At 34.2% G+C, this 57,671-nt stretch carries 60 protein-coding genes and 1 rRNA gene (1 of these 61 running past the window's edge); 28 read left to right on the plus strand and 33 right to left on the minus strand.

Translation table 11 applies throughout. The annotated features are described in order from the left end of the window. Window positions 1–91 precede the first annotated feature (91 nt). A 5S ribosomal RNA gene (rrf, locus tag BLQ19_RS07765) occupies window positions 92–203 on the plus strand. A 518-nt stretch (window positions 204–721) separates the two neighbouring features. On the opposite strand, the gene BLQ19_RS07770 is transcribed toward rrf, so the two are convergent. From BLQ19_RS07770 to BLQ19_RS07810, 9 genes are all read right to left on the minus strand, one after another. After that, window positions 722–964 (minus strand): DUF6095 family protein, encoded by a 243-nt coding sequence (locus tag BLQ19_RS07770; protein WP_024481368.1) that lies wholly within the window; start codon window positions 962–964, stop codon window positions 722–724. Between the two features lie 9 nt (window positions 965–973). After that, window positions 974–1,774, minus strand: a complete 801-nt coding sequence (locus tag BLQ19_RS07775) for a DUF4249 family protein (RefSeq protein WP_074537967.1) — start codon at window positions 1,772–1,774, stop codon at window positions 974–976. Between the two features lie 3 nt (window positions 1,775–1,777). Next, window positions 1,778–4,177 (minus strand): TonB-dependent receptor, encoded by a 2,400-nt coding sequence (locus BLQ19_RS07780; RefSeq protein ID WP_074537968.1) that lies wholly within the window; start codon window positions 4,175–4,177, stop codon window positions 1,778–1,780. Window positions 4,178–4,295: 118 nt separating this feature from the next. After that, window positions 4,296–6,515 carry an NADP-dependent isocitrate dehydrogenase gene (locus BLQ19_RS07785; RefSeq protein ID WP_074537969.1) on the minus strand — a complete coding sequence of 740 codons (2,220 nt, stop codon included), beginning with the start codon at window positions 6,513–6,515 and terminating at the stop codon, window positions 4,296–4,298. Window positions 6,516–6,872: 357 nt separating this feature from the next. Beyond that, the gene (gene rplS, locus BLQ19_RS07790; protein WP_024481364.1) at window positions 6,873–7,223 is read right to left on the minus strand and encodes a 50S ribosomal protein L19; all 351 of its coding nucleotides are present in this window, start codon (window positions 7,221–7,223) and stop codon (window positions 6,873–6,875) included. A 188-nt stretch (window positions 7,224–7,411) separates the two neighbouring features. Further along, window positions 7,412–8,086 (minus strand): tRNA (guanosine(37)-N1)-methyltransferase TrmD, encoded by a 675-nt coding sequence (trmD, locus tag BLQ19_RS07795; protein ID WP_024481363.1) that lies wholly within the window; start codon window positions 8,084–8,086, stop codon window positions 7,412–7,414. Window positions 8,087–8,163: 77 nt separating this feature from the next. Beyond that, window positions 8,164–8,790 (minus strand): hypothetical protein, encoded by a 627-nt coding sequence (locus BLQ19_RS07800; protein ID WP_024481362.1) that lies wholly within the window; start codon window positions 8,788–8,790, stop codon window positions 8,164–8,166. 79 nt (window positions 8,791–8,869) lie between these two features. Then, complete coding sequence (locus tag BLQ19_RS07805; RefSeq protein WP_024481361.1) at window positions 8,870–10,318, minus strand: glyceraldehyde-3-phosphate dehydrogenase; 1,449 nt, start codon at window positions 10,316–10,318, stop codon at window positions 8,870–8,872. 123 nt (window positions 10,319–10,441) lie between these two features. Further along, window positions 10,442–11,836, minus strand: coding sequence for a S1C family serine protease (locus BLQ19_RS07810; protein ID WP_025615604.1), 1,395 nt, complete (start codon window positions 11,834–11,836; stop codon window positions 10,442–10,444). Between the two features lie 130 nt (window positions 11,837–11,966). Between BLQ19_RS07810 and dapF the strand changes: the two genes are divergently transcribed. The 4 genes from dapF to BLQ19_RS07830 all read left to right on the plus strand — a co-directional run bounded on the left by dapF (window position 11,967) and on the right by BLQ19_RS07830 (window position 15,089). Beyond that, on the plus strand, window positions 11,967–12,743 hold the full coding sequence (gene dapF, locus BLQ19_RS07815; protein ID WP_074537970.1) for a diaminopimelate epimerase: 777 nt from the start codon (window positions 11,967–11,969) through the stop codon (window positions 12,741–12,743). Then, window positions 12,736–13,260, plus strand: coding sequence for a GNAT family N-acetyltransferase (locus tag BLQ19_RS07820; protein ID WP_024481358.1), 525 nt, complete (start codon window positions 12,736–12,738; stop codon window positions 13,258–13,260). The genes dapF and BLQ19_RS07820 overlap by 8 nt, the downstream gene beginning before the upstream one ends. Beyond that, window positions 13,260–14,303, plus strand: coding sequence for an endolytic transglycosylase MltG (mltG, locus tag BLQ19_RS07825; RefSeq protein ID WP_074537971.1), 1,044 nt, complete (start codon window positions 13,260–13,262; stop codon window positions 14,301–14,303). The genes BLQ19_RS07820 and mltG overlap by 1 nt, the downstream gene beginning before the upstream one ends. A 150-nt stretch (window positions 14,304–14,453) precedes the next feature. After that, a complete protein-coding gene (locus BLQ19_RS07830; protein ID WP_074537972.1) occupies window positions 14,454–15,089 on the plus strand; it encodes a lysozyme family protein in 636 nt (211 codons plus the stop codon). Window positions 15,090–15,132: 43 nt separating this feature from the next. Here the strand turns inward: BLQ19_RS07830 and BLQ19_RS07835 are convergent, their stop codons facing one another. The 3 genes from BLQ19_RS07835 to dnaA are packed head-to-tail and all read right to left on the minus strand — an operon-like array spanning window position 15,133 to window position 17,750. After that, a complete protein-coding gene (locus tag BLQ19_RS07835) occupies window positions 15,133–15,849 on the minus strand; it encodes an SAM-dependent methyltransferase (protein WP_074537973.1) in 717 nt (238 codons plus the stop codon). A gap of 11 nt (window positions 15,850–15,860) precedes the next feature. Then, window positions 15,861–16,316, minus strand: a complete 456-nt coding sequence (locus BLQ19_RS07840) for a low molecular weight protein-tyrosine-phosphatase (RefSeq protein ID WP_029449704.1) — start codon at window positions 16,314–16,316, stop codon at window positions 15,861–15,863. Between the two features lie 9 nt (window positions 16,317–16,325). Then, a complete protein-coding gene (dnaA, locus tag BLQ19_RS07845; protein WP_024481353.1) occupies window positions 16,326–17,750 on the minus strand; it encodes a chromosomal replication initiator protein DnaA in 1,425 nt (474 codons plus the stop codon). Between the two features lie 211 nt (window positions 17,751–17,961). On the opposite strand from dnaA, the gene BLQ19_RS07850 reads away from it, so the two are divergent. Continuing rightward, window positions 17,962–18,387, plus strand: coding sequence for an acyl-CoA thioesterase (locus tag BLQ19_RS07850; protein WP_074537974.1), 426 nt, complete (start codon window positions 17,962–17,964; stop codon window positions 18,385–18,387). Here BLQ19_RS07850 and BLQ19_RS07855 read toward each other — a convergent pair. The 4 genes from BLQ19_RS07855 to ribD are packed head-to-tail and all read right to left on the minus strand — an operon-like array spanning window position 18,371 to window position 21,496. Beyond that, a complete protein-coding gene (locus BLQ19_RS07855) occupies window positions 18,371–18,985 on the minus strand; it encodes an IMPACT family protein (protein ID WP_074537975.1) in 615 nt (204 codons plus the stop codon). The two genes, BLQ19_RS07850 and BLQ19_RS07855, sit on opposite strands and share 17 nt — an antisense overlap. Beyond that, a complete protein-coding gene (locus BLQ19_RS07860; protein ID WP_074537976.1) occupies window positions 18,985–19,848 on the minus strand; it encodes an EamA family transporter in 864 nt (287 codons plus the stop codon). The genes BLQ19_RS07855 and BLQ19_RS07860 overlap by 1 nt, the downstream gene beginning before the upstream one ends. Continuing rightward, complete coding sequence (locus BLQ19_RS07865; RefSeq protein WP_074537977.1) at window positions 19,849–20,451, minus strand: HAD family hydrolase; 603 nt, start codon at window positions 20,449–20,451, stop codon at window positions 19,849–19,851. After that, a complete protein-coding gene (gene ribD / locus BLQ19_RS07870; RefSeq protein ID WP_074537978.1) occupies window positions 20,444–21,496 on the minus strand; it encodes a bifunctional diaminohydroxyphosphoribosylaminopyrimidine deaminase/5-amino-6-(5-phosphoribosylamino)uracil reductase RibD in 1,053 nt (350 codons plus the stop codon). Before ribD ends, BLQ19_RS07865 begins: the two co-directional genes overlap by 8 nt. A gap of 43 nt (window positions 21,497–21,539) precedes the next feature. On the opposite strand from ribD, the gene BLQ19_RS07875 reads away from it, so the two are divergent. The 3 genes from BLQ19_RS07875 to ligA are packed head-to-tail and all read left to right on the plus strand — an operon-like array spanning window position 21,540 to window position 24,904. Beyond that, entirely contained in the window at window positions 21,540–22,028 is a 489-nt protein-coding gene (locus BLQ19_RS07875) for a GNAT family N-acetyltransferase (RefSeq protein ID WP_024481347.1), read from the plus strand. A 5-nt stretch (window positions 22,029–22,033) separates the two neighbouring features. Further along, window positions 22,034–22,885: a peptide chain release factor N(5)-glutamine methyltransferase gene (gene prmC, locus BLQ19_RS07880; RefSeq protein ID WP_074537979.1), complete on the plus strand. Its 852-nt coding sequence runs from the start codon at window positions 22,034–22,036 to the stop codon at window positions 22,883–22,885. An 18-nt stretch (window positions 22,886–22,903) separates the two neighbouring features. Next, window positions 22,904–24,904 carry an NAD-dependent DNA ligase LigA gene (gene ligA / locus BLQ19_RS07885; protein ID WP_024481345.1) on the plus strand — a complete coding sequence of 667 codons (2,001 nt, stop codon included), beginning with the start codon at window positions 22,904–22,906 and terminating at the stop codon, window positions 24,902–24,904. Window positions 24,905–24,984: 80 nt separating this feature from the next. Here the strand turns inward: ligA and BLQ19_RS21030 are convergent, their stop codons facing one another. Then, window positions 24,985–25,152, minus strand: a complete 168-nt coding sequence (locus tag BLQ19_RS21030; RefSeq protein WP_024481344.1) for a lmo0937 family membrane protein — start codon at window positions 25,150–25,152, stop codon at window positions 24,985–24,987. 207 nt (window positions 25,153–25,359) lie between these two features. On the opposite strand from BLQ19_RS21030, the gene BLQ19_RS07890 reads away from it, so the two are divergent. The 3 genes from BLQ19_RS07890 to BLQ19_RS07900 all read left to right on the plus strand — a co-directional run bounded on the left by BLQ19_RS07890 (window position 25,360) and on the right by BLQ19_RS07900 (window position 27,986). After that, entirely contained in the window at window positions 25,360–26,364 is a 1,005-nt protein-coding gene (locus BLQ19_RS07890; protein WP_024481343.1) for a sugar kinase, read from the plus strand. 90 nt (window positions 26,365–26,454) lie between these two features. Beyond that, window positions 26,455–27,693, plus strand: coding sequence for a cation:proton antiporter (locus BLQ19_RS07895; RefSeq protein ID WP_074537980.1), 1,239 nt, complete (start codon window positions 26,455–26,457; stop codon window positions 27,691–27,693). Next, on the plus strand, window positions 27,690–27,986 hold the full coding sequence (locus tag BLQ19_RS07900; protein WP_074537981.1) for a hypothetical protein: 297 nt from the start codon (window positions 27,690–27,692) through the stop codon (window positions 27,984–27,986). Before BLQ19_RS07895 ends, BLQ19_RS07900 begins: the two co-directional genes overlap by 4 nt. 55 nt (window positions 27,987–28,041) lie before the next feature. Here BLQ19_RS07900 and aqpZ read toward each other — a convergent pair whose 3' ends face one another. The 5 genes from aqpZ to BLQ19_RS07925 form a co-directional block, all read right to left on the minus strand. After that, complete coding sequence (gene aqpZ / locus BLQ19_RS07905; RefSeq protein WP_074537982.1) at window positions 28,042–28,740, minus strand: aquaporin Z; 699 nt, start codon at window positions 28,738–28,740, stop codon at window positions 28,042–28,044. 158 nt (window positions 28,741–28,898) lie between these two features. After that, window positions 28,899–29,090 (minus strand): cold-shock protein, encoded by a 192-nt coding sequence (locus tag BLQ19_RS07910; protein WP_024481339.1) that lies wholly within the window; start codon window positions 29,088–29,090, stop codon window positions 28,899–28,901. 138 nt (window positions 29,091–29,228) lie between these two features. Continuing rightward, window positions 29,229–29,675 carry a GNAT family N-acetyltransferase gene (locus BLQ19_RS07915; RefSeq protein WP_074537983.1) on the minus strand — a complete coding sequence of 149 codons (447 nt, stop codon included), beginning with the start codon at window positions 29,673–29,675 and terminating at the stop codon, window positions 29,229–29,231. A gap of 13 nt (window positions 29,676–29,688) precedes the next feature. Further along, on the minus strand, window positions 29,689–30,597 hold the full coding sequence (locus BLQ19_RS07920) for a bifunctional metallophosphatase/5'-nucleotidase (RefSeq protein WP_074537984.1): 909 nt from the start codon (window positions 30,595–30,597) through the stop codon (window positions 29,689–29,691). A gap of 3 nt (window positions 30,598–30,600) precedes the next feature. Further along, window positions 30,601–31,293 (minus strand): 5'-nucleotidase C-terminal domain-containing protein, encoded by a 693-nt coding sequence (locus BLQ19_RS07925; RefSeq protein WP_367888690.1) that lies wholly within the window; start codon window positions 31,291–31,293, stop codon window positions 30,601–30,603. Window positions 31,294–31,435: 142 nt separating this feature from the next. Here BLQ19_RS07925 and BLQ19_RS07930 point away from each other — a divergent pair, with 142 nt between their 5' ends. From BLQ19_RS07930 to BLQ19_RS07990, 13 genes are all read left to right on the plus strand, one after another. After that, window positions 31,436–31,972 carry a DUF6913 domain-containing protein gene (locus BLQ19_RS07930; RefSeq protein ID WP_029445122.1) on the plus strand — a complete coding sequence of 179 codons (537 nt, stop codon included), beginning with the start codon at window positions 31,436–31,438 and terminating at the stop codon, window positions 31,970–31,972. A 1-nt stretch (window position 31,973) separates the two neighbouring features. Beyond that, a complete protein-coding gene (dapA, locus tag BLQ19_RS07935; protein ID WP_074537985.1) occupies window positions 31,974–32,864 on the plus strand; it encodes a 4-hydroxy-tetrahydrodipicolinate synthase in 891 nt (296 codons plus the stop codon). A 126-nt stretch (window positions 32,865–32,990) separates the two neighbouring features. Further along, complete coding sequence (locus tag BLQ19_RS07940; RefSeq protein ID WP_024481333.1) at window positions 32,991–33,815, plus strand: outer membrane protein assembly factor BamD; 825 nt, start codon at window positions 32,991–32,993, stop codon at window positions 33,813–33,815. Window positions 33,816–33,830: 15 nt separating this feature from the next. Then, window positions 33,831–34,166, plus strand: a complete 336-nt coding sequence (locus tag BLQ19_RS07945) for a DNA-directed RNA polymerase subunit omega (protein ID WP_029665057.1) — start codon at window positions 33,831–33,833, stop codon at window positions 34,164–34,166. A gap of 6 nt (window positions 34,167–34,172) precedes the next feature. Continuing rightward, window positions 34,173–35,378, plus strand: coding sequence for a bifunctional phosphopantothenoylcysteine decarboxylase/phosphopantothenate--cysteine ligase CoaBC (gene coaBC, locus BLQ19_RS07950; RefSeq protein ID WP_029445124.1), 1,206 nt, complete (start codon window positions 34,173–34,175; stop codon window positions 35,376–35,378). Further along, entirely contained in the window at window positions 35,371–36,261 is an 891-nt protein-coding gene (gene porD, locus BLQ19_RS07955; RefSeq protein WP_024481330.1) for a type IX secretion system protein PorD, read from the plus strand. Before coaBC ends, porD begins: the two co-directional genes overlap by 8 nt. Before the next feature lie 110 nt (window positions 36,262–36,371). After that, window positions 36,372–38,024: a DNA repair protein RecN gene (gene recN, locus BLQ19_RS07960; RefSeq protein WP_074537986.1), complete on the plus strand. Its 1,653-nt coding sequence runs from the start codon at window positions 36,372–36,374 to the stop codon at window positions 38,022–38,024. A 100-nt stretch (window positions 38,025–38,124) separates the two neighbouring features. Next, window positions 38,125–38,937: an enoyl-ACP reductase FabI gene (locus BLQ19_RS07965; protein WP_025615582.1), complete on the plus strand. Its 813-nt coding sequence runs from the start codon at window positions 38,125–38,127 to the stop codon at window positions 38,935–38,937. Window positions 38,938–39,003: 66 nt separating this feature from the next. After that, window positions 39,004–40,008 carry a glycosyltransferase family 2 protein gene (locus BLQ19_RS07970; RefSeq protein ID WP_074537987.1) on the plus strand — a complete coding sequence of 335 codons (1,005 nt, stop codon included), beginning with the start codon at window positions 39,004–39,006 and terminating at the stop codon, window positions 40,006–40,008. A gap of 80 nt (window positions 40,009–40,088) precedes the next feature. Beyond that, the gene (locus BLQ19_RS07975; RefSeq protein ID WP_024481326.1) at window positions 40,089–40,973 is read left to right on the plus strand and encodes a CdaR family protein; all 885 of its coding nucleotides are present in this window, start codon (window positions 40,089–40,091) and stop codon (window positions 40,971–40,973) included. Further along, on the plus strand, window positions 40,973–41,566 hold the full coding sequence (gene coaE / locus BLQ19_RS07980; RefSeq protein ID WP_367888691.1) for a dephospho-CoA kinase: 594 nt from the start codon (window positions 40,973–40,975) through the stop codon (window positions 41,564–41,566). The genes BLQ19_RS07975 and coaE overlap by 1 nt, the downstream gene beginning before the upstream one ends. Window positions 41,567–41,636: 70 nt before the next feature. Further along, window positions 41,637–43,235, plus strand: coding sequence for a sensor histidine kinase (locus BLQ19_RS07985; protein WP_074537989.1), 1,599 nt, complete (start codon window positions 41,637–41,639; stop codon window positions 43,233–43,235). Between the two features lie 9 nt (window positions 43,236–43,244). Continuing rightward, the gene (locus BLQ19_RS07990; RefSeq protein WP_024481323.1) at window positions 43,245–43,958 is read left to right on the plus strand and encodes a response regulator transcription factor; all 714 of its coding nucleotides are present in this window, start codon (window positions 43,245–43,247) and stop codon (window positions 43,956–43,958) included. Window positions 43,959–44,011: 53 nt separating this feature from the next. On the opposite strand, the gene BLQ19_RS07995 is transcribed toward BLQ19_RS07990, so the two are convergent. The 8 genes from BLQ19_RS07995 to BLQ19_RS08030 all read right to left on the minus strand — a co-directional run bounded on the left by BLQ19_RS07995 (window position 44,012) and on the right by BLQ19_RS08030 (window position 51,619). Continuing rightward, window positions 44,012–45,346: a GntP family permease gene (locus BLQ19_RS07995; RefSeq protein ID WP_074537990.1), complete on the minus strand. Its 1,335-nt coding sequence runs from the start codon at window positions 45,344–45,346 to the stop codon at window positions 44,012–44,014. After that, complete coding sequence (locus BLQ19_RS08000; RefSeq protein ID WP_024481321.1) at window positions 45,346–45,849, minus strand: gluconokinase; 504 nt, start codon at window positions 45,847–45,849, stop codon at window positions 45,346–45,348. Before BLQ19_RS08000 ends, BLQ19_RS07995 begins: the two co-directional genes overlap by 1 nt. After that, a complete protein-coding gene (gene miaA / locus BLQ19_RS08005; protein WP_074537991.1) occupies window positions 45,846–46,751 on the minus strand; it encodes a tRNA (adenosine(37)-N6)-dimethylallyltransferase MiaA in 906 nt (301 codons plus the stop codon). Before miaA ends, BLQ19_RS08000 begins: the two co-directional genes overlap by 4 nt. Further along, window positions 46,751–47,599, minus strand: coding sequence for an ion transporter (locus BLQ19_RS08010; protein ID WP_074537992.1), 849 nt, complete (start codon window positions 47,597–47,599; stop codon window positions 46,751–46,753). Before BLQ19_RS08010 ends, miaA begins: the two co-directional genes overlap by 1 nt. 3 nt (window positions 47,600–47,602) lie before the next feature. Continuing rightward, entirely contained in the window at window positions 47,603–48,973 is a 1,371-nt protein-coding gene (locus BLQ19_RS08015; protein ID WP_074537993.1) for an exonuclease domain-containing protein, read from the minus strand. Between the two features lie 110 nt (window positions 48,974–49,083). Continuing rightward, window positions 49,084–49,734 (minus strand): YggS family pyridoxal phosphate-dependent enzyme, encoded by a 651-nt coding sequence (locus BLQ19_RS08020; RefSeq protein ID WP_074537994.1) that lies wholly within the window; start codon window positions 49,732–49,734, stop codon window positions 49,084–49,086. Window positions 49,735–49,748: 14 nt separating this feature from the next. After that, a complete protein-coding gene (locus BLQ19_RS08025) occupies window positions 49,749–50,639 on the minus strand; it encodes a 3-hydroxyacyl-CoA dehydrogenase family protein (RefSeq protein ID WP_024481316.1) in 891 nt (296 codons plus the stop codon). Between the two features lie 20 nt (window positions 50,640–50,659). Next, entirely contained in the window at window positions 50,660–51,619 is a 960-nt protein-coding gene (locus tag BLQ19_RS08030) for a Gfo/Idh/MocA family protein (RefSeq protein ID WP_074537995.1), read from the minus strand. Window positions 51,620–51,770: 151 nt separating this feature from the next. On the opposite strand from BLQ19_RS08030, the gene BLQ19_RS08035 reads away from it, so the two are divergent. Next, window positions 51,771–52,412, plus strand: a complete 642-nt coding sequence (locus BLQ19_RS08035; protein WP_025615572.1) for a protein-L-isoaspartate(D-aspartate) O-methyltransferase — start codon at window positions 51,771–51,773, stop codon at window positions 52,410–52,412. Between the two features lie 13 nt (window positions 52,413–52,425). On the opposite strand, the gene smpB is transcribed toward BLQ19_RS08035, so the two are convergent. Beyond that, window positions 52,426–52,887, minus strand: a complete 462-nt coding sequence (smpB, locus tag BLQ19_RS08040) for an SsrA-binding protein SmpB (protein ID WP_034666098.1) — start codon at window positions 52,885–52,887, stop codon at window positions 52,426–52,428. Window positions 52,888–53,003: 116 nt separating this feature from the next. Between smpB and BLQ19_RS08045 the strand changes: the two genes are divergently transcribed. Continuing rightward, window positions 53,004–53,759: a DUF6503 family protein gene (locus tag BLQ19_RS08045; protein ID WP_074537996.1), complete on the plus strand. Its 756-nt coding sequence runs from the start codon at window positions 53,004–53,006 to the stop codon at window positions 53,757–53,759. Here the strand turns inward: BLQ19_RS08045 and BLQ19_RS08050 are convergent. Continuing rightward, window positions 53,737–54,270 (minus strand): SixA phosphatase family protein, encoded by a 534-nt coding sequence (locus BLQ19_RS08050; protein ID WP_074538198.1) that lies wholly within the window; start codon window positions 54,268–54,270, stop codon window positions 53,737–53,739. The two genes, BLQ19_RS08045 and BLQ19_RS08050, sit on opposite strands and share 23 nt — an antisense overlap. Window positions 54,271–54,523: 253 nt before the next feature. On the opposite strand from BLQ19_RS08050, the gene BLQ19_RS08055 reads away from it, so the two are divergent. Beyond that, window positions 54,524–56,554, plus strand: coding sequence for a transketolase family protein (locus tag BLQ19_RS08055; RefSeq protein ID WP_074538199.1), 2,031 nt, complete (start codon window positions 54,524–54,526; stop codon window positions 56,552–56,554). Between the two features lie 94 nt (window positions 56,555–56,648). On the opposite strand, the gene BLQ19_RS08060 is transcribed toward BLQ19_RS08055, so the two are convergent. After that, window positions 56,649–57,671, minus strand: partial view of a tetratricopeptide repeat-containing sensor histidine kinase gene (locus BLQ19_RS08060; protein WP_074537997.1) — the 3' end only. It continues 1,023 nt past the right edge of the window; the window shows 1,023 of its 2,046 coding nt (coding positions 1,024–2,046); the start codon falls outside the window, past its right edge — the gene reads right to left on this strand; the stop codon is at window positions 56,649–56,651.

Below are 57,671 nucleotides of genomic sequence, written 5' to 3' on the forward strand. Positions count from 1 at the left end.
ACTGTGTTTATAGTGCGTGTTTTATACACCATTTTGTCCCTTTAATATGTTAACAATATTAGTTACTATGCATTTGTGTAGTACAACGATTTAAGGTGACCATGGCGATAGGGTCCACCCCTTACCATTCCGAACAGGGAAGTTAAGCCTATCAGCGCCGATGGTACTGCTATACCAAGTGGGAGAGTAGGTCGTCGCCTTTTTTTAATCAAGTCCTCAATAGAAATATTGAGGACTTTTTTTGTTTATATAAGGTTCTTATCCTTGATGATTCTTATTCCTAACAACTGTAGTATCCCAAAACGCATTACTCCTGAGAGTAGATTACCTCAATAGCTGTTTATAACGGTTCTGTGGCTATTAGCTAGTTATTACTCTTTACAAGACTATTGTATGCAAGCTTGTATATCTTAGTTTAATGCCTATTCTTAATATAATAGCTCATACCACAGCAATTCTTTCGGGTATTATATAAAGGATGTATTGGATATTTTCTTAAATATTGATCTAAATACCCAAGTAATTCATTGTCATTTACAATAAGCTAAGCTTTCCCTCTTTGATATATTCCATATTAAACTAGTTCAAGTATTCTTTAAAACTATTTCTGCCATATTAATTAATATGGCTAATCTATTATCTTCCGTAACTTGTCTATATTATACAGAAAAAGCCATTTACACGAATGCAAATGGCTCTTTGTACGATTAGTGATATGATATTATTGTTTCCTATTCTTTTTTTTACCAAATAAACTATCCATAATTGTCTTTATGGCCCAAAAAGCCATAAATAAAGCTCCTAGGCCTACTATAAAGCCTACTACTAGTACAGGTATATACAAATCATGTTGTTGATTTTTAAAGGCCTGATAAATTAGTATGGGTGATGAAAACATCAAAACAACGGTATAACCCAAATACTTAATACCTTTTACTAAAATATCTTTATCTGTATGCATCATAACCAAGGCTTATTCTATAGTAATGTTTTGTGTAAAACTTTCTGAAATGGAGAAGTACCCTAAGGCATAATTATCCTTTGTAGTTATATTAATAACATTTCCGCGAACAGTTCCGGAAGGCGTTTGAAAAGGTCCCTGACTTCCTCCGCTTTGTGCAATAATTTGATTCATATAGTTGTAGAATGTTTCATCTACTCCTAGGATGCTTACCTGAGCAGATTGTCCTGCTTGTAAATCTGAATCGTAAAAATAAGAAAACTCAAATTGTTCTCCTTCATAAAATGTGTCTTCTGAAACCAAAAACTCATTAAAATCAAAATCGAAAAGATAAAAATTTTCCGTAGACGCATCATCTGTGTAAGCTATAATGATCTCTGTTTCATCGTCATCAAATAAAGTTCCTTCTCCTTGAATCAATTTATCAATAGGTGCAGATGGTATAAATGCTGTGGTAGCTTCATATGTCTCATTATTATACACAATACGTAAAGTGATCGATCCATCTTTGAGTGATTCGGAAGAAACTGTCGTTGAATAATTTCCCGTCTCAGACTCTGTTAACGTTTCTTGGATTGTGTTGGTGCTGTTAAAAATTTGAATACTAGTAACAGTTTGTGGTTCAATAGTGCCGAAAAAAGAACTAGTTAAACTCGTTTTAATGCTAATATTGGTTGAAGGATCTGTATCTATTACGCGCACTAGTCCGTCAATTACTAACCTAGATTGCTCTGTAGGAACAGCGATCTCAACCACGTCCTCACAACTTGTGGTTAATAAAGATACTAGTAGGATTGTATATAAATATTTCATGTCTTAAAATTTGAAATTATAGGTAACGGCAGGTACAATACCAAAAATTGAAGTTCTTACGGCTTCATTAGCTCCTGTTTCATTGTTGTTACTGAAATTAATAGATGCGGCATTTTTTCTGTTATAAGCATTGTATATACTGAATACCCATTCGCCTTTAATTTTTCTATCTTTATTTTTTAATGGGGTTAAAGTAGCAGAAATATCTAATCTATTATAAGTAGGAAGCCTTTCCGAATTTCTTAATCCATAGTAAGGAACAGTTAAACCTTGATATTCAAATTGTCCTATAGGATAATTGGTTGGTTGGCCTGTTTGGAATACAAAATTAGCATTGAAATTCCATTTTTCATTAAATTCATAACTCCCAAATAATGAGATGTCATGTGTTTTATCATAAGGTGTATTATACCACGCGCCATTATTGATACCGGTTTCTAACGGACTGATGCCATTTGTTTCTGTTGCGTTCCTGCCTGGGGTGCGTTGTTCTGATTTTGATAAGGTATAAGATAGCCAGCCTTGAAATCTTCCTTCGTTTTTACGGAATAGCACTTCTAAACCGTAAGCTCTTGCTTCTCCATTAAGAATAACTTGTTCAATAGCATTGTTGGCTATTAAATTGGCACCATCTATGTAGTCAATTCTATTTTGTATCTTTTTGTAATACACCTCTGTTTCTAAAGAATAGTCTCCATTTTTAATATTCCGGAAATATCCTAAAGCGTATTGATCTAATAATTGGGGTTTAATGAAAGAGCCACTTGGTGTCCAGACATCTAATGGGGTAGGAGAGCTGGTGTTAGATAGTAGATGTAAATACTGTGCTAATCGAGTATAGCTAGATTTTATGGAATTGTTATCATCCAATCTATAAGACATGGATAATCTAGGTTCTAAATTAGTATAAGTTTTTAGTGATTTTTTTTTGCCTTCGGTGTTTATGCCAATTGGATCTGCTTTTTCGTAGATGAGAAGGTCTGTATTAAAGTTCAACGGGTTATCATTCGCGTAAATGTTTATCTCATCTTGACCTAATCTATTAAAATTACTAAGCCTTAGACCGTACTCTACACTTAATTGATCTGTAATTTCATGCTCAACATCAATATATGCAGCAAATTCATTCGCATATTTTTGAATAAGTTGTTCTTCAATAATACCAGAATCTTCACTACTAGGAACTATTTTTCCAGGGTTAAATTGGTAATAGTTATTATTTAGGCCATAGTTGATCTGAAGATTGTTGTTTAGGTAATGCTTTAAGTCGTATTTTAAATTAAAATTTTGGATTCCAGAATTCCATTCGAAACCAACAAAATCTAATTTCAACCCATAATAATAATCAGAATATATTAAAGATAGATTAGAGAATAATTTATCTGAGAATAGATGATTCCATCTCAAATTACCAACAGCATTCCCGTAGGTATTTACAAAACTATCGTTAATACTGAAAACATCTCTGCCAAAATAACCCGATAAGAAGATATTATTATTGTCATTTAATTTAAAATTTAGTTTTGTGTTTAAATCATAGAAATAGGCTTTATTGTCAATATCAAAGAGAGGTAAAAACAAGTGCGCATAGGAGGATCTTCCTCCAATAAGAAATGCAGCTTTATCTTTAATAATTGGACCTTCTAGTAATAATCGACTGGCAACGATACCTATACCGCCATTAGCCTTAAACTCTTTACTATTTCCTTCCTTCTGAAAAATTTCTAATACAGAAGACACACGTCCGCCATAGCGCGAAGGTATTCCGCCTTTAAAAAGCTTAATATCTTTTATAGCATCGGGATTAAAAACAGAGAAAAACCCGAAAAGGTGAGAGGAGTTAAAAATTGTAGCTTCATCTAAGAGAATAAGATTCTGATCTGCAGAGCCACCTCTAACATTGAAGCCAGATGACCCTTCGCCTGCATTACTTACTCCAGGAAGTAAAACAATAGCTTTAAGAACATCTGATTCTCCGAGTACTACAGGAATTTTTTTAATGGTTTTAACAGCTAGATTATTGACACTCATTTGTGGAGTGCCAAGATCTGTTTTTTCTACATTTTCCACTAAAACTATTTCCTCTAACTGTTCGGCAGCCTCTTCTAGTTGAAGATTTAGCTTTGTGTTCTGTGTTAAGCTTATCGTTTTACTAAGAGTTTTGTATCCCAAATAGCTAATTTCTAACGTGTATTCTCCTTCAGGAAGTGATAAGGAGTAAAAACCATATTCATTTGTTGTGACGCCGGTTGCTAATTGAGGGACGGCAATAGTAACACCAATTAGGGTTTCATTACTTTTTAATTCGCTTATAGTTCCACTTAAGGAGAATTTTTCTTGGGAGAATCCTGAGAAAAAAAATAGTCCCACGAACAAGAACAGTAAATATTTAATACGATTCATTAATTGCAATTTTTAGTAAAAATACTAGAATTGAATCTTTTAACAGCAGGAAAGTATGTTAATAAAAAAAGCCATCTTTAATAATAAAGATGGCTTTTAAATTATGTAACTGATACGATTATAGTGACGCTAAAATGGTGTTGAAGGTTTCACTAGGACGCATTGCTTTAGCAATTAAAGCATCGTCTCCTTTGTAATAACCTTTGATATCTACTTTACGACCTTGTGCGTCACTTAGCTCCTGAATAATTTTAGCTTCGTTAGCTTTCAATGCATCCGATATGGTGGTAAATTCAGCTTTTAATTCAGCATTTTTATCTTGTTTCGCTAATTCTTCAGCCCAATATAAAGTTAGGTAAAAATGACTCCCTCTATTATCTAATTCACCAACTTTTCTTGAAGGAGATTTATCGTTGTCTAAGAATTTTTCGGTAGCAGCATCTAAGGCATCAGCTAAAATTAAAGCTTTGTCATTTTTGTATTTTTCGCTATAGTGCTCTAATGAAACCCCAAGAGCTAAAAATTCTCCTAAAGAATCCCATCTTAAGTGACCTTCTTCTATAAATTGTTCAACGTGCTTTGGGGCAGATCCACCTGCGCCAGTTTCAAACAGGCCACCACCATTCATTAAAGGAACGATAGAAAGCATTTTAGCACTAGTACCTACTTCTAAAATTGGAAATAAATCGGTCAGGTAATCACGCAATACATTTCCAGAAACAGAAATGGTATCTTCTCCCTTTATGATTCTTTCAAGAGTTGCTTGAGTAGCATCTTCAGGAGAAAGAATTTTAAGGTCTAGGCCTGTAGTATCATTATTAGGTAAATAGGTGTTTACTTTTTTAATTAATTCGGCATCGTGAGCGCGCTTTTCATCTAACCAAAAAATTGCGGGTAATTGAGAAGCTCTAGCTCTAGAAACGGCGAGCTTAATCCAATCTTGAATAGGTGCATCTTTAACTTGACACATTCTCCAGATATCACCCTCTTCAACTTTTTGAGAAAGTAAAACTTCCTTAGAGTTTACATCAACAACATTAACAGTACCATTCTCACTCATTTCAAAAGTCTTGTCATGAGAACCGTATTCTTCTGCTTTTTGAGCCATTAAACCAACATTAGGAACTGTTCCCATAGTGGTAGGGTCAAACGCACCATGTTTTTTACAAAAATCAATAGTTACTTGGTAGATGCCTGCATAACTGCTATCAGGAATAATTGCTTTGGTGTCTTGAGCTTTTCCATTCTTATCCCACATTTTACCAGAGTTTCTGATCATTGCAGGCATAGATGCATCTACAATTACGTCACTAGGAACATGTAGATTGGTAATTCCTCTATCAGAATTAACCATTGCTAAGTCAGGACCATTTGAAATAGTAGCTTCAATGGCAGAAAGAATTTCTTTATGTTTATCTTCTGGAAGTGTATTTAATTTGTTTAGAAGACTTTCTAAACCGTTATTAGCACTTACTCCTAATTCTTCAAAAGTAGTTGCATATTTATTAAATACTTCTGAGAAATAAGTTTCTACTACATGACCAAAAATAACAGGGTCAGATACTTTCATCATCGTTGCTTTTAAATGCACAGATAAAAGAACCCCTTTGTCTTTAGCGTCTTTGATTTCTTTTACTAAAAAAGTTATTAAGGCTTTTTTGCTTAGTACTGTTGCATCGATGATTTCGCCCTCTAATAAGGCTAAATTTTCCTTTAAAATAGATTTAGTACCATTGGCTGTTGTAAATTCTATATTTACGTTGGTAGCAGAAGGAATTGTTAATGACTTTTCATTTGCTTTGAAGTCATTTGTTCCCATTGTTGCTACATGAGTTTTAGAATCTGCACTCCAAGCACCCATAGAGTGTGGGTTCTTCTTCGCGTAATTTTTAACAGCTCTTGGAGCTCTACGGTCAGAATTACCTTCTCTTAAAACAGGATTTACGGCACTACCTTTAATTTTATCGTATCTAGATTTTAGTTCTTTTTCTTCATCAGACTTTGGTTCATCTGGATAATTTGGTAAAGCATAGCCTTTCTCCTGCAATTCTGTGATAGCCTCTTTAAGTTGAGGAACAGAGGCACTAATGTTTGGAAGCTTTATGATGTTTGCATCTGGACTTTTGGCAAGTTCTCCTAATTCTTTTAAATCATCGGCAATACGCTGATCTTCTTTAAGAAAGTCAGGGAAAGTAGCAATGATCCTTCCAGCTAAAGAAATATCTTTGGTTTCAATATTTATTCCTGATGTCTTTGTAAATGCTTTAACTATTGGTAAGAAGGACTGAGTCGCCAAAGCTGGAGCTTCGTCAGTCTTAGTATAAATTATTTTTGGCATTATTGCGATTTATTTGAATTAAGCGGTGCAAATATACAATATTCTATAGTTTTACCTTGAGTAGATTTAAGGATAATATGATGTAAAATTTACTAAAATGTTATTTTTTTTTATTACCAAAACGATAAAAGCCATATCAATGCATGTAGCATTTGATATGGCTTTTTTAGAATAGTTTGCAAACCTTTGTTGTCTTGTCTATTTACAAAACGGCAACCATTGATTGCATTTGCTTCCCTATTTATACTATGAATATAAGAGTAATGTTTGAGAATTCCAAATTTATGCTCGCTTTTTAACTTTTGAGCATAAAAAAACCCGCTAAATGCGGGTTCTTCTGTGTATTTAGGTCTTAGATTAAGAACGCACTTCTTTAATTCTTGCTTTCTTACCAGTAAGTCCTCTGAAGTAAAAGATACGAGATCTTCTAACTTTACCTCTTTTATTAACTTCTACTTTCTGTAGAGCTGGCATGTTGATAGGGAAGATACGCTCAACTCCTATTGTTCCAGACATTTTTCTAATTGTAAAGGTTTCTGATGATCCAGAACCTCTTCTTTGTATTACAACACCTCTAAAAAACTGAGTACGTGTCTTTTCACCTTCCTTAATTTCATAATAAACTGTGATAGTATCACCAGCTGAAAATTTTGGAAATTCTTTTTTAGTAACAAATTCGTCTTGAACAAATTTTAATAATGCTTCCATCGTATTGATTTACTGTTTGTTATAAAGCAACATTCACGATTATCGTCAGAGGTTGATTTATTGGATTGCAAAAGTAATAAAATATTAATAAGTGACAATATTTCAATGCTATTTTTTATAAAAAAATAAGCAATTGTCTTTTGAGGGGTATCAGAAGGTTTAATTCGTGTGATTCCAAAATGTAGATGCTATTTTAATAGGTCCGGCCTTAGCTTTTCGGTGCGTTCGTAAGCCTTGTCTTCTCGCCATTTTTCAATTTTAGGAAAGTTACCACTTAAAAGAATTTCTGGTACTTTCATTCCTTTATATTCCGCAGGTCTTGTGTATACAGGTGGAGCTAATAAATCATCTTGAAATGTATCTGTCAATGCAGAAGTTTCATTGCTTAATACTCCTGGAATTAGACGAATAATGGTATCGCATAAAACGGCAGCTCCTAATTCTCCGCCGGACAAGACATAATCGCCAATAGATATTTCTTTAGTTATGAAAGCATCCCGAACTCTTTGGTCGACACCTTTATAATGGCCGCAAAGAATAATGACATTTTCTAGGAGCGACATGCTGTTGGCTATTTTCTGATTCAGTGTGGCGCCATCTGGGGTCATATAGATGACTTCATCATAATCTCGCTGCTCTTTTAAAGCGGAAATACACTTGTCTATCGGTTCAATCATCATGACCATACCCGCGCCACCTCCAAATTGATAATCATCAATTTGATTGTAACTCAAATTAGTATAATCGCGGAGATTATGCATATGTACTTCAACAATACCTTTTTCAATAGCTCTTTTTAAGATACTTGCTTCAAAAGGACTCTTGAGTAATTCAGGTAAGACTGTTATGATATCAATACGCATGTTGTTCTAACTTTAACAGGCAAATGTACTATTAACTAATTGTATTTTAGAAATTCAAGTAAAAATAAAAAGGCTAATTATTTAGCCTTTTTATTTTTGTTAATCTCATCTTGATATTGTCTGCTAATTTTTTGCTCTCTCTCTAAAGCTCTTCGTCTGTGCTCTTCGTATTCTACTTCAAGCTCTGATAAGTTGGTTTTAGCTTCTTGGGTAAGAATATTGCTATTTCTAAACTTGTAAATAAAAAATAACAGAAATAATAGAAGCGCAGCAATTAAAGTCCATAAAATAACATTATAGGTAGCCTTAGCAATTAAGATTCCGAAAATAGACATACTATCTTTTTCCTCAGTAACAGAGGCAAGGTTGTTTGTTGTTTCAGATAACTTCTCATTTAAAGACTTAATATCTTTCTCTTGATCTACAATAACTTTATTTAACTCTGTAGTTCTCTTATTAATTAAGTTAAGAGTGTCAATAACATTTTGCTTAAGCTTTTCTAAGCTTGTAATTTTAACTACTTCGTAATACACACCATCTGCTCTGTAATTTCCAGATTTTTTAGCCAAGTAATCAAACTGCCCATGTATGGATCCTGTTTCTAATGAGGCATCATCCTCATTATCATCTTGAGTTTCTTGTGCAAAGTGGAAATTAACCGATAACAGCGCTAGAGTTACAAGTATTAATCTAATTTTTTTCATCTAGTAAGTGTTCTTAATAATTATTTAATGATTTAGAGAAGCGCTAAATTACTTCAATAATATTAGAAAGGAAAAAAAATTAGTAATAAGTGAAGCGTCTAACTTTAGAAATATACTTTGCAAGTCTAATAACTTGGTGTGAATACCCGTATTCATTGTCATACCAGACATATAAAACTATATTTTTTCCGTCTTCAGAAACAAGTGTTGCCTTGCTGTCATAGATTGATGGGGCAGAAGTACCTACAATATCAGAAGAAACCAATTCATTATTGAAAGAATATTTAATTTGTTCTACCAAATCTCCTTCTAATGCATACTTTTTCATCATGGTATTTATTGCTTCCTTTGAGGTTTTGGCATCTACCTCTAAATTTAATATCGCCAAAGAACCATTAGGAACAGGAACACGAATAGCATTAGAGGTTAATTTGCCAACTAAACTTGGCAATGCTTTGGTAACCGCTTTACCAGCTCCAGTTTCTGTAATCACCATATTTAATGTAGCTGCTCTACCGCGACGGTACTTACTGTGCATATTATCTACTAAATTTTGATCATTAGTAAATGCATGTATTGTTTCTATATGCCCCTTTACAACACCTAAAGAATCTTCAATCACTTTTAAAACGGGAGTAATTGCATTGGTTGTGCAGGATGCTGCTGAAAATATTTTATTGTTTTTAGGATCAAAATCTTTATGATTTACGCCATGAACAATATTAGGAATACCTTGTCCTGGGGCCGTTAATAAAACTTTAGCAGCTCCTTTTGCTTTTAAATGTCTAGATAATGCCGCTTTGTCTCTGAAAGCACCGGTATTGTCAATAACCAAAGCGTTTGTTATGCCATAAGCAGAATAATCAATGTCTTCAGGTTTATCTGCATTAATAATGTGTACTGTAGTACCATTTATAATCAAAGCACTATTTTCAACATCTATATCTACTGTGCCATTGAATTCACCATGAATTGAATCAATACGCAATAAACTTGCTCTTTTTTCTAATACTTCCTTATTTACAGTTCCTCTGATGACGATAGCTCGCAAACGCATTTGATTGCCTTTTCCTGTTTTAGCCATCAATTCTCTAGCGACAAGACGGCCAATTCTACCAAAACCATAGAGAACAACATCTTTAGGCTTTATTGCCTCAGCAACTTCCGCATCTTTAAGTTTATTAAAAACAAATGCTTTGACTTGCTCTTCATTTTCATTTTCAGCATGATATTCATAGGTTAGCTTACCAATATCTAATTTAGATGGAGGTAATTTCATATCATTAATTGCTCTTAATATTTCTACAGAATCAAATATGGAAATTGGTTTTTGAACAAACTCACAAGCATATTGATGAAGGTTAATGATGTCGCTAACGTTTTTGTCAATTACTTGATTTTTAAATAAAACTACTTCAATTGATTTATCATACCATAGGTCGCTTACAATTTTGATAAACTCTGTAGTAGCCTTGCGCCTATCTGCTTGAAAAGCAAGTTCTTTTTCGTAAGATTTAATTTTATCCATCAGTTATTTTTAAGTTGAGTTGTTAAAAATTTCTGCAAAAATAGAAAATTCAAACGTTTTCGTAACATTTTGTTGGAATAAAAAAAGCTCCACTAGGGAGCTTTTTGACGAGGGATATGCGTTTTACTGGAGAATGATGCGTTCTTTTTCTCCTTTTTTGTTGAGCATTGTTATGCTTGTACTGCGGTATTTGGTGATTCTACCGAATAACACTTTCGCATCATTAATATCGTTTATTTCTTCATCGCCAACAGCAAGAAGAACTTTACCATCTAGGCCATAACCTTCATAGCGTTCCGAAACTCCCACAATTTTAACACCTTTTTTAGTTCTAAAGTCTTTACGGTCTTTTTCATTTAGATTTTTAACCTCTAAATCCATTATGGGTAAGATAATTGTCTGGCGTTCTTTTAATAACACAGGCAGTGTCATTAATTCTCCATCTCTTTCTATAGTAACTTGTACTTCATCTCCTGGTCTTTTGGTGGCAAGATATCCATTAAGCTGTGGGAAGTTTTTAATCTTCACTTCATCTATTTGTTTAATAATATCGCCTCTTTCAAGGTTTGCATCAGCAGCACCAGAGTCTTCTTCTACGCCATCAATAAAAATACCACTCAATTCATTTAAGCCTTTTTCTACGGCATAGGGTGTATTTAAAGAGGGTGTTTTTATTCCTAAAATTCCTTTCTGAACATTTCCATATTCTAAAATATCATCAATGACCTTTTTGGCGATATTGCTAGGTACAGCAAAAGAATACCCTACATAGGACCCAGTTTGTGAGCTTATGGCTGTATTAATTCCAATTAGATCTCCATTGGTATTTACTAAAGCGCCACCACTGTTTCCTGGATTAACAGCGGCATCTGTCTGAAGAAAAGATTGGTTGCTTCCGCCTAGTGACCTTGCTTTAGCACTTACAATTCCTGCGGTCACTGTAGAAGTTAGGTTAAATGGGTTGCCAACGGCTAATACCCATTCTCCAATTTTTGCATTATCAGAATCGCCAAATGCCAAATAAGGCATTTTATGATCTGCATCAACCTTAATTAAAGCAATATCAGAATTTGGATCTGTTCCTATTAATTCTGCTTGATAGGTCGTATTATCATTTAAAGTTACTTGTAGTTGTGAAGCACCATCAATAACATGGTTGTTGGTAACAATGTAGCCGTCTGGGGAAATAATTACACCAGAACCAGCTCCTCTTACCTGCGGTCTAGAGTCTGATTCGTACCCATATAAAAATTCCATTATATTTTTAGGACCACTATTAATTGCTACATTTTTAACGTGCACAACCGCATTAACGGTCCTTTCTGCTGCAGAGGTGAAATCAACCTCATTAATACCAGCACCTCGAGCGCTTGTTGGAGTGTAGCTAGCAGTGGTGTAAGGAGTAGCTCCTGAATCTGTGAAAATATAGGAGTTTTGTTCAAAAAAAAGTTTGTATGCTCCTAAGGTAATAGCTCCTGCAAATACAGAAACCAATAATAAATTCGCAATATTCTTCATAATCAATTTACATTTTAACTTTTGTACTTCAAAATTAACAGTTTTGAGGACACTATTTTTCTGTTTAACGTTGTTTTAACTGCTAAAATTCCCTTAATAAAATGCTACCTTTGTACTATAAACGCAAAAGATGAAGCTTACATTTTATAAATTTCAAGGTACGGGAAATGATTTTGTAATGGTGGATAACCGACAAAATATATTTGATAAAGAAAATACTGAACGTATTGCTTTCTTATGTGACCGAAGATTTGGCATAGGCGCGGATGGTCTTATATTATTAGAAAATGAGAAGGACTTAGATTTTAAAATGGTATATTTTAATTCTGATGGAAATGAAAGTACCATGTGTGGTAATGGTGGTCGGTGTTTGGTGGCTTTTGCTAAGCACTTAGGTATAATTAAAGATTCGGCGTCATTTAATGCTATAGACGGTTTGCATAAAGCATCTATTAAGGAAGGTTTAGTTAGTCTGCAAATGAAAGACGTGGAAGAAATTAAAGAGAAGCCTAATGCTGTGTTTTTAGATACAGGATCTCCTCATCATGTACAGATGGTTACAGGTTTAGAAGATTATCAAGTAAAGAAAGAAGGAGCTCGCTTGCGGTATGGCGTATATGGAGAGAAGGGCAGTAATATCAATTTTGTAGAACAGATAGATGCGACTAGTTTTTCTATAAGAACGTATGAAAGAGGTGTGGAGGATGAAACCTTGTCTTGTGGTACGGGTGTTACCGCAGCTGCAATAGCAATGCATAAAACAGGAAAAACAACCAATAGCGAAGTATTTATCAAAGCTTTAGGTGGAGATTTAAATATTAAGTTTGAGGTAAATAATAAGGTATATTCTAATGTGTTTTTAACCGGACCCGCAAAATTTGTATTCAAAGGAGAGATAGATGTATAGTCTAAAAGGAGAAAAAGTTTATTTAAGAGCGCTAGAACCGTCAGATCTAGATTTTTTATATCAATTAGAAAATTCTACAGAGGTTTGGGAAGTAAGTGGTACAACTGCACCATACTCCAAACAGGTTTTAGAGATGTATCTTGATAATGTGCATAGAGACATTTATGAAGTTAAGCAACTGCGCTTATGTATTTGCGCCCTAGATGGTACTGTAGTTGGGTTAATTGATTTATTTGATTTTGATCCTAAAAATAGAAAAGCGGGAATAGGTGTTGTTATTGCATCAAAAGATCATCGTAATAATGGTTTTGGGTCAGAAGCTTTAGAATTAGTTTGTGGGTATTCTCGAGTAACCTTAGAAATGCATCAGGTTTATTGCAATATTTTAGAAGATAATCAACCAAGTATTCATTTATTTGAAAAATTAGGTTTTGAAAAAATAGGAGTAAAAAAAGATTGGATTTTATCCGAAGGAACATATAAAAACGAAATTCTTTATCAAAAAATATTTAATTAATGTACTTAAAAAAAATAGTTCTTGCCGTTTTAGTAATAGGATTGATGGTCTGTGGTGTATTTGCTTATAAAGTGTATGGTGCATTTTTCACACCTAATACTGCTTTTAACAATGACGAAGCTTTTGTTTATATTCCTTCCGATGCAAATTTTGCGGTGGTGGAAGAGACTTTAGCGCCTTTATTAGAAGATGTTGATTCTTTTAAATCTGCAGCTCAGAAAAAGGGGTATGCTTCTTATGTAAAAGGAGGTAAGTATGCGATTAAAAAGGGTATGAATAATAATGAAATTATTAATACGCTAAGAAGTCAGAATTTACCTGTGAAAGTAGCTTTTAACAATCAGGAAACGATTGAAGATTTAGCTGGTAGGGTAGCTACTCAGATAGAAGCCGATAGTTTGTCTTTATTAAATGCCTTCAATGATACAGATTTTTTGAAAGAAAATGGTTTTAATGAGCAGACTAAGCTGGTGATGTATGTTCCTAATAGTTATGAGTTTTTCTGGAATACTTCTGCAGAAAAATTTAGAGACAAAATGTTGACGGAATATAAAAGATTTTGGAATGATGCTAGAATGGAGAAAGCCAAAGCCTTACATTTAACTCCGATAGAAGTGTCTACTTTGGCTTCTGTAGTACACAAAGAGACTGCAAAAGTAGATGAGAGGCCTAGAGTAGCCGGAGTTTATTTAAATAGATTGCGTGATGGTATACTATTACAGGCAGATCCAACGGTTATCTATGCCTTGAAATTACACACGGGAGATTTTAATCAAATTATTAAGAGAGTATTGTACCGTGATTTAGAATTGGATTCTCCTTACAATACTTATAAATATGCAGGTTTACCTCCTGGGCCAATTGCCATGCCAGATATTACGGCAATAGATGCTGTCTTAAGCCCAGAGAAGCATAGTTATTACTATTTTGTGGCAAATGTCGAAAATTTTGGATATCACAAGTTCGCAAAAACGCTTGCGCAACATAACCAGAATAAAGAGCAGTACGTCCGATGGATTAATAGCAAAAACATAAACAGGTAGGTTAAACGTCTGATTTTAACGTCACTTTATCTAAATGAGGCAATTTTTATGATTTCTACAACAATAAAATCTTCTGTATAGCGGTACATTTGCCCCGCGAATTTAAGCAGGCTACTTTTTTGTTGCTTTAAGTCTTAAGAAAACAATTGTATGAGAAAGTGGATAAGCATTAGTTGTCCCCTTATTATGACTTTTATTTTAGTCAGTTTTGGATTCAAAAATAAACCAGTATTGGTTCCGGACAGCCTTAAAGTAAATACACCTACGTTAGTTTCGTTTCCCCAAGATGAAACTTTTAATGCAAAATTTTTATTAACACCTCCATACATAGGTAGCTCTTATGTTGGTTTTAAAGAAGCATTAGCTTTTAAAGAATCAAGAGGTAGATACGGAGTTATTAATTCCTTAGGATATTTAGGTAAATATCAGTTTGGAGCAAGTACTCTCGAGTTGGTCGGTATTTATAATGTCGACTTGTTTTTATCAAATCCAGAGCTTCAAGAAAAAGCTTTTATGACCAATATTGCTCGTAATAAATGGATTTTGAGAAGAGATATCGAGCGATTTTCGGGAATTAAAATTGGAAATTCTCAAGTTACAGAGTCTGGTATTATAGCAGCAGCTCATTTGGCAGGGCCTGGTAACGTAAAAAAGTATTTACGTTCGTATGGTGCCTATGATGTTTTTGATGATTATGGAACGAATATAGCTCGTTACATAAAATTGTTCTCAGGGTATGACATTTCAAATGTGGAGCCCAAGAGAAATGCTAGGATTTTAAAATAATAAATTAAAAAAAGCCCTTGTGAATCTTCACAAGGGCTTTTTTTTATGCTTGAATAATAAATATGGTAGGTCTTTTGTGAAGATCTATATTTTCTGTGGTCCATTGCTTTGCTGTTTTAGTTGCAATGAACTCTGTGGGCAAGGTGATGTCACAGGCAACGCAGATTTTAGTAAAAGGATGTACTGTTTTTATGAGTTCCGCTAATAATTTATCATTCCGGTAGGGAGTTTCAATAAATACTTGAGACTGATCTGCGTCTTTAGATAGTTTTTCTAAGCGTTTTATGGCGCTTCTGCGTTCGCTGTTATCAATAGGAAGGTATCCGTTAAAAGCAAAATTCTGACCGTTAAATCCGCTAGCCATTAAGGCTAGGAGGATAGAAGATGGACCGACTAATGGAACAACGCGTATGTTTTTCTCATGAGCAATACTTACCACATCTGCTCCAGGGTCTGCAATACCAGGGCAGCCTGCTTCAGAGATTACGCCTACATCATGACCTTCTAGGCACGGTTGTAAAAAAGTAGGAATCATTTCTGGTTCCGTAAATTTATTGAGCGATTCAAGGATGAGATCTCCCTGAGATTTTTTAGAACTAATTTTTTTTATGAACCTACGAGCTGTTTTTTCGTTCTCAACAATATAGTAATTGATGTTTTCTATGGCTTGCTTAACAGAAAGCGGTAAAACTTCCAGTGGTTCATTTTCACCTAATGTAGTTGGGATTAAGTATAACTTACCAAATGTAGTAGTGTCCATAGAGAGGCGGTTTATGTTGTTGTTAATTTCTCAGCAATAACCGTGCAAGCACTATCTATTAACTGAAAAACATGTTCGAAGCCATTATCATCCCAATAAGGGTCTGGAACTTCGTTGATATCAATGTCAAGCTCATTTAGAAGTAATTTTACTTTTGATTTTTCATCTTGACTGCTGGCTAAAGCAATGATATTTTGGTAATTTTTAGAATCCATCACATAGATGTAGTCAAAAGTAGCGAAATCTTCTTTTTTAAATTGTCTACATTTTTGATGGGCAATAGCTATTTGGTGTTTTTTAGCAACGGCTATGGATCGTATATCAGGAGGATTACCTATATGATAATTTCCAGTACCTGCAGAGTCAACAAAAAATGAAGTGGTATCTAGTTTGTTTTGTAAAATACCTTCGGCTAACGGAGACCTACAGATATTTCCGAGGCAAACCATTAGTATCTTCGTTTTCATAAATTGTAATTAAGAAAATTTCTTCGTAAGATCGTCTATGTATTTGCGAAATTGTTTATCAGTTTCAGCAAGGTTATCTACGGTTTTACAAGCATGTAAAACTGTAGCATGATCTCTTTTTCCTATTTGTGAACCAATACTTGCTAAAGAAGCTTTCGTGAATTTTTTAGCAAAGAACATCGCTAATTGTCTTGCTTGTACAATATGACGTTTTCTAGTCTTAGATTGTAATGTAGCTACATCCATTTCAAAATAATCAGAAACTACTTTCTGGATGTAATCTATAGAAACTTCACGTTTTGTGTTTTTAACAAATTTCTCTACAACCTGTTGTGCAAGATCTAAGGTAACCTCTTTTTTATTAAACGAAGATTGTGCAATCAATGATATAATAGCACCTTCGAGCTCACGAATGTTTGTTTTGATGTGTTTTGCAACGTAATCGATAATATCATCAGGCATTTCAACACCATCACGATACAATTTATTTTTTAAGATAGAAATTCTAGTCTCGTAATCAGGGTTCTGCAGTTCAGCAGATAATCCCCATTTAAATCTGGATAATAAACGCTGCTCTATGTCTTGCATATCAACAGGAGCCTTATCTGATGTTAAGATAACCTGTTTTCCATTTTGATGTAAATGGTTAAATATATGGAAGAAAACATCTTGTGTTCCAGATTTACCAGATAAGAATTGTACGTCATCAATAATTAATACATCTATCAATTGGTAGAAATGTATAAAATCATTCCGAGTATTTTTCTTTACAGATTCTATATACTGTTGTGTAAATTTCTCTGCAGAAATATATAAAACAGTACGCTCTGGGTATTTATCTTTTATTTCAACACCAATAGCATGTGCTAAGTGTGTTTTTCCCAAACCTACACCACCAAATATTAATAGTGGATTAAAAGAAGTTCCTCCTGGTTTATTTGCAACGGCCATACCGGCAGAACGCGCTAAACGGTTAGAGTCTCCTTCTAAAAAGTTTTCGAAATTATAATTTGGGTTAAGTTGTGATTCTATCTTGATATTTCTAATCCCAGGAATTACAAATGGATTTTTTAATTGTGGGTTTTTAGATTTGATAGCAACGTCTAATTCTTGTGCAGGAACGGTACTTCTGTTTGAGCTAGGAATTTTTTCGGTAAATGGTTCCCTATTACCGTAAGTGTTTTCCATTTTTATAATGTAAACTAATTTTGCACTTTCACCAAGTTCTTTGGTTAGGGATACTTTTAAAAGTTTTACATAATGCTCCTCGAGCCATTCGTAGAAAAATTTACTTGGTACTTGAATACTAAGCGCTTTATCCGTTAACTTGACAGGCTTAATGGGTTCAAACCATGTTTTGAATGCCTGCGGTTGAATGTTGTCCTTGATAAAGTCCAAACAATTGTTCCATACGGAAATAGCAGTAACACTCATTTTTTAAATTAATCTTAAATATTGGTTAGTAATAAAATAGGCTTTCTAAACTGAAATCAGCGAATAATCTCCTCGCTTAATCGGATGACAAATATGTGAACAAAAAAACTAAAAAAAAAATTCATTAGTATTGAATTTTCGGTTTTTTTTTACCATGTTGCCCCTTCAAAGAAGTACAGCCTTTAAATATATAATTTTTACTTTTAAAATAATGGATATTAACAAAATTTCTTTTAGAGTTAGATATGGTGAAACAGATCAAATGGGAGTCGTATATCACGGCAACTATGCGCAGTATCTAGAGATGGGGCGTGTAGAGTTGTTACGCGGGTTAGGAATTTCTTACAAAGCACTAGAGGAAAGTGGTATTATCTTACCAGTTATTTCTTTAACTGTAAATTTTAAGAAATCTGCCTTGTATGATGATTTGATAACGGTGGTTACCAACTTAAAAAAAATACCGTCGGTGAAGATAGAATTTGACTATATGATTTTCAACGAGAAAAAGGAGTTGTTGGTCGAAGCTCATACCATTTTAGCATTTATAGATTCGAAAAAAAATAAGCCAATGAGATGTCCGGAAGATTTATTAGAAAAAATTTCTGAGTATTTAAATTCAGTTAAGAAACAGGTTTAATTTTAATGGTGTGCATATCTGAAAAAATACTATGTATTTTTTCTTCATCATCTTTTCGAACGGAAATCACAATTTTACAATCCAATTCCATCTTTTGAGAAACGATGGATAATTGTTCTTGTTTTATAATCCGCATCACTTTATCCATATCGGCGTATTCGAAAAATAATGCAAATTGTATTTGAATAATTTTCTCTATAATCTTAGCGTTCTCGAGAGCCATTTGTGCTCCAGTTTTGTAGGCGCTAATTAAGCCGCCTACACCTAGTTTTGTACCTCCGTAGATACGCGCAACCGCAACTAGTACATTCGTGATCTCAAAAGACTGTATTTGACCGTAAATAGGCATTCCTGCTGAATTATTTGGTTCCCCATCATCATTTGCTCTGTAATTAGGATTTTCTATTCCTAACTGCCAAGCATAGCAAACATGGCCTGCGGTATGATACCTCTTCTTTATTTCTTCGAGTAAAGGTTTCACATCGTCTTCAGATTGAATCGGAAATGCGTAACCGTAAAACTTACTTTTTTTCTCTTTAAAAAGAATTTCTTCGGATGGTTTTGAAAGTGTTTTGTAGGTGTCTGAGTGTGTTTCCATTAAAACAAAGCTACTAATATGATACTAATTACGGCCAATCCAATTCCAATCCAGTTCTTAGGAATCAATTTTTCCTTAAATAATAAAATTCCTAAAAGCGTTGAAAACAATACGGTTGCTACATTATTTATAGTAAAAATGGAAGAGCTGTCAGAGAAATCATTTTGTAAGGAACGTAGTAAAAAGTGCAGGGTTAAATAATTGAAAATCCCCAAAACAATTCCCCCCAAAATATTTCTGTAATTTATTTTTAGAGGTATTTTAAAAGACCGAATGAGGATAAAAAGCACACCAAATATGCCTGCGGAGGAAAATACAACTGTGCTAAACAAAGGAAATTCATGCTTGGGAACAAAGGTGGTTTGTATGTATTTTATACTAGTATCTACCAGCCCAGAACCTATAAATAACAGCAAGGGGAGTACTAGTGTTCCTGTTTTTACTGTAATGGTGCGGTTTTTTAGTGAAGAGAAATAAACGGCAATTAAAGCTAAAACAATTCCGATAATTTTGATACCCCCTAATTCTTCCTTGTAAAGCATTACGCCTGCAAGTACAGGAATGACTAAAGACATTTTTGAAGCTACAGAAGCTACGGAAACGCCTATTTCTTGTGAAGTCCTTGCCGTAATATAAAAAACGGTAATAAATAAAAACCCTAAACTAACCGTGGGTAAAAACCAGCTTTTCTCTGGTATTGAAGATAACTGAATGCTCTCTTCGTAAAAAAATGTAGAAAAAATACCTGCAACAAAATAGTTAGTGATAATAGCAAAAAGTGTCTGAACTTTATACGTGTTATAAAGTTTGAAAATCACAAATAGCGAACTAGAAAATAGTATGCATAATATTAAGTCTATCATTTACAACTTGGTTTTTAATTGTATAATATCTTCTTTTCCTACCAGTAAATTCCAACTTTTAATTCCCAAAGCTGCCGAAGCAGCTGTATTTTCCTGAGTATCATCTATGAAGAAAGTTTCTTCGGCAATAAGGTTGTTTTCATTTAGTACAAACTCATAGATGTCTTTGTTGGGTTTTCTAAGTTTAATTTCGTGAGAAAGGTAAAACTTTTCAAAGCAATCTTTAAATCTATTAAATTGAGCTTCGCCCATTGCGTTAATCACATACTCTATATGAATTTCATTTGTATTGCTCAATAAAAATAGGCGGTATTTTTTTTCTGCCGCTAATTGCTCCAAAAATAACAATCTGTTTTCTGGAAAATCAAGGAGGATACTATTCCAAGCATCTTTTAGTTCTTTGGGTGTAGCACTTGGGAAAATCTCATTTAACTTTAGAATGAAATTCTCAGAAGTCATTAAACCCATTTCGTAGGCTTTGAAAATGTCATCTAATTCAGGAGTAACTTCTATATAACCAACGTTTGCAAGAGCTTTAAAGACAGCAGGTTTGTCTAGGTTGATGAAAATGTCTCCAAAATCAAAAATGATGTTTTTAATCATTGTAATATAGGTTTAAAATGTCTTGGTCTAATGTGTTAGTCTCTTTTAAAGTACCGACGAGCGAAGGTGCCTTTATGCCGTTTTTGAACGTGGAATTTCCTACAAAAACACGAGCTTCATCCCATAGATTTTCGTCAATAAAAGTTTGTAAGGTGCGTTGGCCTCCTTCAATAAGGATGCTTTGTATATTTTGCAGGTATAGTGCTTCACAGATTTGTGCAGCTATCTCTTTAGAAAAATCAATCAAGAGGTACGCCGCATCAGGTTTGTATTTAGTTTCATCTGAAACAGCCGTAAATACAATCGTCTTTACGGTTTTGTCTAACACATGATAGCTAGCATCAATCTTTAAATTTCTATCTATTATTATGCGTATTGGGTTGCGTCCTGTCCAACTACGTACGTTTAATTTTGGATTATCGGCCAGTACGGTATTGGTGCCTACTAAAATAGCCTGTTCTTCTGCGCGCCATTGGTGTACAAGTTGTCTAGAATAAGGGTTGGTAATCCAAAAAGCTTGTTTTTCTTCTGCTCTTAAGTGGTGGGCTGGTGCTATAAAACCATCTCTAGTTTCTGCCCACTTTAAAATAAGATAAGGCCTTTTCTTTTTTTGAAATGTCAAAAAACGCTTATGATGTTCGCGACATTCTTTTTCTAAAACACCAACAGTTACTTGGCAGCCCGCATCTCTTAGTTTTTGTATACCTTGACCAGCAACTTTTTTATGAGGGTCTAACAGTCCAACCACCACATTTTTAATATGGTGCTTTAGGATTAAGTCCGCACAAGGGGGCGTTTTTCCGTAATGAGAACATGGCTCAAGCGTCACGTAAATAGTGGATTCGCTAAGTAGGCCTTTGTCTTTGACGGAGTTAATGGCATTTACTTCGGCATGAGAGCCTCCGTAAGGGCTGGTGTATCCTTCTCCAATAATTTTATTTTTATGAACAACAACGGCTCCAACCATTGGGTTAGGAGCTGTAGTGCCTAATCCGTTTTGGGCAATTTGAATGCAGCGTAAAATATAAAATTCATGTATCTTCACATCGCAAAAATAGGATATTAAATAGATATCGATTTAAGAAATTATGGGAAGTATTATAATTCGAGAAATTCAACAAAAAGATAATTCGGCTGTAGCAGAAGTTGTTAGGAAGGTGTTGGTAGATTTAGGAGTGCCAAAAGTAGGGACAGCTTATGAAGATAAGGCCTTGGATCATATGTTTGAGAATTATAATGTTCCAAAAGCTACCTATTTTGTGGTGGAAGAAAATGATAAGGTGATTGGTTGTTGTGGCGTTGCGCAATTAGAGAATTATGAAGGGAATGTATGTGAGCTTCAGAAAATGTACTTTTTAGAAGAAGCAAGAGGAAAAGGAGTAGGTAAACAGATGATTGATATTTGTATAGCGAGAGCGAAAGAATATGGTTTTGATAAAATGTATTTAGAAACCATGCCATTTATGAAGGCTGCACAAAAATTGTATCAGAAATCTGGCTTTGAATATTTAGAAGCTCCCATGGGGAATACAGGTCATTATTCTTGCCCTGTTTGGATGTTGAAAGACTTAAAATAACAAGAATGTTTTTAAAGGAAATTAAAAATATATTTCACCAAGAACTTGATGCTTTATATCAAAAAGATGAAGTAAATAGCTTTTTTTATATACTTATAGAACATTATCTAGGGTTGCAACGCTTTGTCCTAGCAATGGAGCCTCATCTAATTATAACTAAAGAAGAAGAGTCTCCATTGTTTGAAGCTTTGAGTAAATTAAGGCTTCAGGTACCTGTTCAGTATATTACTGGTAGCACAGAATTTATGGAGATGGAATTTATCGTGAATGAAGATGTGCTTATTCCAAGGCCAGAAACGGAAGAATTGGTGCGGTGGATTCTCGACGATATCAAAGACCATCAATCTAAATTAAAAATACTAGATATAGGTACAGGAAGTGGTTGTATACCTATTGCTTTAGCAAAGTACTTGCCAAATGCAGAAGTGTATTCATTAGATGTTTCAGAAAAAGCTATTGTAGTTGCTAAGCAAAACGCCGTTTTGAATAAAGTTTCTATTCAGTTTATAAAGGATAGTATTTTGGAAATAGCAACACTAGATGAAGATTTTGATATTATAGTATCAAACCCGCCTTATGTACGGGAACTAGAAAAGGCAGCAATGCATGAAAATGTACTAAAACATGAACCAGCATTGGCATTGTTTGTTGCAGATGATAATCCGTTAGTTTTTTATAATAAAATCACGGCTATTGCAGCTCATAACCTTGTAAAAAAAGGTAGTTTATATTTTGAGATTAATCAATATTTAGGGAAAGAAACAGAACTTCTTTTAGAAACTCATAATTTTTCTGATATTACACTGCGACAAGATGTATTTGGGAACGACCGAATGTTGAAAGGAATAAAGAATTAAAATAACCCATCTTTTTAAATGGATAGTAAGCAAAAAATAGAAGCACTAAGGTTAGCCCTTAGAGAACATAATTACAATTATTACGTACTAGATACACCAACGATATCTGATTATGATTTTGACATGCAATTAAAAGAATTGCAAGATTTGGAAGCGAAACACCCGGAGTTTTATGATGCTACATCGCCAAGCTTACGTGTGGGTGGTATGGTAACCAAAAACTTTAATACCGTGGTGCATGAGAGTCGCATGTATTCTTTAGATAACAGTTACTCCAAAGAGGATTTAGAAGATTGGGAAAAACGTATACAGCGTAATTTAGGAGATGTTCCTGTAGAATTTACGTGTGAGCTTAAATATGATGGGGCATCAATTAGTATCACTTATGAAAACGGACAGTTGGTTCGGGCATTGACACGTGGAGATGGTTTTCAAGGTGATGATGTGACTAATAATATAAAGACGATAAAATCTATTCCTTTACAATTAAAAGGCGATTATCCGCCTAAGTTTGATATTCGTGGTGAGATTGTTTTACCATTTGAAGGCTTTGCAAAAATGAATGCGGAACGTATAGAAAATGGGGAAGATCCATATATGAATCCAAGAAACACAGCCTCTGGGAGTTTAAAACTTCAAGACAGTGCGCTAGTGGCGCAACGGCCTTTAGAGTGTTTACTTTATGGCATTGTAGGAGAAAAAACCGGTATAGAATCTCAGTTTCAAATGTTAGAAAAGGCTAGGGTTTGGGGGTTTAAAGTGCCAACGGTTGCAAAGCTTTGTACATCTACAGATGAAGTAATGGCTTTTGTAGAATATTGGGATATTCATAGACATGAATTGCCGTATGAAACGGATGGGGTGGTAATAAAAGTAAATAACCTACAGCATCAAGAAGAGTTAGGGTATACCTCTAAATCTCCGCGTTGGGCCATGGCTTATAAATTTAAGGCAGAGCAGGTTTCCACTCTTTTAAATGAGATTACGTATCAAGTAGGTAGGACAGGAGCCATTACGCCAGTAGCTAATTTAGTCCCGGTTCTTTTAGCCGGAACTACGGTAAAAAGAGCTTCTCTACACAATGCTGATCAAATTGCAAAATTTGATATTCGTGAAGGAGATACCGTTTTTGTGGAAAAAGGAGGGGAAATTATTCCAAAAATTATAGGTGTAGATTTTGCACAAAGACCAGAAAATTCTGAACCAACAAAATATATAGAGCATTGCCCAGAATGTAATACGGTTTTAGAACGTACTGAGGGCGATGCAAAGCATTATTGCCCTAATTTCTACGGATGCCCTCCTCAAATAACAGGCAGAATTCAACATTACATTTCTCGTAAAGCAATGGATATTGAAGGTCTGGGAGGTGAAACGGTAGAGTTGCTTTATAAGGAGCAACTGATTAAAAATTATGCCGATTTATATACGCTAACCAAAGCGCAAGTAATGCCCCTAGAGCGTATGGCAGAGAAGTCTGCAGAGAATTTGATTAACGGAGTTAAAGCGTCTGTTAACATCCCTTTTGAACGTGTGCTTTTTGCATTAGGTATACGGTTTGTAGGTGAAACTGTGGCTAAAAAATTGGCGAAAGCTTACAAAAATATAGATGCTTTGAAAATTGCATCGGTAGAAGAGTTGGTGAAAGTTGATGAAATTGGAGAGCGTATTGCTACTAGTGTGGTTGAGTTTTTTCAAAATGAAACCAATCAGGAAACTATTGAGCGTTTAAAAAGTTATGGTGTTCAATTTGAATTATCTGCTGAAAAATTAGAAAACCAGACAGAAGAATTAAAAGGGCAAACCTTTGTGGTTTCTGGTGTTTTTGAAAAAGTAAGTAGGGATGAGCTTAAAAAACTTATTGAAGACAATGGAGGTAAAGTAGGGTCATCGGTATCTTCCAAAACTACTTTTTTAGTAGCCGGAGATAAAATGGGACCGAGTAAACGAACTAAAGCAGAAAATTTAGGGGTGGCCATTATCACAGAAGATGATTTTCTAGCCCTCTTGGATTCTTAAAGCTTAAATTATAGTAGAAATAGAAAAGTCAGTCTAAGTAAAGACTGACTTTTTTATTTATTTCCTTTTCACGGCAATTTTTATAATACTTTTCTTCCTGAAATTATATTGTAGAGAATTACAATTACTGCAATTACAATAAGAATATGAATTAAACTATTAGTTCCAATTCCAGGTACGACTCCTAACATTCCCAAAAGCCATACGATAATACAAATTACGGCTACTAACCAAAGAAGACCTCTCATAATGTGTTGTTTTTAAGTTATACCGCAAGGTACTTTTAGAGGCTAAACTTGAGTAACTTAAAAAATTAAATAACTAACTCAATTCATCTAGGGTTACATGGATGTGTTGTTATGAGTCAATTACGAGAACATTTGTTATTAATTCATCTTTTGTGTTAAAAAAGCCAATTTCTTATTTAATTTTACAATTCATCAAACGTTTTCGCAATGAGTCAAACAATAACTTTCGGAGAAGTACTAATGCGTTTATCGCCAGAAGGGAATAAAAAGTTTATACAATCTAATACGTTGGAATTTTATTTTGGAGGAACAGAGATTAATGTAGGGATTTCTATTGCTAACTTCGGTGGAAAAGTAAAACATATAAGCTGTATTTCTAACGATTTTATTGGAGATACTGCCATATCATACTTGAATAAATTTGATGTAGATACATCTTCTATCGTGCGTTCCAGTAGACCTTTGGGAGTTTATTTTCTTGAGGTGGGTGCGGTTATGAGACCTAGTTCCATTTCTTACAATAGATCTCATTCTTCATTTTCGGAAATTCAGCCGTCTATGGTAGATTGGGAATCTTCTTTAGAAAATGGCTCTTGGTTTCATTGGACTGGAATTACGCCAGCCTTATGCCAAGGAGGGTATGAAACGCTACGAGAAGGCTTAGTTTTAGCTAAAAAAAAGGGCATCACTATCACAGCAGATCCTACTTATAGAAGCGGTTTGTGGAAATATGGCAGCGATGCCAAAGAAATACTTTCAGAATTGTTGGAGTATTCTACCATTTTTATTGGAGGTATTAATGAGATGAATGAAGTTTTAGGAACTACATTTAATTATACCAATGAAGATTTTATTGCGGCAAGTAAACAACTAATGGAGCGTTTTCCTTCGATAGAGAAAGTTTTTGATAAAATTAGAACTTCTTTAAATTCTTCTTGGCACAAAATAAGAGCTAGAATGTGGAATGGAAAAGAGTTTAGGGAAACAGAAGACTTGGATATTACTCATATTGTAGACAGAATCGGTACAGGGGATGCTTTTGCTGCAGGATTAATTTATGGATTGCAAGAATTTGATGATTTTAAGGCGATGGAGTTTGCTAGCGCTGCTTGTGCTTTAAAGCATACGTATGAAGGGGATGTTAATTTTGCCACGGTAAAAGAGGTGATGGGCATCTTAGAAGGGAATACAACGGGTAGGTTTAACAGGTGATACTCGTATAAAAAGACTTTTTTGGTCTTTGGATTATAATTCTTTCTTGTTTTATCGCATTTTTGCAAAACATCTAAACCAAACTGATTTATGGATTATTTTGTAATTATAGCCATTTTAGTATTTCTATCGGCCTTATTTGGCTATATCAACGTTCGTTTTTTTAAACTCCCTAATACCATAGGGTTAATGTTGATTACTATTGTATTTACACTAGCGGTTTTTGGCTTGAGCTATTTTGACGATACCTTATTAAATGCGGAGAAGTATATCATCACTAAAATAGATTTTAAGTCCGTTTTGTTAGATGTGATGCTAAGTTTTTTGCTTTTTGCAGGGGCATTACATACCAATTTTGAACAATTAAAGGTCCAAAGAGGACCAATACTGCTCTTTTCCACCTTAGGAGTTTTAGTATCTACCTTTCTAGTAGGAACTGTGGTATTCTATCTGCTCCAACTATTGAGTTTAGATGTAGAATATGTACATTGTTTATTGTTTGGTGCTTTAATATCACCAACAGATCCTATTGCCGTACTCGGCATATTAAAAAAAGCAGGAGTACCTAAACAATTAGAAACCAAAATTGTTGGAGAATCGCTATTTAATGATGGAGTGGGAGTAGTAGTATTTTTAACTATTTATCAATTTGCAAGTCCGTCTACAGAAGCAATTACAGCTTTAGATGTCGTAGAATTATTTGGAGTAGAGGTAATTGGCGGAATCTTGTTAGGCTTATTTTTAGGGTGGGTTACTTACCGCTTAATGCGTTCTATAGATGATTATGATATTGAGGTCATCATCACTTTAGCGACGGTGATGGTAGGAACAGTTATTGCGCAAAAACTGCATTTGTCAGCGCCACTAGCAATGGTTACAGCAGGTTTGGTAGTTGGTAATGATACCTTACGTGATAGTTCTATGTCTGAAATAACAGAAACCTATGTCGATAAGTTCTGGGAATTAATAGATATTCTATTGAATACTTTATTGTTTGTTTTAATTGGGATGGAAATGTTGGTATTGACCTTTAATATCAATTATATATTAGCAGGGCTACTGGCAATACCAATTATATTAGTATGCCGTTATATATCTTTAGTGTTGCCCATACGGATTTTTGAAAAGAAACTAAACTTTGTGCCCAACACTAATTTAATAATGACTTGGGGAGGTTTAAGAGGAGGTATTTCTATAGCATTAGCCTTAGGATTATCGGATGAAATGAATAGAGATCTATTCTTGGTGATTACCTATGTTGTCGTGGTTTTCTCTATTGTTGCTCAAGGCTTAACCGTTGGTAAATTAGTAAAAAAACTAGCAAAATGATACCCGTAAACTACACAGATTTCACATATACTTTAGAAAATAAGGCTCCAGACAAGAATTGCCCTGAAGGATTAAAGGCCATGTGGTTTGATGCTAAAGGCGATTGGCAAAAATCTCATGCCATAGCGCAAGATTTAAATACTCCTTTAGGAAGTTTAATTCATGCTTATTTACATCGAAAGGAAGGTGATGAATTTAATGCAGGTTTTTGGTATCGGCAAGCAGGAGTACCTTATCCACAAGTAAGTTTAGAGGAAGAATTACAAGAAATTGTAGAAGAAATTTTAACATAAAAAGAGACCCATGTGTATTTGCATGGGTCTCTTTATTTTATGTAATTAGCTTCGTTTATTTATTCGGAGCTATAAATTTATAGAGTAGTCCTGCTAAAATAGCACCAACAATGGGTGCTACCCAAAACAACCATAATTGTCCAATAGCTTCCGTACCTACAAATAATGCTTGAGCAGTGCTTCTAGCAGGGTTTACAGAAGTATTTGTAACGGGAATACTAATTAAGTGAATTAATGTCAATGCTAGACCAATAGCTAGCCCTGCAAAACCAGGAGAGGCATTTTTGTGCGTAGCTCCTAAAATAACGATAAGAAACATAAAGGTCATAACAACTTCAGTTACTAAAGCAGCTGTCATGTTAAAAGTATGGCCATATTGCTCGACACCATAAAAGTTAGTCGCAAAGTCACCAGCTTGAGAATATCCAGTAAAGCCAGCCTGGTTGCTTACTATCAAATAGAGTATTCCTGCACCGGCAATACCCCCTAAAACTTGTGATATTATATAGGGGAGTAGCTCTTTGGCTTCGAAACGGCCACCAACCCAAAGTCCGATAGATACTGCGGGATTAAAGTGTCCGCCAGAAATATGACCCAGGGCATAGACACCAGTTAAAACGGTAAGTCCAAATGCTAAAGCAACGCCCACAAGGCCAATGCCAATTTCAGGGATACCAGCAGCTAGTACGGCACTACCGCACCCGCCTAAAACAAGCCAAAAGGTTCCAATAAACTCTGCAATAAGTTTTTTCATAATTAATGTGTTTAGTGATTTATATTAATTTGTTAATGGTTTTAACTTTGTCAAGGTACTCAAAAAGAAATAAAGAGGCTAACTGTTACGCTTTGCACATAAAAAAAGGTCCCATTCAAATTAATGAATGGGACCTTGTAAATTCTAGAAAGTATATATTATAGTACTCTTACGTTTACCGCATTTAAACCTTTCTTACCTTCTTCTAGATCGAATTCAACTACATCGCCTTCACGAATTTCATCGATTAATCCAGAAATGTGTACAAAGTGATCTCTGTCTACACCTTCTTCAGTGATAAAACCAAAACCTTTGGTGTCATTGAAGAATTTTACTGTTCCTTTACTCATGTTAAAAATTTAATTATTAATACTTTATCCTAATACAAAGATGATGCCAAAAAAATATAATTACAATCTACTTTAAGATTTTTTGGTATTTAAATTTGTTGCTTTAAGGGCAATCGATATTTTTTTTAGGGATGGCATTTAGAGAATTTTTTTAAAACAAATACTATTTTTTACATCGGTATAAGGGCCATAATTAGGTATGGTCGTGTATTTGTTTTTATGATAAAGCGCAACAGCTTCTACTTGCCTAGTACCTGTTTCTAAAATAATGGATATGTATTTTAATTCTCGACTCCATTGTTCGAGCTCCTTTAAAATTTTAGAAGCTAGGCCTTTTCCTCTGTATGCTGGCTTTACATACATTCGCTTAATTTCTACAGTAGCTTCGTCAAAGTGCTTGATAGCACCACAGCCTATTGCAAGATCATCCTCATAAACTACAAGAATGTTATCTAAATGATCTGTTCCATTAAATTGATTGTAAAAATCATGCTCATCTCCATCTATAATTTTAAGATAAGCATCTAAAGCTTCAATTAATTTTAAAAAATCTTTATTTGATGCATCTGTTCTTAGAAAAGTCATGCTATTGAGTTTTTTAAACCGTGATACTGATGCCGTCTACAGCCATATTTTTATGGCTATCTAAGTAGAAATCAATTCTGCCTAAATTGATGCCAAAACATCCTACTTGATTCACTAATATATCTTCTTGCAGACTGTTTTTTACAACAGTTGGTTTGTCTAGAAAGGTATGGGTATGGCCACCAATAATAAGATTGGTGTATTTTGTTTTTGCAGCTAATTTAAGATCGTCTGGTTTATCTGTGTCGTATTGGTATCCTAAGTGAGACAAGCATATAATGATATCGCAAGCCTCTTCTTCTTTGAGGATTCTTTCTGTGTCAGAAGCAATCTCATAGGGGTTTAAGTACGTTGTTTCCTTGAAAAGCCTTTTGGTAACTAGTCCGTCTAATTCTATTCCTAAACCGTAAACGCCAATTTTGATACCGTCTACAGTGTAGATATCGTAAGGTTTGGTAAAGCCTTGCATGGTGGTATTGGTGAAATCATAATTGGCACTAAGTAATTTAAATTTAGCGTGCGGTAGTTGCGCAAAAAGACCATCTATGCCATTGTCAAAATCGTGATTTCCTATAGTAGCAGCATCATACTTAAGCATGCTCATTAGTTTAAACTCTAATTCGCCACCATAAAAATTAAAATAAGGGGTTCCTTGAAATATATCTCCTGCATCAAAAAGTAAGGTATTAGGGTTTTCTCTTCGGATGTTATTTACTAAGGTTGCACGTTTAGCTAAGCCACCAAGACCAGGGAATTCAGAATGTGTACTTGGGAAGCTATCAATATGACTATGCACGTCATTAGTATGTAGAATGGTGATCTTCTTTTTTGTATCTACACCACAAGAATTTAGCGTCAAACCACCCAGTCCTATAAATGCAGATGTTGCTGTAGTATTGGTAATAAATTTTCTTCTATCCATGATTTAGTAGTCTAATTTTATAAATCGATCATCAGTTATTGGAGCTATGGTATTTTTTTTTGTAAAATAATCAATCATGATATTTCGTATGAGATAATCAGTCTCAGTAAAGGTTAATTTCTTTTTAAAGAAATCCATGCGGTCACCGCCATTCACTAAATAGTTAGAGGTCCCTACATAATAGGTTTTATTTTCATCAAAGTCTTCTCCTTGAATCTTTATGGTATTTATAGTATCATCTTTGTTTAGGATAATTTGAATTCCGGCTAGAGGATGTGGCCGTTTTGCTTTTATGAGGTAGTCTACCATTTCTAGAATAGCATCTCCTTTTAAACCTACAACGACAATGGTATTTTCAAAAGGCATAATTTCATATGCTGTTCTTGCAGAAACGTTTCCAGCAGAAATAATACTTCTAATTCCTCCATGATTTAATAAAACAAAATCTAAAGAGCTGCCTGTTCTAGATTTGAAAATTGGTCCTGCTAATTCTAAAACAGCATCGGCCATTAAGTTCCCCGCTGTGGTGTTTAAAATGCCATCATTTTTTGTGATGTCTTTTGGAGCATAGGCTATGGTACTATCTAAAATTTCATTAATTCTATTTCTGTATGGAGCTACAAATGCTTCAATACTATCCGTTGCAATAAGGGTGTCTGAGACAGCGATTTGTTTTCCCGAGATTTCGGTAAGCACAGGTTTTTCTTGTTTACAGGAAAAGAAACAAGTGATTGTTATAATTATAACAATTTGTTTAATTTTTAAAATCATTTTAGTATGTATCTTCGTGTTATAATTGCTGTGAATATTATTTACATTTGTACAAATGTAAAAATACATGTTTTTAAAAGCTTTAAAACAAAAATTAAAACTTAAATCTGCTAGAAAGCACGTAAAGCAGCTATTGTCAGGCCCTTTAGAGAATGTTAAAAAAGGACACGGAATAGCTTCTGTAGGTTGTATAGTAGATTTAGATAAGTTCGAGGATGCGAGTTTGTTTTACCAATTGGTAGATGAGTTCAAGCTAAGGCCTAACTCGGTGAAAATTATTGGGTATAAAAATTTTTATGACAAAAATTCTCCTTATGCAACACCTATTTTTTCGGATAAGGATTTAGGTTGGAACGGAGCAATAGAAAATGGATATGCTTTAGAGTTTTTTAGCAGGGAATATGATCTGTTGTTAAATTATTATTCGGAAGAACAATTGCTATTGCAATTAATGACATTAAAGACAAAAGCAAGAATTAGAGTAGGTTTTGGTAGCGTAGATCACAAATTGAACGATCTTATCTTGCAAACGCCAATTTCAAATTTTGGATTATTTAAAGAGGAATTAAAAAAGTACCTTAAAATATTTAAGGAAATAGAATAGTATGAAGAATTTGTTTGGCACAGGAGTAGCATTGATAACTCCCTTTAATGAAGATTTTTCTATCGATGTAGCGGGTTTACAGCGGGTAGTAGAATATAGTATTACGGGTGGTATTGATTATTTAGTAGTTTTAGGAACTACTGCAGAAACCGCTACATTGAGTGCGCAAGAAAAGCAGCTGGTAATACAAACTGTGGTAACGACTAATGCTGGGAGGTTGCCATTAGTTTTAGGAGTAGGTGGGAACAATACATTTGCGGTAGTTGAAGAACTTAAAACTATAGATTTATCTGATTTTGAGGCTATATTATCTGTTTCTCCATATTATAATAAACCAACGCAGGAAGGTATTTATCAGCACTTTAAGGCCATTTCTATAGCCTCTCCTAAGCCTATAATAGTCTATAATGTTCCTGGTAGGACAGGAAGTAATATGACGGCTGCAACAACATTGCGACTAGCGCACGATTTTGAAAATATTGTTGCGATAAAAGAAGCTTGCGGTGACATGGTTCAAATCAATGAAATTATCAAAGGCAAGCCGGAAGATTTTCTGGTAATCTCTGGAGATGATAGTACCGCTTTGGCTACCGTACTAGCCGGTGGAGCAGGAGTAATTTCTGTGATTGGTCAAGGGTTACCTAATGAATTTTCTAAAATGATAAAATTAGGTTTAGAAGGTAAAGTTGGTAACGCCTATGAATTGCATCATCAAATGGAACTGGGTATGACTTTGATTTTTGAAGAAGGGAATCCTGCTGGAATTAAATCTATTTTTGAAACTTTACAAATTTGTAAAGCAGCTGTGCGTTTACCTTTGATAGAAGCGAGCACGGATTTAAAACAAAAAACAGCAAATTTCTTAAGTACGGTTGTAAAGGTTTCTGCCTAAAAAAAACAGTCGGAACTCTAATTTTAAGTTAAAAGTTAGCCAAAACATTTGTAAAAGGTATACTGCAGGTTATTTTAGCGATAGAAAATGTTTTTTAAATCCATTAAGAATAACTAATTTTGCAGAATGTTTAGAAAAATGCGACCTTTTTTAAGTCTCTTAGTTTTAACGCTTGTCTTAAGTTCTTGTAGTGAGTACCAAAAAGTGCTTAAGAATGATGATGTTAAAGCAAAGTATGATATGGCTGAGAAGTTTTATGAAGCCAAAGATTTTAAGCGTGCTAACAGGTTGTTAGAACAAATTACGCCTAAATATATTGGGAAACCTCAAGGCGAGCGTGTGATGTTTTTCTTAGCAGATTCTTACTATCAGATTAAAGATTACAATACAGCAGGATATCAATTTGAACGTTTCTTAAAATCGTATCCTAAAAGTGATAAGGCACAAGAGTCTGGTTTTCTAGTAGCAAAGAGCTATTATATGTTATCTCCTGACTATTCTTTAGATCAAACAGATACAGATAAAGCATTACAGAAGTTACAAACCTTTATTAATACGTTCCCAGAGTCAGAATTTATGCCGGAGGCCAATCAAATGGCTAAAGACCTTACGGAGAAAAAAGAGCTTAAAGCAATTGAAATTGGTAAGCAGTTTACGAAACTAGGACAATATTACACATTGGACTATTCTATCTCTGCTGCAGCAGCAATGGATAACTTTATTTTGGATTTTCCAGGATCTATTTACAAAGAAGATGCACTATTTTATAAGATGAAAGCGTTAACTAATTTAGCGTTGAATAGTACTGAGCAAAAAAAGAAGCAACGTTTACAAGATGCAAAGGCATCATATAGTACCTTAAAAAAGAATTTTCCACAAACGCAATATGAAAAAGATGCGGCTAATTTGATGGAGAAAATTGAAAAAGAATTAGAAAATTATTCCAAATAAATAACAGGTTTTATTATGAACATGAACGATTTAAAAAATTCAAAAGCTCCTGTTTCTACAGTGACTATCAATAAGAATGAATTTGATGCTCCTACTGGAAACATTTATGAAGCAATCTCTATAGCTTCTAAAAGAGCTGTTCAGATTAACTCAGAGATTAAAAAAGAGTTACTAGAAAAGTTAGAAGAGTTTGCAACCTATAGTGATAGTTTAGAAGAAGTTTTTGAAAACAAGGAGCAAATTGAAGTGTCTAAGTTTTATGAAAAATTACCTAAGCCACATGCGTTAGCAGTAACGGAATGGTTAGATGATAAAATCTACTACAGAAATACAGCGAAAGACTTAAAGTAACATGTCATGTTGAGCGGAAAAAACATCCTTTTAGGAATTACTGGAGGTATTGCCGCTTACAAAACAACTTTTTTAGTCCGCTTACTTATTAAAGCTGGCGCTAATGTCAAAGTGATTTTGACAGATAGCGCCAGCTCTTTTGTTTCTCCACTTACGCTTTCTACCTTATCTAAAAATCCCGTACTGTCTTCTTTTGTAAATAAGGAAGATGATACTGTTTCTTGGAATAATCACGTAGAATTAGGGCTGTGGGCAGATTATATGATTGTAGCTCCTGCTACAGCCAATACGCTTTCTAAGATGGCTAATGGTACTTGTGATAATTTGCTTTTAGCAACTTATTTATCTGCAAAATGTCCTGTTTTTTTTGCTCCAGCAATGGACTTAGATATGTATGTACATCCGTCTTCTAAAGCGTCTTTTGAAAAATTACAGGCTTACGGTAATATTATGATTCCTGCTACTTCTGGTGAACTGGCAAGTGGTTTACACGGAGAAGGAAGGATGGCAGAGCCAGAAGCGATTGTGTCTTTCTTAAAAGACTATGTGGTAAAAGGATTGCCTTTGCGTGGTAAGAAAGTTTTAGTAACGGCAGGTCCTACATACGAGGCTATAGATCCAGTGCGTTTTATTGGAAATCACTCCTCAGGATTAATGGGTTTTGAAATAGCAAAAGCTGCAGCAAATTTAGGGGCAGAAGTTATTTTAGTATCTGGTCCTTCTCATTTGAAGGTCTCTCATGATTTAATTGAGCTAATTCGGGTAGTTTCTGCAGAAGAAATGTATCTAGAAGTACATAAACATTTTGAGAAGGTAACTATTGCGATAGCAGCAGCAGCAGTAGCAGATTACAAGCCGAAAACTGTAGCAACGCAAAAAATTAAAAAGAAAGCAGAAGATATAAGCATTGAATTGGTTAAAAATAAAGACATCTTATTTTCAATGGGGCAACAAAAAACACATCAGTTTTTAGTGGGGTTTGCTCTAGAAACAGAAAATGAGATAGAAAATGCAAAAGGAAAGCTGATCCGTAAGAATCTGGATGCTATTGTTCTTAATTCTTTAAACGATTCTGGTGCTGGTTTTGGAAAGAAAACAAATAAAATATCATTCATAGATAAGAATTCTACGATTAAAGCGTTTGAACTAAAAACCAAGGCAGACGTTGCCAAGGATATCATGAATGAAATAATGAACAGGTTACATGCGTAATTTTCTTTTTCTATTGATCGTTTTACTTGTTCCATTCTTTGGTGGAGCTCAGGAATTGAATGCTGTAGTTACAATAAACTCAGACCAAGTAGGGCAAACAAATCAACAAATTTTTAAAACTCTAGAGCGTTCGTTAAATGATTTTGTTAATAAGACAAAATGGACGAACAGAACCTATAAAGAAGTAGAGAAATTAAATGCACGAATGTTTATTACGGTTTCTGAATATCAGAGTAATAAATTTAAAGCAAGTATTCAATTGCAATCTTCGCGACCTATTTTTAACACGTCTTATGACAGTCCTATTTTCAATTATAAAGACAACGAATTAAACTTTGAATATACCGAGTTTCAACCATTGGTCTATAATGAAAATGTATACGACTCTAACTTGGTTAGTGTGGTAGCTTACTACGTATATATTATGTTGGGTATCGATGCAGATACATTTGAATTGGAAGGTGGAACAGATTTTTATAGAAAGGCTCAAAATATCGTAACGCAAGCACAAGGAAGTAATGCGGCTGGATGGAGTCAAGATGCTAGTGAACGTACGCGTTTTGAATTGGTAGATAATTTATTGTCTAACACCTTTAAAGAGTACAGAGTAGCTATGTATAATTACCATAGAAAAGGAATGGATATCTTAGCAGATAATAATAGTACTGGTAAGCAAGTTATTTCAGGAACTATGAGGTTGTTAGAGACTTTAGTAAAGCGTAGACCTAACGCTTTTCTTATACAGACCTTTTTTGACGCCAAATCCGAAGAAATTAAAAATGTTTTTTCAGACGGACCGAAAGTAGATATTGTGCAGCTTAAAGAGACACTTGCTCGCATAGCTCCATTGTATTCAAGTACTTGGAATTCAATTACCTATTAAATCTCCTGAATTAAATTATAATGCGATGCAATAAAATTGTATCGTTGCTGCTTAATAGTTTCAAACTCAAAGAATATAAATTATCTTTACAGCACTAAATTTTTTTAGAATTGCTGAACTCACTATCAATACGGAATTACGCCTTAATAGATACTTTAAATGTTACTTTCAATGATGGTTTTACCATCATCACAGGAGAAACAGGAGCAGGAAAGTCTATTCTATTAGGAGGCCTAGGGCTTGTTTTAGGAAAAAGAGCAGACTTAAGCGCTCTTCGTGATGAAACACAAAAGTGCATTATAGAAGCTACTTTCGATATTAAAAAATATCATTTAAAAGAGTTCTTTATTTCGGAAGATCTTGACTTTGAAGAAAAAACAATCATTCGAAGAGAAATTTTACCTAGCGGTAAATCTAGAGCATTTGTAAATGATTCTCCAGTAACCTTAGGTGTCTTATCAAGTCTAGGTGACAGGTTGATAGATATTCATTCTCAGCATCAAACCTTGCAATTAGCAGACAATGATTTTCAGTTAAAAGTAATTGATGCACTTGCAGGTAATGCAGAACTATTGGTAGATTTTGGAAAAGGTTTATCTGCTTATCAAAAAACACAAAGGGAATTAAAGAAATTAATTGCATTTCAAGAAAATGCAACGAAAGAATACGATTATAATAGTCACCTGCTAAAAGAGTTAGAAACGGCGCCTTTAAAGTCCGGAATATTAGAGGAGTTAGAAGAGCAGTATGAGCAATTAAATAACGTAGAAGCTATTGAAGAGCATCTTTCTAAAGGAAATGCTTTGCTTAATGACGAACAAATAGGAATTGTAACCTTATTGACAGAACTTAAATTAGCAGCTAATAAATTGGCAGCATTTGGGCAACAGTTTGTGGGCTTAAATGAGCGTATTAATTCTGTTTTTATAGAGGTTGATGATATCTCATCGGAATTGCAACTTCTTCAAGAGAATTCTGAAGCAAATCCAGAGCTTTTAGAACAAGTAAATACAAAACTTCAATTACTATACAATCTGTTTAAGAAACACAGTGTAGCTACAATAGAAGAATTGGTTGAAATTAAAGAAAAGTTATCAGAAAATGTTAGTGCTGCCGATAGTGTGGAATCTGATATTAAAGCAAAAGAAAAAGAACTCAAAGTAAAGGAGGAGTCTTTAGATAAACTTGCTTTAACCATTAGAAATAAAAGAATCAAGGTAATTCCTGTGTTGCAGAAACAACTGCTAGAAAGTCTTGGGCAATTAGGTATGCCAAGCGCTACTTTTAAAATTGAGGTGAATGCCGCTACTGTTTTTAATGCATCAGGAAAAGATGAGCTAGTGTTCTTGTTTGCTGCCAATAAAGGATCAAATTATGGTGACCTTAAGAAAGTTGCCTCTGGCGGTGAATTGTCTCGAATAATGCTAACGATCAAATCTATTTTAGCAAAGTATGAGCAATTGCCAACCATGATGTTTGATGAAATAGATACGGGTGTTTCTGGTGAAATTTCGGGTAAAATGGGAGATATAATGAAAGCAATGAGCGGTACAATGCAAGTGTTTTCTATTACACACTTACCGCAAGTAGCGTCTAAAGGGGAGCATCACTTTAAAGTATACAAAGAAGAGCAAGGGATGGTAACACATACCAGAATGAAAAAACTTACAACAGAAGAGCGTATAAGAGAGCTCGCAGAAATGTTAGGAGGTAAAGATATTTCAGAATCTGCACTGGCACATGCAAAACAATTATTAGGATAATTAGAATGGAAAATCACCCTAAATAAATAAATTTCAAATAAACGAACTATTCAAATTTTAATATCTTTGAATTTAATTAGCGAATACTAAAACAAATAAAATGTCATACAACCTATTAAAAGGAAAAAGAGGGATAATCTTCGGAGCTCTTGATGAAAATTCAATTGCATGGAAGACTGCAGAACGCGTTCATGCAGAAGGAGGAACTTTTGTCTTAACCAATGCGCCTATCGCCATGAGAATGGGGCAAATAGATGCACTTGCAAAAAAAACAGGTTCAGAAATTATTCCTGCAGATGCTACTAGCGAAGAAGATTTAGCTAATTTAGTAGAGAAGGCTACCGAAATTTTAGGAGGTAAGTTAGATTTTGTTTTACATTCTATAGGAATGTCTGTGAATGTTCGTAAGGGAAGAAAGTATACAGATGAGAAATATGATTTCACCGCTAAAGGTTGGGATGTTTCTGCGCTATCTTTTCATAAAGTAATGCAAACACTTTATAAAGCAGATGCTATGAATGAATGGGGAAGTATTGTTGCCTTAACTTATATGGCAGCACAACGTACATTCCCTGATTATAATGATATGGCTGATAATAAGGCATATTTAGAATCTGTAGCACGTAGCTTTGGATATTTTTATGGAAAAGAAAAGAAAGTTCGGGTTAACACTATTTCTCAATCTCCAACACCAACTACAGCGGGTCAAGGGGTAAAAGGTTTTGATGGTTTCATCAGTTATGCAGAAAAAATGTCTCCTTTAGGGAATGCAACTGCTCAAGATTGTGCAGATTATACAGTTACCTTGTTTTCAGATTTAACAAAGAAAGTAACTATGCAGAATTTATTTCATGACGGAGGCTTCTCTAACACAGGAGTTAGTCAAGAAGTTATAGAGTATTTTAGTAAATAATAGTTAGATTTTTAATCGAAAGCCATTCGTATATTCGAGTGGCTTTTATGTTTATAGTCATTTCAAATGAAATTAGATTTCTCCTTTATAGTCCCTGTGTATAATAGGCCTAATGAGATTAAAGAGTTGTTAGAAAGTTTGGTCTTGCAAACGTATAAAACACCTTATGAGATTGTTATTGTAGAGGATGGCTCCACACGTAGTTCAGAAGCTGTAATTGCCACATTTGAAGATAAATTAGCCATTACATACCTTAAAAAAGCCAATAGTGGTCCTGGAGATTCTAGGAACTACGGCATGCGTAAAGCCCGTGGTAATTATTTTATAGTGTTAGATTCTGATTGTATTTTGCCGCCGCAGTATTTAGTGGAGGCAGAAAAAGCACTACAAAAAGAGTATGTAGATTGTTATGGAGGTCCAGATGCAGCTCATGAAAGCTTTTCATTAGTGCAAAAGGCTATTAACTATGCTATGACTAGCTTTTTAACAACCGGAGGTATCCGTGGAGGAAAGAAAGCTGTAGGTAAGTTTCAGCCAAGAAGTTTCAATATGGGGATTTCAAAAAAGGCGTTCGAGGCTACAGGTGGTTATGGAAATATACATCCTGGAGAGGATCCAGATTTGACGATAAGGATTTGGAATAATGGCTTTAAGACCAAGCTAATTTCGGAAGCATATGTTTTTCATAAAAGACGAATAGATTGGAATAAGTTTTACATACAAGTAAATAAATTTGGGATGGTAAGGCCTATTCTAAATAAGTGGCATCCTGAAACTAAAAAAATAACTTATTGGTTTCCTACAGTGTTCTGCATGGGCTTTGTGTTCTCTTTACTATTTGCTCTGATCGGGTTTAATTTTCCGATCTATTTTTACCTATTTTACTTTTGTTTGTTATTTGTAGATTCGCTTTTAAAAAATAAAAATGTAGCGATAGCTTTACTTTCGCTAGCAGCTGTTAGTATTCAATTTGTAGGGTATGGTTATGGTTTTTTAAAATCAACATTGTTGCTTAACTTTAGTTCAAAGAAAGCAGTAGAGTTGTTTCCTAAATTATTCTTCAAAAACTAATGCAAGCAATGATAAGGATTAAGAAAAGCCTCCAAAAAAGAAAAGTTAAAATCTTCTTGATTTTTCTTTTCTTTTCGAGTATGTCTTGGTTTATAAATAAACTTTCTGAAGATTATACAGGTAGGGCTGTGTTTGATGTGTTGTATACGAATGTTCCTGACAGTCTTTTGTTTGTGGGCGCTTCAAAAGATCATATAGATGTAAAACTAAAAGCTAGTGGATTTACATTTTTAGGTTTTGGCTTTAAAAATAAAACAGTAACTATAGATGTAGCTAAAGCCCAACAAGAAGAGGGAACTTATTTTGTGCCAAGGAGTGGGTATCAATTGCAAATAGAAAAGCAGTTGCCACAATCTATGGAGTTTATGGGGGTAGATGAAGATGATGCTATAGTCTTAGAAATCTATTCATTAAAGACAAAAAAAATCCCTGTGACGCAACGTTTAAAAGTAGATTATTCTCAAAATTTCATGTTAGAGGGAGAAATTGTAATACAGCCCGATAGTATTCTAATTCAAGGACCCGAAGCAATGTTAGATACCATAATGGGTATTCAAACAGAAGAAAAGACGATCAATAATATTACGGAAGATTTTAAAGAGGAACTACAGTTGCAAATTCCTGAAAATAATTCAACTATTAAATATGCTTCTACAAGTATTTTTGTAAGTGGAAAAGTAGTTCGCTTTTCGGAAAAAATAATTGAAGTGCCTATTACAGTTACTAATACGCCAGAAGATTTTGAGATTAAACTATTTCCAGATACGGTAAAGATTGTTTGCAGCGCAAAAATAGATGATCTTAAAACCCTTCATGAGTCAAATTTTAAGGTTATTGCAGATTGTAGTACTATTCAAGATAATGCTCAAAACGGAATCCTATTACAGTTGGTATCAGCTCCCGAGATGATAAAAGATGTGCGTTTAATGTCTAATGAAGTACGGTATATTTTAAAGCGGAAATAATGATTGTAGGGCTAACAGGCGGAATAGGTAGTGGTAAAACTACAGTGGCAAAAATGTTTCACGCGTTAGGTGTTCCTGTATATAACTCAGATATTGAGGCTAAAAAGTTAATGGTAACTTCGGAAGTTCTCAAGGTTAAAATAAAAGAACTTTTAGGAACAGAGTCGTATATTGATCATAAGCTTAATAGAACTTATATTGCCGATAAAATTTTTACGGACCCTGATTTGTTAGCACAATTAAATGCGATAGTGCACCCTGCTGTAAGGCAAGATTTCATGTCTTGGGTAGCGCAGCAAAAAGCTGCGTACATTATTCAAGAAACGGCTATTATTTTTGAAAACGACACCCAAAATAAGTTTGATAAAATAATATTGGTCACAGCGCCGGAAAAGATTAGAATAGCAAGAGTTACCTCGCGTGATGCTATTTCTGCGGATAAAGTAAAAGAGCGTATAGAAAACCAATGGCCAGATCAAAAGAAAGCTGCCTTGTCTGATTATGTGATTAATAATTTGGAATTAGATAAAACCACTGTTTTAGTCGCTGAAATTCATAAACAACTTCTTAAATTTTCCTCTTTTACATCTTAATTTTAACATTTGTGTTAAGGTTAGGTTAAACGCATTAACTTCTATCTGTTAAATTTTTAATTTTACCGCAATGAATAGACGCTTATTTATTCTTCTTGTCATTTTAATGAGTGTTTCTCTAATAGGAATAATTTTTGTTCAGGGCTATTGGATTAAACAATCTGTTGAAGATAAGGAGGAACAGTTTACGAGTATGGTGACCGAAATTTTAAATAAGGTCACAGAGAAAATTGAAAAGAGAGAGCTTGCAGATTATACGGGCGAGCTTTTAAAAATTAGAGATAGTGCGGGGGGGCAAGCAAAGGCCCCAGACTTATTGAAGAATATCTTTTTCATGGAGAGAGATATGAACTCTAATGAGATTACGTATTATTCACACGGTATATTAGAAGAGAGTTACAATGTGCCATCAACGTTCTTTGACAATAATAATATTGGTTTTGGATTGGATTCAACCATTCTAAAAAACTATACGAGTATACGAAACAAAACTATTTTCAAAGAAGATTATGGGTTAGACGGGAAAGCAAATATGTTGACACCTATTCAAAAACTTGAGAAAATTGGTGGATTAACTTCTATAGAAAAAGCAGCTTGGGAAGATGTTTTCAAAGAAAAGGCAAAGACTAGACCTATTCATAAGCGGGTCACAAGACAAGAGATAGAACTTTTGTTTGATATGGAGCTTAAAAATAGAAACATAGATACGGAGTATGAATATGGTATCTATAGCCGCAGTTTACCTACTAAGGTAAAATCTAGAAAATTCAAGTTTGCAAAAAGCAGCACACTTTATAAGTATCCAATTTTTAAAGATTCTGATGGGGAGAGTAATTTTGCGCTGTTAGTCACATTTCCAGCGAAGAAGAAATATTTAATCAAGACAATTTTACCTATGGCAATTTTGTCTTTACTATTTACTTTGGTCATTGTTGTAGCTTATACGAGTGCCATTTATCAATTAATAAGACAAAAACAAATTTCAGAAATAAAATCTGATTTTATCAATAACATGACGCATGAGTTTAAGACTCCTATTGCTACCATAAACTTAGCAGTAGAAGCTATTAGAAACCCTAAAATTATTGATGATAAAGAAAAGGTAGAGCGCTATCTAACGATGATTAAAGATGAGAATAAAAGAATGCATGCTCAAGTAGAGAATGTACTTCGTATTTCTAAATTAGAAAAGAATCAATTAGATATAAGTAAGGATAGAGTAGATGTTCACGACATAATACATGATGCTATGGCACATGTAGAGTTGATTGTAGATGATAGAGGAGGTTATATCAATCTGCATCTAGAAGCAGAAAGTAGTGAGGTTTTAGCGAGTGACATGCACTTTACTAACGTAATCGTGAATATACTGGATAATGCTATTAAGTATTCGCCAGAGGCGCCTAAAATAGATGTGTATACAGAAGTCGCAAACAACAATATTATTATAAAGATTAAAGATCAAGGTGCAGGAATGAGTAAAGCCGTTTTGAAAAAGGTTTTTGAAAAATTTTACAGAGAGCACACTGGTAATATACATAATGTAAAAGGTCACGGTTTAGGTTTAGCCTACGTGAAAAAAATTATTGAAGATCATCAAGGTGAAGTTTACGTTGAGAGTGAGAAAGGAAAAGGAAGTACATTCTACGTGAAGTTACCTTTAATATAAAAAAGAATTATGGAGACAGTAAACAAGAAAATACTTTTGGTAGAGGATGACCCAAATTTTGGTATCGTTCTTAAAGATTATTTGTCTATGAACGATTTTGATGTCGTTTTAGCAAAGAATGGGATGGAAGGTTTTGAGAAATTTAAAAAAGATAATTATGACATCTGTATTCTTGATGTTATGATGCCTTATAAAGACGGATTTACATTAGCTAAAGAGATCCGTGAGAAAAATGAAAATGTGCCAATTGTATTCTTGACAGCTAAAACCATGAAGGAAGATGTCTTAAAAGGATACAAAGCAGGAGCAGATGATTATTTAAATAAGCCGTTTGATTCTGAAGTACTTTTAATGAAACTTAAGGCTATTCTTCAAAGAAAAGCATCAAGTACTTTGGCTGACAGTCGTAAATTTGAATTTACTATCGGTGAATTTCAATTGAATTCTAAGCTACGTTTTCTTAAATTTAAAGATCAAGAGCCTGTAAAATTATCTCCAAAAGAGAATGAATTGTTACGTCTTTTAGCATTGCATGAAAATGATTTAATGCCAAGAGAACTTGCTTTAACAAAAATATGGAGAGATGATAACTATTTCACTTCTCGTAGTATGGATGTTTATATAGCAAAGCTTAGAAAGTATTTAAAAGTTGATGATTCTGTAGAAATTTTGAATATTCACGGAGAAGGCTTTAGATTGGTCGTGAAAACGGCCGAGGAATAGACCTTTTACGATCATAATATATAAGGGCCACTCGAATTTTAAAGTGGCTTTTTTTATAGGAATAAACTAATGATACAAACAGAAATAAATCCTGTTAAAGCCAATATGGTCGTCATCATAGTCCACGATTTAAAAGTCTCTTTTTCTGAGATTCTCAGGTATTGGCCTACAAGCCAAAACCCACTATCATTTACGTGAGAAAAAATACTGGCACCAGATGCTATAGCAATGACCAAACAAGCCAATTCAGGATTGCTTAGAGAGGCATCTACGAGTAATGGAGCAACCAATCCTGCAGAAGTAATCATGGCTACGGTAGATGAGCCCTGAATTATCCGAACGATGGCGGCACTGGTAAAGGCAAATGCTAAAACAGGAAAACCTACATCACTTAATGAGGTGGCTAATAACTCTCCTGCTCCTGTATTGGTTAACACTTGTTTAAAAACACCACCCGCGCCTGTTAGTAAGATTATAGTTCCTGCAGGCTCTAAAGATTTGCTAGTAATCTTAAACAGTTCATTTTTTGTCATCCCTCTTTTTATGCCGAAGAAATACCATGCTAATAAATTGGCGATAATTAGTGCGGTGAACGGATGTCCTACGAGTTCTACTATATTTAATACTTGAGGATTTATAGGGCCTAAAACTCCGCTAGTAATACACGTATTTAGTAGTATAAGTAGGATTGGAATTCCAATTATTCCTAAGGTGAGTCCAACCTCTGGTAGGCTATCATGTAAAGTACTTTCTGTTTCTTTAGGGGCTTCAATATGTATCTTTTGAGCAATGTACTTTCCGAAAAGTAATCCACTAGTCAATGCAGTTGGGATACCTACAATAAATCCCATAAGAATTACCCACCCTAATTCTGCACCTATAATTTCGGCTACAGCGATGGGTCCTGGAGTAGGAGGGATAAATGCATGAGTAATGGCTAAACCCGCTAATAGGGGAATGGCATATAGTAATAATGATTTTTTTGTTTTACGCTGTAAAGCATAGATCATTGGAACCAAGATTATAAAAGCGACATCAAAAAAAACAGGAATAGCTATTAAAAACCCAGAAATGACCATAGCAGAAGGGGCATTCTTTAATCCGAATTTAGAGACCATAAAATTGGCAATGGTTTTTGCTCCGCCAGAACTTTCTAGTATAGCTCCGAACATAGCGCCCAAGCCTACAACAGTAGCGACAAACCCTAAGGTACCGCCCATTCCGTTTTTAACGGTATCAATAATTTCTTTAGCATTAAGGCCTGCAACCAAACCCACAGTAATACTTCCTATGAGTAAAGCGATAAAGGCATTAATCTTAAGCTTGAGGATTAAAAATAAGAGAATGGCAATCCCTAGTATAACGGCGAGAATAAGTTGAGTTTCCACTAGTTGAGTTGTTTTTTTATTTCAGTAATAATTTCTTCAGGATTTAAACTTATGGATACTGTAATTACATTTTCAGTAGTGTCTGGAATTTCTAAAGCATCAAATTGAGATTTTAGAAGGTCTGAAGGCATAAAATGACCCTCTCTACTATTCAGTCGATTATAAATAAGCTCAAAAGAGCCCTCCAGAAATATAAAACAATGCTTTTGAAGTTTGTTAGCTAATAATGTTCTGTACTTTTTTTTAAGCGCAGAACAAGCAATTAAAGCGCCTTTGCTACTATTTTGTAGCGCAATACTATTTAGTTTTAGCAGCCAATCATGACGATCATCATCATTTAAGGGATGACCGGCAGCCATTTTATCAATATTTGCTTGTGGATGGTAATCATCGCCATCAAAAAACGGAATACCCCATTCTTTAGAGAGTAACTTTCCAATGGTGCTTTTTCCTGTTCCTGATACTCCCATGATGTAAAATACTACGCCATCAACCTTATTCATTTAATTTCAGTTTCAATTTTATCTATTATTACGGTGATTTCTTCGTCAAAGTCTACCCAAATAGTTTCGGTAGCTCTGCGAAACCAAGTAAGTTGCCTTTTTGCAAATCTTCTGGTGTTTTTCTTGATTTCAGAAATAGCAAAATCTAATTGCCAAAGACCTTCAAAGTAGTTAAATAATTCTTTGTAACCTACAGTTTGTAAGGCATTTAACGCTTTGTTTTCTATTAGTGATTTCACTTCGTCTATAAGTCCGGCATCAACCATCAGATCTACCCGCTGGTTTATACGTTCATAAATCATCTCTCTTTCTGCTTCAATACCAAGGGTAATAGTTTTAAAAGGTCTTTTGTTTTTGTCCTTATTTAAAAACGAAGAGTAGGGTTTCCCTGTTCCGATACAAATTTCTAAGGCACGTACTAATCGGTGTGGATTTTGGATATCTACTTTGTTAAAGTATTCAGGATCTAATTCCTTTAACCGGTTCTGTAAGACGGCAATTCCTTGTGTCGCAAGCTCCTGGTTTAGTCTTGGCCGAATGGCAGCGTCTACTTCAGGGAAATGATCTAATCCTTTTGTAACAGCGTCTACATAGAGTCCGCTACCACCCACTAAAACAACAATATCTTTAGTTTCAAATAAGCTTTCAAGTTTAGCAATAGCATCTCGTTCAAAGTCTCCAACCGAATAAGGCTCTAAGATACTTTTGTGTTGTATAAAATGGTGTGGTGCAGCCGCTAATTCTTCTGGAGAAGGCACGGCAGTACCAATATTCATTTCTTTAAAAAACTGTCTAGAATCTGCAGATATAATTTCTGTTTTGTATTGTTGTGCTATAGCAATAGCAAGTTTCGTTTTACCTATAGCGGTAGGTCCTACTACTGAAATTACTGTTTTCTCCATTATAATTTGCTTCCACAGTTATAACAATGCGAGGCGTCATCTCTATGACCTTCAGCAGAGCAAGAAGGACAAGATTGTGTATTTACATGCACATAAGTACCTTCTTTCGCATTAGAATTTCCTTTAGTTTGTTTGCCAAATTCTACCGTAACAATACCTGTAGGGACCGCAATAATACCATAACCGACTAACATAATCAAGGTTGCAATAAATTGTCCTTGTGGCGTGATAGGGGCAATATCTCCGTAACCAACAGTGGTTAGTGTAACAATAGTCCAGTAGATACTTATAGGAATACTTGTGAAGCCGGCATCTTCGCCTTCAACCAAATACATAAGTGTTCCTAGAAGCACGGAAACAATTAAAACGGCGAATAAGAAAACAATAATTTTAGCCCTACTTGCCTTTAAAGCACTTTTTAACTGCGAGGCCTCACCAAGAAATTGCACAAGTTTCAGAATTCTAAAAACTCGTAAAAGGCGTAAAGCTCTAATAGCTAATAGTACTTGGGAGCCTGCAAGAATATAAGAGATGTATAGCGGTATTGTGGATAGTAAATCTATAATACCATAAAAGCTAAAGATATATTTTAAAGGTTTTTTTATACTAACTACCCGGGCTATATACTCAATGGTGAAAAATATCGTGATGATCCATTCAAAAGCAAGAAGAATAGAATGGTATTTGGCATCTAGTTCTTTGATGCTCTCTAGCATTACAATAATTACGCTAATGATAATTAAAATAATCAAGATAATATCAAAACCTTTTCCCATAGGGGTGTCAGCTTCATATATTACTTCATGAATTTTATGTTTCCAACCTTTATCTGGCTTATATCTTCTCAATGGTTATTCCTTAATGTCGATTATTTTTTGAACTTTTCTTTTGCGTAAATAGGTTTCAATAATATGATTGGTATTTGCATTCCCCGTCATAGGAGTTATAATCGATTCTAAGATAGGTAAATTATTAATTTGATAGTTTAGATCACAGAAACCTAAGCCTTTAAATACACCATCTTTAATTAAGATAACACTTTTCTCTCCCAACTCTCTACCCTTATCTACAATGGCAATATTTTTTTCTACTAAACTATATTTCTTGACAAGTTCCGTTACTCTAGTATTATAGGACTCTGGATTTTCTTTTGCAATACAAGCTCCTAAGCAAGTTCCGTTGTCATAGTTAGAACAATTGGTTTTTGCCTGTGATAAACCATTTACTTTATTACATAGTTGAAATTCATCTCGTACCGCATGTAAAAAGTTTTCTGCAGCAACCAAACTATTAAAGGTTGTAATTCTTTGATGAATGGTATTGTTTATTTTTTCGGCTTTAAGTTGCAGGTACCCTTGGTCATTTAATGAGGCGTATATGCCAAAAGTAAATAGCTTTTTTTTGTTGAAAGGATTGTATTTTGGTTTGTTACGCGCTAATTCTTCATTTTCTTTTAATAAGGCAATCAATTCATTACCAGTTTTTTCAAAAGTTACACTACGCGTTTCTTTTTGAATTCTTCGTGCTCTATTACCGCTATTCGTAAAGTATTGATTGACGCGTTTTTTAATGTTGTTACTTTTGTTTAATAAGATGATTTCTCCATCTTTATTATGCATATAAAATACCCCTACTTCCGAAGATAAATCGTCTACAATATCTAATTGCCTTGGCGATAACTCGCCAAGAGTTTCTGCCTTCATAACAGATTTAACGATGGTTTTATCTAGATCTTTAGACAGCAATAACTTAAAGAGTTTCAGGGTGGCCAGGGCGTCACCATTAGCTCTGTGACGATCGCTAACAGGAATACCTAATGATCTTACCAATTTACCAAGACTATAAGATTCTGCTTCCGGTAATAGTTTTTGTGAAAGTTCTACAGTGCAAATGGTTTTACGTTCAAAATTAAAACCCAATCGTCTAAATTCTGTTCGCAATATCCGGTAATCAAATTGCGCATTATGTGCTATTAAGACGGTATCTTCAGTGATCTCTACAATGCGTTTAGCTACTTCGTAAAACTTGGGAGCGGTTACTAACATTTTATTAGTAATTCCCGTTAAATTAACTACGAAAGGCTGAATTTCTTTTTCAGGATTTACTAAGCTAATAAATTGATCGACGACTTGATGACCATCAAATTTATGAATAGCTATTTCTGTGATACCTTCTTCATTATATTTTCCTCCAGTAGTTTCAATATCTAATATTGCGTACATGTATCGTATTCAGAATTCATTTTTAATTTATAGTATTTGAACAACTAAATACTATTTTAACGTTTAAAGGTAAGTTTTTTTAACTTTTGGCCTGTAGTCTTTGTTTTATTTTACCTACTTCCGAAGATACTGCTCCCAATTCTAACCATGGTACTGCCTTCTTCTATGGCGCTAAGGTAGTCGCCACTCATACCCATAGATAACGTATCTAAGCCGCTTAATTTGGTAGTCGCTACATCGTAAAGAGATTTTAAGGATTTAAATTCTCGTCTTACTTGTTGTTCATTATCCGTAAAAGTAGCCATTCCCATGAGTCCCTTTATCTTAATATTTTCTAAGGCCTTAAAAGTGTCTGATTCTAGAATACTTAATAATTCTTCTTTATCTAAGCCAAATTTAGTATCCTCTTCTGCAATATGTATTTGCAAAAGACAATCTATTATTCGGTTGTTTTTTTTTGCTTGCTTATTAATTTCCTTCAATAACTTAAAGCTATCTACGCCGTGAATTAAGTTTACGTAAGATGCCATGTACTTTACTTTGTTGGTTTGTACATGACCAATCATATGCCATTGAATATCTTTGGGAAGTTCTTCCCATTTTTGGGTCATTTCTTGAATCTTATTTTCTCCAAAAATTCGTTGTCCCACTTCATAGGCTTCTTTTAGATCTGCAATAGGTTTTGTTTTAGAAACAGCAACTAAAGTTACAGTATCCGGTAGTGTGGCTTTAATATTCTCTAAGTTATTAGCAATAGACATAAATTGTACTGTATTTATTTAATAAAGCTTTTCGCTACTTTTTCTGCTTTGCGCGATTCTGAATAATCATAAAAGCCTTCTCCAGATTTTATACCAAGTTTTTTTGCAGTCACCATATTTACAAGTAAGGGGCAAGGAGCATATTTAGGATTTTTAAATCCGTCGTGCATGACATTTAAAATAGAAAGACAAACATCCAAACCAATAAAATCTGCTAATTGTAAAGGTCCCATAGGGTGTGCCATACCTAATTTCATTACAGTATCTATCTCTTCAACGCCAGCAACGCCATTGTAAAGGGTTTCTATTGCTTCATTAATCATAGGCATTAAAATCCTATTAGCCACAAAACCAGGATAATCATTTACTTCGGTAGGTATTTTTCCTAGTTGTACTGATAAATCCATTATGAGCTTTGTTACTTCATCAGAAGTTGTATACCCTCGGATTATTTCTACCAATTTCATGATGGGAACTGGGTTCATAAAGTGCATTCCTATCACTTTTTCTGGTCTATTCGTTACCGCAGCTATTTGAGTGATCGAAATAGACGAAGTGTTGGTCGCTAAAATTGTTTCAGCATCCGTCACTGCATCTAATTGTTTGAAAATTTTTAATTTCAATTCAATATTTTCGGTAGCAGCCTCCACGACTAAATCCATATTTTTCACGCCTTCTTCAAGTTGTGTATAGGTGGTGATATTTGCTAATGTATTCTTTTTATCCGCCTCAGAAATAACTTCTTTCGTTAGCATTCTATCTAAGTTCTTGGTAATTGTAGCCATCCCTTTTTCAAGTGATGCTTCAGCAATATCAATTAGATGTACTTTAAATCCGTTTTGAGCAAAAACATGTGCAATACCATTTCCCATAGTACCTGCACCAATAACCGCAATATTTTTCATAATCAATGTTGTGTTTAAACTTAAAAAGAAGCTATAATTTGTAATGCGACACGTAAAGCATTGGTGCCTTGTTCTAAACTAACTACAGGTACAGTGTCATTAACAATGGCATCTGCGAAGGTTTCTAATTCATCTAAAATTGCGTTATTGTTTTCAACGTCAGGATTTTCAAAATAGATTTGTTTTTTTACTCCTTCTGCATTCTGTAAAATCATATCAAAATCGCCAGGGTTCTCAGGAGCATCTTTCATTTTTACAACCTCTACCTTTTTTTCCAAGAAGTCTACTGCGATATAAGCATCTTTCTGAAAAAAGCGAGATTTACGCATATTTTTGAGAGAAATTCTACTTGCGGTAAGATTAGCTACGCATCCGTTTTCAAACTCTATACGAGCATTTGCGATGTCAGGAGAATTACTAATCACAGATACGCCGCTAGCATTAATATTTTTAACCTTTGAAGGCACCACACTTAAGATGGCATCAATATCGTGAATCATTAAGTCTAATACAACAGGAACATCTGTTCCTCTAGGGTTGAACTCTGCTAGCCGGTGAGTTTCAATAAACATAGGATTATGTATATTATTTTTCACCGCAGTGAATGCAGGATTAAAACGTTCTACATGCCCAACTTGTCCCTTTACTTGGTGTTTTTTTTCTAAAAAAAGCAATTCTTCAGCTTCTTCTAGGGTATTGGTGATGGGTTTTTCTATGAAAATATGTTTTCCTTTTTCTATGGCTTTCTTAGCACAATCAAAGTGAGAGAGCGTAGGAGTTACAATGTCTACCACATCAACAGCATCTATAAGTTTGTTGATATTGTCAAAATAAGTATACCCAAATTCATCGGCTACTTTTTTACCATTAATAGCATCTGGATCATAAAAACCAACCAAATTGTATTTCTCGGATTGATTTAGTAATCGCAAATGAATTTTGCCTAGGTGTCCTGCACCTAAAACGCCAACGTTGAGCATAAAAAAAATATTTTTTCAAAAATACGGATACTTAAATGTATTTGCAATCAGATTATTAAGATAAAGCTTGTTTTTAATTGATTGTTTTAAAAATATTAATTGAGATTTCTAGCACAGTTTTTTTTAACTTCGTGGCACAAAACCAAACCCATTGAGAGATACATTAAAGCATAAAGGCATGCGAAATAAACTTGCGGAAACGCTAGTGGAAAAAGGCATAACAAGTAAAAGCGTTCTAGAAGCAATTAAAACAATTCCGCGTCATTTATTTTTAGACAGTAGTTTTGAAGATCATGCGTATCAAGACAAAGCTTTTCCTATTGGAGCAGAACAAACAATTTCTCAGCCGTATACTGTCGCATTTCAAACAGAGCTTTTAGAATTGAAGCCTAATGCTAAAGTATTAGAGATAGGAACGGGGAGTGGCTATCAAACAGCCGTATTATTACATCAAAAAGCAAAAGTGTACACTATTGAACGACAATTAGAATTGTTTAAAAAAACAAAGCTATTTTTTTCAAAAATGGGCTATAGACCTAAGAAGTATATTTTTGGAGATGGTTATAAAGGATTGCCAGAAGAAGCTCCTTTTGATGGAATTATTGTTACTGCAGGAGCGCCTTATGTACCTAACCCATTATTAGCACAGTTAAAAATTGGTGGTAGGCTCGTAATTCCTGTAGGTGATGAAGAACAAGTGATGACCCTATTTGTGCGAAAGTCTGAAAAAGAATTTGAGAAAAAAGAGTTTGGTTCTTTCCGCTTTGTACCCTTATTAGAGGATAAAAATTAATAAAAAAAGAGCTTTAGTTATTAAAGCTCTTTTTTATGCGATCTAAATCTTTCTTATTGTCGCGGTCTTTCATTGTTTCTCGCTTATCATAAAGCTTTTTACCCTTTGCAAGGGCGACATTGATTTTGGCTAGTCCTCTATCATTTAAAAATAAATTTAAAGGAACAATTGTTAAGCCTGTATTTTTTACTTCTTTCTCTAATTTTTTAAGTTCACCACGATTTAAAAGCAATTTGCGTTCTGCTTTAGGTAAGTGATTATAGTGTGACCCATGAGAGTATTCATCAATTTGCATATTGATAATAAAAAGTTCTCCACGATCATTAAATTCACAGAAGCTTTCAGAAATAGAAGCCTTACTTAAACGTATAGATTTTATTTCAGTACCAGATAAAACTAATCCGGCGGTATACGTGTCTATAATTTCAAAATCGAAACGTGCACGCTTGTTTTTTATATTTATTTTCTTTTGTATCACAACAACAAAAATAGTAACAATTAAATGATATGCAATTTAACCAATGGATTAATACTTTGATTAATTTTGTAATGACTTGTCTACTTCTGCGATTAAGATAAAAATATACACCGATGAAATATTTTTTATTATTAATAATATTAATGCTTTCTGCTTGTAAAAACACAACGGGAAAACAGTTTACGGCCGACGAAATTGTAGCGAAGAGTATCGTTGTAAGTGGCGGAGATCTTTATAAAACGAGTAAAATTGCCTTTAAATTTAGAGATAAAGAATATGAGTCAGATGCCAATGGGGCTATTCAAAAACGAAAGTTTTTTAGTGATTCTTTAAATTATATTGATATCAAAACAGCTTCTGATTTTCAACGCTATATTGAAGATACTCCAGTAGTCGTCTCAGACTCTTTAGCTTTTGTGTATAGTGAGTCTATAAATTCTGTGCATTATTTTGTGCAATTACCATATCATTTAAATGATAAAGCGGTGCATAGAAAGCTTCTAAAAGAACAGACTATTCAAGATAAATCTTATTATTTAGTACAAGTTACCTTTGATCAAAATGGTGGTGGTGCAGATTTTCAAGACACGTATTACTACTGGTTTAATAAAGAAACATTTACGCCAGATTATTTGGCTTATGATTTTCAAACCAATGGCGGCGGAGTGAGGTTTAGAAAGGCTTACAATGAGCGCTATGTAAACGGAATTCGGTTTGTAGATTATGAAAATTACAAACCAAAAGATGCTTCAGAAACAATACAAAATATAGCAAATTTATATGCTACAGATCAATTAGAATTGTTGTCTAAAATAGTCTTAGAAAATATTACTGTGTTTCTGAAAATTAATCCATTTTTAAACGAATAGCTGTAGCTTTATCGTCTATAATGCGCACAATAAATAAGCTACTGTTATCATAATCATCCATAGCAGGGTATTTCTCTTCGCCGAGCATTTTATTGACAAAATCTGGCGTGGTATTGCTATGTCCTACGACAAGTACATTTTCTCCTTCATGAATAATTTTAAAATCATCTACATTAATAGTGGCAGGATCATAATTTTGAATGCTTAATTCTCTGCTCACTGCGGTGGGAGCAGCAGTCATCATTGTTCTTTCGTAATCAGTACTATAAATTGTGTTTAAATCTATTTCACTAAAAACGCGTTCCCATCTGATGGCTCTTCCTAATCCATCTTGATTTAATTCAGGGTCTCTATTGTCAGGATTACTTCTGTCTTTTTCTCCATGCCTAATAAAATAATAGGTAGAAATAACGCTTTCTTTAGGTGTTGATTCTTCAACAGGCTTATCGTCTTTACAGCTTGTAAAGTTTAATAAAATAAGAGAGACTAAAAGTATTTTAAGAGCTTTCATAAAGAGGTTACAATCATTTGCGTGAATAAAATAAACTACTAAATATAACTCAATATCTTTAAATATAGTATTTCTAAGTGCGCTTTTAAGTTTTATATCCCCTTCAAGTTTTAAATTTTCTAACAATAATGAATCAATTCGTAAGAAAATAATTTAAGCAAAAAATAGGTTGCAGATGGGCGCAAAGGGTTTTATCTTGCAAACTATAAAAATTGAGTATAAACAGTACATTATAAAGGATAAATCAGGCAAGATGAACAAGAAAATAGACCAGTTAGCGGCAGATAATATAAGAGCTTTAGCTATTTCTATGGTAGAAAAAGCAAATTCTGGACACCCCGGTGGACCAATGGGAGGCGCAGATTACATGCATATTTTGTATTCTGAGTTTTTTAATTACGATCCTTCTGATATGACATGGCCATTCCGTGACCGTTTTTTCATGGATGCAGGGCATTTATCGCCTTTAATGTACGCTCAGTACTATTTATTAGGGAATTTTGCTAAAACAGATGTGCAGAGTTTCAGACAATGGGGTTCTGTAACTCCGGGTCACCCTGAGGTAGATGTGAAAAGAGGAATTGAAAATACTTCTGGACCATTAGGACAAGGACATACTATGGGAGTAGGAGCCGCAATTGCTGCTAAATTCTTGCAAGCAAGATTCGGTGATTGGATGAACCATAAGGTATATGGATTTATATCTGATGGTGGTGTTCAAGAAGAAATTTCTCAGGGTGCAGGTAGAATTGCAGGTCATTTAGGCTTAAGCAATTTTATTATGTTTTATGATTCTAATGATGTACAATTGTCTACAAAGACAGATGAAGTTACTTCGGAAGATACCGCAATGAAGTATGAAGCTTGGGGTTGGAAAGTTGTAACTATTGATGGTCATAACCATGACGAAATTAGAAAAGCATTGAAAGATGCTAATGCTGAAACTGAAAAGCCTACATTAATTATTGGTAAAACAATAATGGGTAAAGGATGTGTTACCGCTACCGGTGAAACGTATGAAGGCTATACAGAATTACATGGTAAGCCTATTGGGGATACAGGAGCAGATTTTGTAAAAACATTAATTCATTTAGGAGCAAATCCTGAAGACGAATTTGCAATCTATGCAGATGTAGAAGCATCGTACAAAGAGATTATTACTAAGAAAATAAAAGAAGCTCAACTTAAAAAACAAGAAATTTTAGCTTGGAGAGAAGATAATAAAGAGTTGTCTACAAAACTAAATTCTTTCTTAGCGGGAGAACTTCCTGAGTTAGATTTTGAATCTATTGAAAATAAAGCAGGTCTAGCTACTAGAGCAGCTTCTGCAAACGTATTAGGATATTTAGCAGGAAAAGTAGAAAATATGATTGTTTCTTCTGCCGATTTATCTAATAGTGATAAAACAGACGGATTTTTAAAGAAAACACATTCACTACAAAAAGGAGATTTTACCGGTTCTTTTTTACAGTCTGGGGTAGCAGAACTTACCATGGCTACAATGGCGAACGGGATGGCACTGCATGGTGGAGTGATTCCTGTAGTAGCAACGTTCTTTGTGTTTTCTGATTATATGAAACCAGCTATTCGTTTGAGTGCTATTCAAGAACTTCCAGTAAAATTTGTCTGGACGCATGATGCTTTTAGAGTAGGGGAAGACGGACCAACACACCAACCTATTGAGCAAGAGGCTCAAATTCGTTTGCTAGAAAAATTAAAGAATCATAGTGGTGATGCTAGTTTTATTGCATTACGCCCTGCAGATTCTGCAGAAACCGTAGTGGGATGGAAAATGTTATTAGAAAATGATAAAGTTCCTTCTGGGTTAATACTTTCAAGACAAGGTATTAAAGATATAATTGCAACGGGAGCTACTAGATATGAAGATGCACTACAAGCAGAAAAAGGTGGGTATTTGGTACATAAATCAGACAACCCAGCTATTACCTTAATTGCAAATGGATCTGAAGTTGCAACACTAGTAGAAGCAGCAGCTTTATTAGAAGAGAGAAAAGGAGTAAAAGTAAATATAGCGTCTATCATTTCTGAAGGATTGTTCAGAAAACAATCTAAAGAATATCAAAATAGTGTTATTGCTACAGATAAACCTGTATTTGGTTTAACAGCCGGATTACCTGTTAATTTAGAAGGTTTGGCTGGTGCAAATGGAAAAGTGTTTGGTTTAGAGCATTTTGGATATTCAGCTCCTGCGACTGTTCTGGATGAAAAGTTTGGATTTACGGGAGAGAAGGTTTACGAACAGGTAGTATCTTTCTTAGGATAGTCTAAAAAAGTTTATAAAGTAAAAAGGTCTAACAGTGTTTGTTAGACCTTTTTTTATTGCTATAGGTTGTTGGTTTAGTTCGCGATAATATTGTTTATTCCCCAACGGGAACTGTAAAATAAAATGTAGCACCTTCACCTTCTTTAGTTTCTACACCAATAGTACCTCCATTATTCTCCACCATCTCTTTGCATAGTAATAAACCTAATCCAGTCCCTTTTTCTTTATTTGTACCATAGGCACTTTGCAAACTAGAATCGGGCTTAAAGAGCTTATTTTTAACCTCAGGACTCATGCCTACGCCATTGTCTTGAATTGTTATTTGCCAGTGCTTGTTTTTTAAAGTAGCATCAAGAATTATTTCTCCACCAGTTGGAGTAAACTTTATACTGTTGTTTAATAGGTTTCTAACAATTAAATTAAATTGATTTCGGTCACAATATATTTCGGCAACTTCGGGAATGTTGTTTCTTACAATAATGTTTTTCTGATTGGCATTTTCTTGTAATAAATGAATGCTATCATTCACACTCGTCTGTACATTTAAATTTTCCGGTTTGTTTACGAAGCCATTCATTTGAGATTTACTCCAATTCAATAAATTATTTAAAGTAAAAGACATCGCATCTACATCATTGTATAGCTTAGGAACAAAATTTAAAAAGTCATCTGGCTTTATATCTCCATTTTTGATTAATAAAAGTAAATTCATTAAGGCATTGATTGGAGACCTTAAATCATGGCTAATAATTGAAAAAAGCTTTTCTTGAGTTTCATTGGCATAGGTTAATTTTTGTTTGCTTTCTTCAAGAGTTGTGGCTTTTTGTTCTAATTGATTATTAAGTTTTTGTATCAACTTGTTATTTTTATACACGTAGAAAGAAATTAAGACTGCCAAGAAAACTGCAAATAAACTAAAGATGATATATGTTTTTTGTTGTGCTAATGCCGTGTTTGTTTCCTTCTTTAATTCCTCTTGTTCTAGCTTAAAGCTGGTTTTAGCTTTCAGCATAAGTAAGGCATTCTTTTTATCTTTTAAAGCGGTACTATCGGTTATTGTTTTAAAGTTCTCATAGTAGTTCAATGCTAAAGGAGTGTTATTCTTTTTCTTATTTAT

This window comes from Cellulophaga baltica (assembly GCF_900102165.1).
GTDB lineage: Bacteria > Bacteroidota > Bacteroidia > Flavobacteriales > Flavobacteriaceae > Cellulophaga > Cellulophaga baltica.

Excerpts from the sequence above, each read along its gene's own strand:
- BLQ19_RS07770 (WP_024481368.1), bottom strand. The coding sequence starts at position 964 with ATGATGCATACAGATAAAGATATTTTAGTAAAAGGTATTAAGTATTTG.
- BLQ19_RS07775 (WP_074537967.1), bottom strand. The coding sequence starts at position 1,774 with ATGAAATATTTATATACAATCCTACTAGTATCTTTATTAACCACAAGT.
- BLQ19_RS07780 (WP_074537968.1), bottom strand. The coding sequence starts at position 4,177 with ATGAATCGTATTAAATATTTACTGTTCTTGTTCGTGGGACTATTTTTT.
- BLQ19_RS07785 (WP_074537969.1), bottom strand. The coding sequence starts at position 6,515 with ATGCCAAAAATAATTTATACTAAGACTGACGAAGCTCCAGCTTTGGCG.
- rplS (WP_024481364.1), bottom strand. The coding sequence starts at position 7,223 with ATGGAAGCATTATTAAAATTTGTTCAAGACGAATTTGTTACTAAAAAA.
- trmD (WP_024481363.1), bottom strand. The coding sequence starts at position 8,086 with ATGCGTATTGATATCATAACAGTCTTACCTGAATTACTCAAGAGTCCT.
- BLQ19_RS07800 (WP_024481362.1), bottom strand. The coding sequence starts at position 8,790 with ATGAAAAAAATTAGATTAATACTTGTAACTCTAGCGCTGTTATCGGTT.
- BLQ19_RS07805 (WP_024481361.1), bottom strand. The coding sequence starts at position 10,318 with ATGGATAAAATTAAATCTTACGAAAAAGAACTTGCTTTTCAAGCAGAT.
- BLQ19_RS07810 (WP_025615604.1), bottom strand. The coding sequence starts at position 11,836 with ATGAAGAATATTGCGAATTTATTATTGGTTTCTGTATTTGCAGGAGCT.
- dapF (WP_074537970.1), top strand. The coding sequence starts at position 11,967 with ATGAAGCTTACATTTTATAAATTTCAAGGTACGGGAAATGATTTTGTA.
- BLQ19_RS07820 (WP_024481358.1), top strand. The coding sequence starts at position 12,736 with ATGTATAGTCTAAAAGGAGAAAAAGTTTATTTAAGAGCGCTAGAACCG.
- mltG (WP_074537971.1), top strand. The coding sequence starts at position 13,260 with ATGTACTTAAAAAAAATAGTTCTTGCCGTTTTAGTAATAGGATTGATG.
- BLQ19_RS07830 (WP_074537972.1), top strand. The coding sequence starts at position 14,454 with ATGAGAAAGTGGATAAGCATTAGTTGTCCCCTTATTATGACTTTTATT.
- BLQ19_RS07835 (WP_074537973.1), bottom strand. The coding sequence starts at position 15,849 with ATGGACACTACTACATTTGGTAAGTTATACTTAATCCCAACTACATTA.
- BLQ19_RS07840 (WP_029449704.1), bottom strand. The coding sequence starts at position 16,316 with ATGAAAACGAAGATACTAATGGTTTGCCTCGGAAATATCTGTAGGTCT.
- dnaA (WP_024481353.1), bottom strand. The coding sequence starts at position 17,750 with ATGAGTGTTACTGCTATTTCCGTATGGAACAATTGTTTGGACTTTATC.
- BLQ19_RS07850 (WP_074537974.1), top strand. The coding sequence starts at position 17,962 with ATGGATATTAACAAAATTTCTTTTAGAGTTAGATATGGTGAAACAGAT.
- BLQ19_RS07855 (WP_074537975.1), bottom strand. The coding sequence starts at position 18,985 with ATGGAAACACACTCAGACACCTACAAAACACTTTCAAAACCATCCGAA.
- BLQ19_RS07860 (WP_074537976.1), bottom strand. The coding sequence starts at position 19,848 with ATGATAGACTTAATATTATGCATACTATTTTCTAGTTCGCTATTTGTG.
- BLQ19_RS07865 (WP_074537977.1), bottom strand. The coding sequence starts at position 20,451 with ATGATTAAAAACATCATTTTTGATTTTGGAGACATTTTCATCAACCTA.
- BLQ19_RS07875 (WP_024481347.1), top strand. The coding sequence starts at position 21,540 with ATGGGAAGTATTATAATTCGAGAAATTCAACAAAAAGATAATTCGGCT.
- prmC (WP_074537979.1), top strand. The coding sequence starts at position 22,034 with ATGTTTTTAAAGGAAATTAAAAATATATTTCACCAAGAACTTGATGCT.
- ligA (WP_024481345.1), top strand. The coding sequence starts at position 22,904 with ATGGATAGTAAGCAAAAAATAGAAGCACTAAGGTTAGCCCTTAGAGAA.
- BLQ19_RS21030 (WP_024481344.1), bottom strand. The coding sequence starts at position 25,152 with ATGAGAGGTCTTCTTTGGTTAGTAGCCGTAATTTGTATTATCGTATGG.
- BLQ19_RS07890 (WP_024481343.1), top strand. The coding sequence starts at position 25,360 with ATGAGTCAAACAATAACTTTCGGAGAAGTACTAATGCGTTTATCGCCA.
- BLQ19_RS07895 (WP_074537980.1), top strand. The coding sequence starts at position 26,455 with ATGGATTATTTTGTAATTATAGCCATTTTAGTATTTCTATCGGCCTTA.
- BLQ19_RS07900 (WP_074537981.1), top strand. The coding sequence starts at position 27,690 with ATGATACCCGTAAACTACACAGATTTCACATATACTTTAGAAAATAAG.
- aqpZ (WP_074537982.1), bottom strand. The coding sequence starts at position 28,740 with ATGAAAAAACTTATTGCAGAGTTTATTGGAACCTTTTGGCTTGTTTTA.
- BLQ19_RS07910 (WP_024481339.1), bottom strand. The coding sequence starts at position 29,090 with ATGAGTAAAGGAACAGTAAAATTCTTCAATGACACCAAAGGTTTTGGT.
- BLQ19_RS07915 (WP_074537983.1), bottom strand. The coding sequence starts at position 29,675 with ATGACTTTTCTAAGAACAGATGCATCAAATAAAGATTTTTTAAAATTA.
- BLQ19_RS07920 (WP_074537984.1), bottom strand. The coding sequence starts at position 30,597 with ATGGATAGAAGAAAATTTATTACCAATACTACAGCAACATCTGCATTT.
- BLQ19_RS07930 (WP_029445122.1), top strand. The coding sequence starts at position 31,436 with ATGTTTTTAAAAGCTTTAAAACAAAAATTAAAACTTAAATCTGCTAGA.
- dapA (WP_074537985.1), top strand. The coding sequence starts at position 31,974 with ATGAAGAATTTGTTTGGCACAGGAGTAGCATTGATAACTCCCTTTAAT.
- BLQ19_RS07940 (WP_024481333.1), top strand. The coding sequence starts at position 32,991 with ATGTTTAGAAAAATGCGACCTTTTTTAAGTCTCTTAGTTTTAACGCTT.
- BLQ19_RS07945 (WP_029665057.1), top strand. The coding sequence starts at position 33,831 with ATGAACATGAACGATTTAAAAAATTCAAAAGCTCCTGTTTCTACAGTG.
- coaBC (WP_029445124.1), top strand. The coding sequence starts at position 34,173 with ATGTTGAGCGGAAAAAACATCCTTTTAGGAATTACTGGAGGTATTGCC.
- porD (WP_024481330.1), top strand. The coding sequence starts at position 35,371 with ATGCGTAATTTTCTTTTTCTATTGATCGTTTTACTTGTTCCATTCTTT.
- BLQ19_RS07965 (WP_025615582.1), top strand. The coding sequence starts at position 38,125 with ATGTCATACAACCTATTAAAAGGAAAAAGAGGGATAATCTTCGGAGCT.
- BLQ19_RS07970 (WP_074537987.1), top strand. The coding sequence starts at position 39,004 with ATGAAATTAGATTTCTCCTTTATAGTCCCTGTGTATAATAGGCCTAAT.
- BLQ19_RS07975 (WP_024481326.1), top strand. The coding sequence starts at position 40,089 with ATGTCTTGGTTTATAAATAAACTTTCTGAAGATTATACAGGTAGGGCT.
- coaE (WP_367888691.1), top strand. The coding sequence starts at position 40,973 with ATGATTGTAGGGCTAACAGGCGGAATAGGTAGTGGTAAAACTACAGTG.
- BLQ19_RS07985 (WP_074537989.1), top strand. The coding sequence starts at position 41,637 with ATGAATAGACGCTTATTTATTCTTCTTGTCATTTTAATGAGTGTTTCT.
- BLQ19_RS07990 (WP_024481323.1), top strand. The coding sequence starts at position 43,245 with ATGGAGACAGTAAACAAGAAAATACTTTTGGTAGAGGATGACCCAAAT.
- BLQ19_RS08000 (WP_024481321.1), bottom strand. The coding sequence starts at position 45,849 with ATGAATAAGGTTGATGGCGTAGTATTTTACATCATGGGAGTATCAGGA.
- miaA (WP_074537991.1), bottom strand. The coding sequence starts at position 46,751 with ATGGAGAAAACAGTAATTTCAGTAGTAGGACCTACCGCTATAGGTAAA.
- BLQ19_RS08015 (WP_074537993.1), bottom strand. The coding sequence starts at position 48,973 with ATGTACGCAATATTAGATATTGAAACTACTGGAGGAAAATATAATGAA.
- BLQ19_RS08020 (WP_074537994.1), bottom strand. The coding sequence starts at position 49,734 with ATGTCTATTGCTAATAACTTAGAGAATATTAAAGCCACACTACCGGAT.
- BLQ19_RS08025 (WP_024481316.1), bottom strand. The coding sequence starts at position 50,639 with ATGAAAAATATTGCGGTTATTGGTGCAGGTACTATGGGAAATGGTATT.
- BLQ19_RS08030 (WP_074537995.1), bottom strand. The coding sequence starts at position 51,619 with ATGCTCAACGTTGGCGTTTTAGGTGCAGGACACCTAGGCAAAATTCAT.
- BLQ19_RS08045 (WP_074537996.1), top strand. The coding sequence starts at position 53,004 with ATGAAATATTTTTTATTATTAATAATATTAATGCTTTCTGCTTGTAAA.
- BLQ19_RS08050 (WP_074538198.1), bottom strand. The coding sequence starts at position 54,270 with ATGAAAGCTCTTAAAATACTTTTAGTCTCTCTTATTTTATTAAACTTT.
- BLQ19_RS08055 (WP_074538199.1), top strand. The coding sequence starts at position 54,524 with ATGAACAAGAAAATAGACCAGTTAGCGGCAGATAATATAAGAGCTTTA.